This window comes from Desulfosporosinus burensis, from assembly GCF_054657535.1.
Genome location: NZ_BAAHYN010000023.1, coordinates 1 through 57,424, shown reverse-complemented (window position 1 = coordinate 57,424; position 57,424 = coordinate 1). Strand labels below are relative to the sequence as shown.

The window sequence follows — 57,424 nt, the reverse complement described above, 5'->3', positions numbered from 1 at the left end:
CCAGATCGCGCACATTTTTTACTTTTTGAAAGGCCCTATTAAGAAAGATCTGAGGAGATTCCTCGCGTTCCTCGGCCGTCGGATAAGCTTCCAGCGTCAAGCACCCTTGATAACCTGCTGGAAAGTATTTGGCTACCATAACCCAATTAATAATGCCATGCCCAGGTAGCCAATGCCGGTCTGCTAGTCCGTCATTATCTGACAAATGAGTCGCTACAAGCCGCTCTCCAAAATTTTCAAGTAGGTTGAAGTCCTGTTTGTCCGATAGAAAGTGATGAGAACTATCATAACAAAAACCCAAATAGCTCGATTGAATTTTGGAGAGCAAATAGGGAACATTATCACTTCTACGGGTGTTTTCGATGGCGATCGTTACCCCAAGCTCCTCGGCAACCTTCACGAGTTCTAACAAACTTTTCGTACCATAACCATTTGGCGCTGGAGGATTGACGCCTTCTGTCAAATGCATGACCATCATCGGTATATGATAGCTTGCACAATCATTAAGCCACCGGATATGTCGTTGGATAAATTCGGATCTCACGGACTCGTGCTCTGACCATAACTCACTAGCGTCATTATAAGGGACATGTAAATTCTCTAAGACTAAACCCATATTTCTGACCAACTGAGGCATACTCTCCTTCTTAATCCGCCATGGAGTGTCTTCGTCTTCCCACCAGATAGAGGTCGCTGCAAACCCAGCTTCTTTGATTAATCTGAGCCGTTCTTGAAAAGGAAGTACAAAACCAAACCACGAAAATATCCCCAAAGGATATTGATCTCTCATTAAATTACCTCCAGACGTGATCCCAATTTGAACAATTTTCATAATACGTAAATCCTTAGAAGGAATTCACGAAGAGTTGTAGAATACTATAAAAAATAATATTGCAAAGCAAGACCATGAAGGTGTTTGCAAAGACCATGGAGGTTTGACTCATTAGAGTCAGCTTCGTGGTCTTTTTATGTTATTTATTAAGAAGGGCGATGAACTTCTTTCTGGCATCAAGCCGTTAACTATACTATATCACCGTTTTCGCCTTGTTGGTCAACAAGATGAGTAGTGGATCAAGATCTCTCAGGTATAATTAGGCGGGTTTAATTTCAGATAGAAAAATAATGGGAAGAGGAAAGGTGGAAATGAAAATGTGTAGACGGATTATGAAGGGAAGCGCTTGGGTACTTAGTTTGCTGCTCGTAGGACTGGCTTTGACGGGTTGTTCGGCTGTTCAAACTGGAAAGGAAGGCAACAAGTCGGAGACAGGTCAGGTTGCAGTAAGTGCGTCAGGAACAGAAAATCCTGAAGTAAAAGTAGTGACAGACCTAGTGGGACGAGAAGTGAAAGTGAAATTTCCCGCTCAAAGGATTGTGGCCATCGGGCCGGGTGCATTGAGGCTGGTTGCTTACGCCAAGGGAACCGACCGAGTCGTTGGCATAGAGGATATGGAAAAGAAAGTGCCGACGGGAAGGCCTTATATGTTTGCTTATCCGGAACTTAAGACTCTTCCGACGATTGGGCAGGGCGGAATAGATACCATGCCCGATGAAGAAGCGTTGTTGAGTGTTAAACCCGATGTCATTTTTGTCTCCTACTTGGTTGACAAGGCGAAGGCAGATAAGCTGCAGGACAAGATCGGGATTCCTGTCGTTGTTTTGAGTTATGGGCAGTTGGCAACGTTTAATGATGACGTCTATCGTTCTTTGGATCTGCTCGGCAAGGTTATCGGAACACAACAGAGGGCAGAAGAAGTCATCAACTATGTTAAGAAGAGTCAGGTGGATTTGGCAGAGCGCACAAAAGGCATTGCAGACTCAGCGAAGCCTAAAGTTTATGTGGGAGCATTAGGGATGAAAGGAACCCAGGGCATTGAAAGCACTCAGGCTAAGTATCCGCCGTTTGTGAACATCGGGGCACGAAATGTCGTCGATGAGACCGGAAAAAGTGGTAGTTTGATGATCGAACGCGAGAAGCTTGTGAGCTGGGATCCAGACATTATCTTTATCGATGAAGGAGGCTACACTAAAGTAGTTGCCGACGCTCAGAAGAACCCAGCATTTTATCAGTCTCTGCGTGCCGTCAAGAATGGGCAAGTTTACGGTCAGATCCCCTATAATTTTTATACCACGAACATTGATACGGCCTTGGCAGACGCATATTATGCCGGGAAAGTGATTTTTCCAGAAAAATTCCAGGATATCGATCCGGTCAAAAAGAGTGATGAAATCTACAATTTCCTCTTAGGTAAACCTGTCTATGAACAAATGGCTAAGGATTATGGGGGCTTTAAGAAGCTTGATTTAATGCTACCGTAGGGAGTAAAGAGGTGTATATCGCGGGCGAAAGCGATCTGCGGTCATTATTAGAGAGTGAGGTGGCAGGGTGTGCCTAAAAAAACGTATTTTGACGAGAAGGCGGCGAAGTGGGATACCCTTATCCAAGATGAGGTAATAATTCGCTTGAAAAAAATGGTGGAAGAACTTGCTTTGTCTCGGGACAGTAAGGTGCTTGATCTAGGTACTGGCACTGGGGTACTCATTCCGATGTTGATTAAGGCCGTCGGTTCATCCGGAATGGTGGTGGCAATAGATTTTGCTCCTCAGATGCTGGTAGAAGCTCAAAAGAAGTATCAGTGGCCTAATTTAAAGTTCTTAGAGGGAGCTGCTGAGGATATTCCCTTGGCAGATCAGGCAGTCGATGAAGTTGTGTGTAACTCAGCCTTTCCGCACTTTGACGATTTCAGGCGGGCGGCCCAAGAAATGGCTAGAGTATTGAAAAGTGGGGGAAGAGTTACTGTAATGCATCCGCATAGCAGAGAGTATATTAATGATCTGCATGTATCCCTTGGCGGTGCGGTCAGTAACTGTCTGTTACCGGAAGAGGAGGTTATGCACGCTATTTTTTCTGAGGCAGGTTTCGAGAATATCACTATTGAAGATGTGTATCAGCGTTATTGCTTGTCCGGGAGGAAAGGTTGAGCATGACATGAGTGAGGGTGGTAATACGCCTGATTTTGTCGAAAGCTGCCGTATTATCAAAATGATAATACGGCAGCTTTTTACTCGACATCGCAAGATATTATAATTACATGGTCCAGAGTTTCAGGATATCTTAGACCAGTCAAAAACAATAATCTTGGGAAGAAAGAAGAGTTTAACCAGTGCTTTTGGACGTATATGCTTGAGAATATCACTTTGGCATGCTATGATGGACATGCATCATTGGATAAATTTGGTGACTATATGACTTCATATCTCGCAGTCACCTTCCAGATCGATAACCTTTGTTCGAGAGGAGTGCTATAACCTATGGATAGAGAAGAACTCTTAAAAATCGTAGCTAGGGATGAAGACGGCAAACATCAATTCAAAGCAGATATCACCAATGCTAACGCTTTAGCGGCAGAAATGGTGCTCCATGGCGATGAGGTGCCTATCAACGGTCTGACTTCCGCAGACCTCGATCTGGAATATTTTCAAAGATTTTTCAGTAGAGAATATGGTGAATCTATAGAGGATCAGAAAATTCCACTGCCTCAACTTTTGGAAAACATGAGTTTGGCAAGTGAAGTTGAACTAAACCTTGCCGCAGCTTTGCTTTTTTCAAAGGCACCTTATTATAAACTCCCGGTATTCATCGTCAAAGCTGTTTCCTACCCGAGCAAAGACATTGATGTCTCTCATTACATTGAAAGCGCGGATTTAAAGGGAAAACTGTTTTATTTAAGGAGTCAGTTGTATTATTTTCCGAGATTAAACCTCCCAATAAATCCAAGCAGTTTTCGTCTGCACTTTCTCCATGACAAATCCATTGACAGAAATCTCTTCAAGGTAGCGCCTTATTAAATCGTTTTTCTCATCACTGGAGTTATTTTCCGTTTCGAAGAGCGTTGCATAGTCCAACATTTTGTTGGATATGTCTAGGCCTGTAACGTCTGTTGATTGCTTGGCAAATTCAACGGCAAAGCGTCCTGGGCCGCAGGCAATGTCTAGGACGCTACTATTCTTGTTGAGAAGGCAATTATGGGACAGAAATTCAACGATTTTCTTAATGCGCTCATCAGGACCGCCTTGAGAAACTAACTTGTTAAACTCAGCCGCCCTGTTGTCCCAAAACGACTTTCCGGATACTTCGGCAGTCTTTCCCTCGCTCCAAAGACGGGTAAAATAGGGGATATCCATTCCTTTACCATCCTCTCGAATAGTCTTTGAAGCAGTCAAGGCATACTTTTTTCCCTTCATTGATTCGAAGCTTATGCTCCGGAGCACCTTCCCCGCAAATTTCACATACTACTGTCGTAAATATTCGTGCCTTTTCGGGCAGCTCAAACGTCGGCTTCGAGAAATTAAAGAGTTGATCAACAGGGGAGTTCAGTAGGTAGTTCTGACGCTGCTGGCGGTCCATTTCTCCTTTGAAAGGCTTTATGATCATTCTCAAGCTTTCGCCATTAGACTTGTTATAAAAGCTGAAGGCCATTTTTCCTGTGCCTTTATACAAAAGATTCCCTTTCCCAAAGGTACAGCCCGTGATTAACTGAACTGCATCGACTCCACAGGCATCGTTTTCAGTCACACATACGATTTCTTCATCGGCAGAAAATCGAAGGCCCATTTTTTGAATCGCGGCCTCACAGGCTTTATAGCCAATCGCAAGCCCTGGGCATTCATGCCCGTGAAATTCTACCGATTTTTCCCACGGTGTTTTTTCTCTACACATCAAATAATCCCCTTTCATTTAGACGAAATCGAAAAAAGACCGCAGAAAACTGACTATCAAAGTCAGACCTCCATGGTCTTTGCAAACACCTTCGTGGTTCTGCAGGTTATGATTAGTCTTAGTATTCTATAACTATCTCATGAATTCCTGCTCAGTTTATGTCTAAAATGAATAAATTAACTCCGAATCCTTAGGATTTTAGTGAACTAACTGAAAAACTAACTAATTTTAAAAAATGTTAGAGAAAGCAGGGATTCCTGAGTTTTTGTAGAAGTACCAGTATAATAAAATAAAGAAAAAATTAGACCATGGAGGTCTGGCTTCAATGCAGAAGTCAGCTTCATGGTCTAATTTTACTAAAACTAGGGAGTGAAAGGTTAGATGAACATCCAGTCCAAAAGGTCGTGGCGATTGGACCGGGTGCGTTGCGGTTGGTGACCTATGCCGAAGGAGTGTCCATGTTGGTCGGGATTGAAGAGATTGAGAAAAAAGCTTCGCCGGAAAAATCCTATATGTGTACGGGATTTCGGTGGCTTTAAAAAGCTGGAGCTAGGAAAATGATTTGAGGTGATTAGAGTTGGTTCACGAGGAAATCGTTCCCGATGGCGGGGTAACCCATTATTTGAGATATACATGGAAGAAGAAATTAATCTTGTTGGGTCTGATGGTTATGACTGGAGTGCTCGCCCTATATGCCATTAGTGCTGGTTCAGCCGAGCTTTCGCCTAGGCAAGTGTTACTGACTTTACTTGGTCAAACTGAGGGACATTCTCAGATTATCATTTGGTCAATCCGCTTGCCCCGGGTGTTGGCAGCGATGGTGGCTGGGATAGGTTTGGCTGTTGCGGGTGCGGTCATGCAAAATATCCTCAGAAATCCCTTAGCTTCTCCGAGTACCCTCGGTATTGCTCAAGGCGCAGCCTTTGGGGCTGCGCTAGCCATCATCGGCTGGGGAGCAGGTAGTACTCCAAGTACCGGTGGAGGAGCGCTGCTGATTAACAACCCATATATTGTCACAATTTCAGCCTTCGTAGCGGCCATGCTTACGACCATGATCATTCTCTTTCTGGCCCAATATAAGGGAGTGTCACCCGAGTCTATGGTGTTAGCCGGGGTCGCTTTGGGATCTCTCTTTTCGGCAGCCACGATGCTTTTGCAGTATTTCACCAATGATGTTAATGTAGCAGCCGTCGTCTTTTGGACGTTCGGCGACATCGGGCGGGCATCTTGGGCTGAGTTGGGGATTATGTCTTTTGTAGTCCTAGGAGCCTTGCTCTTTTTCCTGTTTAACCGCTGGAATTACAATGCCCTGGACAGTGGGGCAGAAACAGCCAAGGGCCTAGGTGTCAACGTGGAAAAGACGAGACAGTGGGGGATGTTCTTTGCCTCTTTGATTACAGCCACCGTCGTTTCCTTTTTAGGAATCATCGCCTTCATTGGTCTCGTGGCTCCACACCTCGTGAAGCGCTTGATTGGTGGGGACAATCGCTTCCTTATTCCAGCTTCTGGGGTGATGGGTGCCTTGTTACTTCTGGCAGCAGATACCCTGTCTAGGCGGATCATCGCGCCCGTGGTTTTGCCAGTTGGGGCAGTCACTTCCTTTCTCGGGGCTCCTCTCTTTCTCTATCTTCTGGTGAGGGGGTCTAAATTACGATGATCTTATCAGTGAATGGGATCGAATTCAGATATGGTAGCCGAACAATATTAGAAAAAATAGGCTTTACTGTACAGAGGGGGGAGTTCCTATCAATCCTTGGGAACAATGGCGCTGGAAAATCGACGCTGCTCAAGACCCTGAACAAGATTTTGTTACCGAAAAAGGGAAGTATCTTGTTAGAGGGGCAGGAAGTGTCTAAGCTTAGTCGCTTGGCTATAGCCCTTAAAATGGCGTATGTCTCACAGCATTACGAGAGCAATCGCCAGACCGTCTTTGACGCTGTGCTCTTGGGCCGCAAACCCTACATCAAGTGGGAGGCGACAGCGTCGGATTTGGCGTTGGTGCAAGGGATCTTGGTAAAAACAGGTCTGGAGGAATTTGCTCTGCGCTACTTAGATGAACTGAGTGGAGGAGAACTGCAGAAAGTCGTCATTGCTAGGGCCTTGGCCCAGGAACCCGAGGTTCTGTTATTGGATGAACCAACCAGTAACTTGGATCTGAGAAATCAACTTGAAGTTTTGCGGACTATCCAGAACGCGGCTAAAGAGAAGAATATTGCAGTGATTGCCGTTATGCACGATCTTAACCTAGCCTTGCGTTTCTCGGACAAATTCGTATTACTACAGGATACGAAGGTTTTCGTGGCCGGCGGCCCGGAGGTGATGACGGCAGAAAATATCACTCAGGCGTATGGAGTTCCGGTAAGCGTTGAAAGATTACAAAACCAGACTGTCGTGATCCCAAGGTGAAAATAATTTATTATATAACGAGGAACTATTTGGCAGGAATTCGCGAAGGATTGTAGAATATTAACATTTAATTGAAAAAATGATATTGCAAGGCAAAACCGTGAAGGTGTTTGCAAAAACCATGGAGGTTTGACTCATTAGGGTCGACTTTGTGGTTTTTTTGTTTATTCAAAAGGAAGGTGCTTCAACCCATCCCATACGGGCGCTACATTACTGGCTTGATCATTGTTGTCTTACTTACACCCCTAGGCTTAACATTCAATTACTATTCAAGTTTTCAACCCGATTATGACGCTTGAGGCAGGTGAAGTGGAAGTTATAAAGGAAATACCCAGGGAAATGCTTGAACAGATAAAAAAGAATAACAATCTTCAGGTAGCTGCATCATCTCCCGGTGGTATTTATATGGTGTTTGCTGTACGGATGAACAGAAAAGCACCAAATGATATTGTTAAAGACAAAAAATACGGCAGGCTTTGGCTTATGCTACCTGCAGAAAATCATGTCGGAATTTTCTAAAAACGAACAAACCCACAGTTTTTCATTAACGTTGAAGAAAATTAAATTGAGGGAGGAATAAAATGAAACGCTTATATAGGTACGGCATTGTTTCATTAATGTTGACTTTTTTCTTGTCGTCACTATTTTTAACGGGGTGTAGTAACAAAGACGTCAAAACTGCGGCAGACGTTCAGAAAGCAGAAAAGCAAAAACTAGTTATTGGTGTGGGTAGGGATTTTTATTACGGGCCGAGTGATCCTACTTGTGTACATGGCAGCACAAATGTATGGGAGAGTCTGACATACTTAGATAACAAACTTAATCCACAGCCGCAATTGGCCGAATCATGGGAAGTCTCTCCTGATGGGAAAGTATGGACATTCCGTTTAAGAAAAAATGTCAAGTTTCATGACGGCTCGCCCTTTAATGCAGAGATTGCTGTGTTAAATATGAAACGCCTGTTAAAGCACCCCAAAGTTGATGCTAGACAAATATATGGTGACTTAAAGGATGTCAGGGTGATTGATGATTATACTATCCAATTTGAACATAACACCCCGGCACCTGAGTTTCCCGGTATGATTGCATATTTTAACAGCGCTATGTTGAGTCCGGCATCATTTGATGAACAGGGTAATATAAAAGAACCAATCGGGACCGGACCGTTTGTGTTCAAACAATACGTTAAGGATGATTCAGTAATTTTAGCGGCAAATAAGGATTATTGGAGTGAAAAACCGTTACTGGAAGAAGTAGTATTTAAATTTATCCCTGATGCTAACACCAGGCTGGCCGCCCTGCAAAACGGAGAAGTGGATGTATTGTCTGACGTAGGGGCAGTCATGCCGGAACAGGCAGCTATCATAAAAAATAATAAAAAACTTACACTCAAAACCCAGGAGGTAGCTACAACCCATTACCTTTTTGTGAACAAAAACAGGGACCTGTTTAAGAATAATGATTTATTCAGAGCAGTAAGTATAGTCATTAACCGGCAGGAACTGGTAGATAAAGTTCTGGAAGGCTATGGGAAATCGGGACAAAGTGTTATAACACCGCTGGCAACCAAATGGTTGAACGAAGAAGTAGCACCTCGGTACAATTTGCAGGAAGCAAAAAGTCTTGCGCAAACCGTTCTTAAGGATACTAAACCGCCCGTTACATTACTGGTGAATTCCGGATTATCAAATCGCTGGCCTTACAAATCAATTGCTGAGATACTTCAGTACCAATTGGCCCAAATCGATTTGCAGGTGAAAATTGAGATGGTGGATGCAGGTGCATGGAACAAACAGTTAAAAGCTGGAAATTATGACCTATCATTAACACCGTTTACATTAATGACAGGAGAACCTAATTTCTTCTTTAGTACGCATATGCTGTCAACAGGGGATTTAAACAAGAATAGAAGCTATGGCTATAAAAATAATGAAGCAGATAAACTGATCAGTCAGGCTGCTGTAGAAAAAGACGCAGGCAAACGTCGTCAGTTATACCTGGAACTGCAGAAAATTGCTGCCGAACAGGGACCGTTAACTCCCATATATCATGATACAACCTTATATGCCTGTAACATCAAAGTTAAAAATTTCGAATTGGATGCCAGTTTTAAGCCTAACCTGGCAAAAGTAGAGATTACGAACTAAAAATGGAGGCCGAAAATGGCAAATTACCTGTTGCGGCGAATACTGCAGCTTGTTCCAGTCTTACTCGGGATTTCCGTAATTACTTTTGGATTACTGCAATTAGTGCCGGGAGATCCTGCGGAAATGCTAATCAGGCAGAACGGTATGGAGCCTACGGAACAGGCTGTTCAGGCCCTGAGGGTGGAAATGGGATTGGATAAGCCGCTACATATTCAGTTTGCCAAATGGTTATGGGGTGTTATCCGTCTGGATTTGGGGCAATCCTATCAAACAGGATTGCCGGTATATGAGGAACTAACTTCAAGGTTTCCTGCTACATTGGAATTAGCTCTAGGCGCAATAACGGTCATGTTAGTGATAGCAATTCCATTAGGCATTTTGTCAGCAGTATTTCAAAATACAATATTTGACCACTTTAGCAGGTTATTGGCCCTCACTGGAGCGTCATTACCGGGGTATTGGCTCGGGCTTCTGCTGATATATTTTTTTTCTGTTAAGTTGGGCATATTGCCTGTGATGGGCAGGGGCGGGCTATATCACTTGATAATGCCCGCAGTTACCCTTGGGTTTGGGATGTCAGCGACATATATACGCTTATTGCGTGCCAGCCTTTTGGAAGTAATGGGTCAGGAGTTTATTACAGCAGCAAGGGCCAGGGGAATTGCAGAAAAGCTGATTATCGGCGCGCATGCTTTAAGACATGCTCTGTTACCGGTTATAACCGCTTTTGGGATTTCGCTGGGTTATTTGCTTGGCGGAACAGCAATAATTGAAACTATCTTTGCCTGGCCCGGTTTAGGCAAGTTCTGTGTGGCGGCTATTTTTAACCGGGACTATCCAGTGTTGCAGGCTTATGTTTTGATGATGGCTGTAGCTTTTATGACGGTAAATCTTTTGGTGGACATTTCATATGCCTTCCTTGATCCAAGAATAAGATTGGCAGGGAGGGAAAAAGACTGAAGAAAAGACTCTGTAAAGACAGACTGGCCCTGATTGGTTTGGTGATAATTGGTTTAATTGTTGCGGCCGGAGTATTTGCTTCTTATCTGGCACCTAATGACCCGGTTGCTATTGACCTGGCCAAAAGGCTGTCGTCATCTGATAACAAGTTTCCTTTGGGTACAGATCATTTAGGGAGATGTATTCTATCACGCCTGTTGTTTGGTATAAGACTGTCTTTAGGCACTGCATTTTTGGTACTGCTTGCAGTAATGTCCATTAGTATAAGCATAGGTACTTTATCGGGTTATATCGGTGGGAGGGTAGATAATCTGATTATGAGATGTGTGGATATAATCCTGGCTTTTCCGGGATTAATTCTGGCCATGGCGGTAGCGGGTATGCTTGGACCCAGCCTGAAAAACCTGATGCTGGCAATGGTTATGACACACTGGGCAGGCTATGCCCGTGTTGTCCGTGGTTTAGTATTGTCGGTGAAGGAAAAAGAGTTTGTACATGCGGCCCGGACCTCTGGCACATCAGGATTTAAGCTTGTTACAAGACACATTTTACCAAATATTGTTTCACCGGTTATTGTGCTGGCAACGATTGACATGGGTCAAATAATACTCGGAATCAGTGGGTTGTCTTTTTTGGGCCTTGGGGCCCAGCCACCTGCTCCCGAATGGGGAGCTATGTTAAACGATGGGCGTGGTTATATGCAGGTAGCTCCACAGTTAATGCTTGCTCCGGGATTTGCTATAGCTGTTGTAGTACTTGCCTTCAATCTGCTCGGTGACGGGCTGCGGGATGCCTTCGACCCAAGAGGGACTTTGCGTTCATAGGGGGAATACTGAAAATGTCTCAGCCTGTGTTAATAGTAGAAAACCTATACACATCATTTAAGACACCGTCAGGTATTATCCAGGCGGTCCGGGGAATAAGTTTCACATTGAATGCAGGGCGGGTTCTGGGGATTGTCGGTGAAAGCGGCTGTGGTAAAAGTGTGGCAGCCAATTCAATAATGGGTTTATCTAGGGGCAGTAAAGCCGAGGTTAAGGGAAGGGTATTGTTGAACGGACAGTCACTTCTTGATAAGAGTAATGCTCAGTTAAGGCGATTACGGGGCAAGGAAATGGCTTTGATATGCCAAAATCCCATGAACAGCCTCAATCCAGTCCGCAAAATAGGAAGCCAGTTTATTGAAACTATACTATGCCACCGGGATGTTTCCAAAGATGAGGCGCGCAGATTGGCTGTAGAATTTCTGGGCAGGGTTGCCCTACCTGACCCCAGTGGAATACTCAAGAAATACCCGTTTCAGTTAAGCGGCGGTATGCTGCAAAGGGTTATGATTGCAATGGCCCTAGTTTTAAACCCATCTCTGATTATAGCTGATGAGCCTACTACAGCTTTGGATGTAATCGTACAGTCGCAGATTTTGCTAGAATTAAACCGGTTGAAGAGAGAATTCCGGACAGGAATTCTAATGATCAGCCATGATTTGGGGGTTGTGGCCAGTATTGCGGATGAGGTGGGTGTTATGTATGCCGGAGAGATTATTGAACAGGGGCCGGTGGAAACAATATTTTTTAACCCGGCACACCCTTATACTATAGCCTTATTAAATTCCCGGCCCAAGAAAGACGGGAATCGGTGGACATTAAAGTTGCTGGGAGGACAGCCTCCATCCGCTTATGAACCAAACACGGGCTGTTCTTTTGCTCCCCGCTGCAATCGGGTGTCGGAAACGTGCTGTCAAACTGCACCTAATTTAATTACGAACGATTATAAACATTTTGTAGCATGTCATTATCCTGACCGACAGGACTTTAAAAATAGGGAGGAAGTTGCCGGTGCTGCTTGCAGTTGAAAACCTGGTGAAAAATTATCCGGTAAAAAAAGGTTTTTTATCTGCTTCAAAAGGGCTGGTGCATGCTTTGAATGGGGTCTCATTTGAGTTAGTGCCAACACAAACTTTAGGGATAGTTGGAGAGAGTGGCTGTGGCAAAAGCACTCTGGCCAGGTTGCTGGCAGGGCTTGAGAAACCTACGTCGGGAAGAATCTTATTTAATGATACTCCCTTAGATGATTCAAAACATTGGGCGAGTGTCCGCCGGTATATTCAGATAGTTTATCAGGATACTTATTCTTCATTAAACCCCAGAATGACTGTGGAACGAATAATAAGTGAGCCTATCAAGAATTTTTTTTCTATTGATGCTAAAGAATTAGGGGACAGAGTTCTTTATTTTATGGATATCGTTGGCCTTGACAGGGCCATAAAGGACCGTTTTCCACATGAAATCAGCGGGGGACAGAGGCAGCGGGTAGCAATAGCTCGGGCTCTGGCATGTGACCCGAAATTGGTTATTTGTGACGAATCTACCGCCAGTCTTGATGTTTCAATCCAAGCCCAGATTTTGACTTTATTTAAAGAATTAAAAATGAAACTGGGGCTATCATACATTTTTATTTCTCATGACATAGGAGCAGTCAGCTATTTAAGCAACCGGGTAGCTGTGATGTACTTGGGCAAAATTGTGGAGTTAATAGATAATTCCAGTTTTAATAAAGGTTGTCGGCACCCTTACACCAAAATGTTAATGACTGCGGTGCCAGTTCCTGACCCCCGTATAAGGGCTGAAAACTTTGCCGGAATCAGAGGTGAAGCCCCTGACCCGGCTGCCCCGCCGCTGGGCTGCTCTTTTCATGAGCGTTGTCCATATGCTGTAGACAAATGTAAGCATACGGAGCCACAGTTGACTGAATATGTTCACGGTCATATGATAGCATGCCATCGAGTGGGGTAGTTTAACCTAATTATGGTGATTTATCTGTGGTGATAAATAAATTTGGAAATGATCCAAGGAGGTATTAAGGAATCAATGGTTGGCGTGGAAAATCTGGAATTCTGGAAAAATGCTTGGGAGAGCGCAGTAGTTTCAGCTCCATCCCTTTGTAAGAGAATTCGTAGTGATAAAGAAATTATGGAGTACTGGAACAAGTTATCCGGCAGTTACGAAAAAGAGACAGCAGGTGAAAATGGGAAACGTTTAAATGAGGTTATTCATTTACTGGAAACTCAGGGGATGATTACACCCGCATCAGATATATTGGATGTTGGTTGTGGTCCTGGTACATATACCGTACCGCTGGCTTATAAAGTAAGGTCGGTTACAGCATTGGACGGGGCTGCGGAAATGTGTAATGTTGTTGCTGAAAGGGCTAAAAATCTTGAGCTGGACAATATTGTTTTACTTAACAGTCTATGGGCAGAAACAAATTTTGAAGGTGAAGGGTTAAAAAATGCTTTTGATTTGGTTTTTGCTTCACTGATGCCTGGTATAGCAAGTTATGAAACTTTAATCAAGTTTATCAGCGCCTCCAGAAAATACTGTTGTTTAATATATTTTGCTGGTGGTGTGGATGATCTGGTCAGGTCAGACTTATGGCGGATTATTTTCCAAGAGGATTTTAAGCGTGGTGGCAATGATATTGTCTATCCTTTTAATATCTTGTATAATTTAGGTTTTTATCCAAAAATTGATTACCTGGACGTTTCTTTTGAAAAAGCAGAAACTGTAGAGGAAGCCATTGAAAACCTTTGTAATTATTATTGGTTGTTTAGTGACATAACAAAGGAATTAAGAAACAAGATAAGTGCATATGTGCTGGAAAAAGCTGATAACGGTATTTTCAGGCAAGAGTCTAAATCACGCCTGGGAATTTTAACTTGGAGTGTACTGAAGAACTTGTAAAAAACATTGGAGGTGGGGCAGGAAGTGTCTAAGCTTAGTCGCTTGGCAATAGCCCTTAAAATGGCGTATGTCTCACAGCACTACGAGAGCAACCGCCAGACCGTCTTTGACGCTGTGCTCTTAGGCCGCAAACCCTACATTAAGTTGGAGGCGACAGCGTCGAATTTGGCGTTGGTGCAAGGGATATTGGCAAAAACAGGTCTGGAGGAATTTGCCCTGCGCTACTTAGATGAACTGAGTGGAGGGGAACTGCAGAAAGTCGTCATTGCTAGGGCCTTGGCCCAGGAACCCGAGGTTCTGTTATTGGATGAGCCTACCAGTAACTTGGACCTAAGAAATCAGAAAATATCACTCAGGCGTATGGGGTTCAAGTAAGCGTGGAAAGGGTGCGGGATCAGACAGTCGTGATCCCTAGATAAAATAATTTATTCTATAACGAGGAACTATTTAGCAGGAATACATGGACTATTGTAGAATATTAACATTTATTGAAAAAATGATATTGCAGAGCAAGACCATGAAGGTGTTTGCAAAGACCATGGAGGTTTGACTTTTTATAGTCAGCTTTTTTGGTCTTTTTATTTTACTTAAAAATAAGGGGGTGAGTAATAAATAAAAATAGCCAACTGGGAGAAGTGATACACTTTATTAGCAGCAGGATATAAAGAAGTCAAAGCCATTCCACTGGAAGGTGTCCGTAATATGAATGGTGACAAGGTGACACGGCATGGTATATATAATTAAAGGTATTTAAGGTGCATAAAGGTGAAGGGAGAACGAATATGAAAGTAGAGTTTCTTGATACCACAGACCATATGGTACATGGTCATGAGGGCTGGTTGGAGCCAAACACAACCCATGTCCATGAAGGCGATCCCGTGGAAATATATTTTAAGTGGGGTCACAATATGCAAGTTCATGGGCTTGCAAGAAAAGAAGGTTTATCCGCATATGTGATTTTGCCGGACGGACAAAAGCATCAATTAGCGATACAGGATTATAAACCAAGCAGCTATTTAATGCAATTTACACCGAAAGAAAAAGGATTATATCATTTTATTTGTGAAAACAAGGGCTATTATGTAATTGATAGGGAAGGAAAGCATTTGATGGGAACATTGAAGGATTATCCCGATGCTCCTAAGGCCACATCCTATACACAGTTTTCGCATCTGACAATGCTTGTTGGGCATGATTTATCAAAGGAACAGTTATCTACATCACCGAAACTTCCGTTGGCTATTGTTCCTGAAGAGTGGAAAAAATGGAAGACAGGAGAAGATATAAATTTTACTTTATACCTTTATAAAGATGTGTTGCCGGATAATGACATTGATATGGCGCGTGCAGATGATGCAGAAAGCTCTGTGGAACAAAAGAAGATGAAGACGGATGGAGAAGGAAAGCTTAATATAAAAGTTGATAAAACAGGACAGTACCTGCTGATAGCACGTCACCGTTCACCCGAAGGCGAGACAGGGGTTTATTACGATACACAGTTTACGTATACGTATTATTACAGCGTTAAAAAATAAATACTTAGGTTTACTAATTATAAAGTCTTAATTAGAGAGGGGAAAGGTAAAGACATGAAACGCTTCGCAAAACTCTTGGTTACTTTGTTAATACTTTCGCTAACTATGTCATCCATGGTCGGATGTAGCAAGGAGAGCAACCCGGGAGCTCAAAGTGGATCTTCAAATGTACCCCAGGAATTGACTATTGCTTACGGCAAGGATACGGATGCAAAATCGATTAAAGGTACGGGAGATATGTTGCTTAAGATTTTCTCCACAGACCGATTGGTGGAATTGATTGACGGAAAGGTGCAACCGAGTTTAGCCACTTCATGGGACATCAAGGATAATGGAAACACAATAATCTTCCATCTCCGTAAGGACGTTAAGTTTTCGGATGGTACGCCATTTACAGCAGAGGCTGTTAAATTCACGTATGATCGCCTGATTAAATTTAACCATAATCAATGGACACAAATAGGAAAGATTGAAAAGATAGAGGTTATCGATCCATACACTGTAGTCTTTCATATTGTCGCTGGTCAAGGGGGCTATCTTGTCTTGACTTCTTTTGGTGAGTATCAAAGCAGTATCCTGAGCCCCAATTCAGTCGAGCCTAAGGGCGATCCTGGGGCACCCTTTTCTACCCTTATTGGTACGGGGCCTTGGAAAGTGATCGATTACAAGAAAGACCAGTACACAGTCTTTGCTCCAAATGACTATTATTACGGAAAAAAAGCGACGTTGCAAAAAGTGACGGTTAAAGATATTCCTAAGGCTGAAGGACGTGTGTTGGCGTTGAAGTCCGGGGATGTGGATGTTATCGTCGATTATTATCATGGCGGATCGGCCTATACTCCCCGAAATTTGCTTAAATCTCTGAAGGATGACGGCTTTCAGGTCTTGAAAAAAGAAATGCCCATGACCACGGCGCTGGCGTTTAATTATAAAAAAGCTCCGTGGAATAATGTAACCCTGCGCCAGGGGATAAATTATGCTATCAATAAAGACGATTTGGTAGCCTTGTTTGATGGATGGATTACTCCGGCTAAGGAAGGTATATTTTCTGCAACGGCACCGTTTGTGAAGGAAGCGGGAGTGAAAGAGTATCCCTACAATGTCGAAGAAGCAAAGAAACTTATTAAGCAAGCAGGTTTTCCAGAAGGCTACAAGCCCAAGATGATCGTGCAGAGTCAGAACCCTGATGAGGTTAAACTGGCGGAATTGATCAAATTCCAATTGGCCCAGGTCGGAATCGATGTGCAGTTGGATGTCTTGGAAGCGGGGGTTTATACGGATAGGCAAAAAAAGGGGGATTGGGATTTACGCACCTATTATATCGGCGGACCGGGACGACGTGCCTATACCAGGTTGGACGGAAGATTTAACCCAACCGCAGTGGAGTTTGGCGGATCCGGATATTTTAGCTCACCTCAGATAACAACAGTGCTCAATAAAGCAGTATCCTCGTTTGATGAACAAGAACGGTTAAACTCTTTTAAAACGCTATATAGCCTGTTCAAAGAGGAAGCAGGGGGAGTACCACTTTATTACGATGCGGTTTTCGTAGTGGCCAAATCGAACATCAAGAATATTGAATATGTGAGTTCCGAACCTCGTTTCGACAGTGTGGTCGTAGAGAAAAAGAAGTAGTAACGGATAGCAGATAGCAGGTTCATGGAGGTGTGAAAATCTGGCTTATTATGTATTCAGGAGAGTCTTGCTTTTGGTTCCAGTGTTGCTAGTGGTTTCATTTATCTCCTTTGCTCTAGTCTATCTCAGCCCAGGTGAGCCTGCTCGTCTGATTCTACAAAGAGAGTTGCAAGGCGAACCTAGTCAGGTACAAATTGATCAATTCAATCATGAGAATGGCTTGGACAAGCCCATGCTGGTTCAATATACGAGTTGGTTAAAAAAAGCAGCAGTAGGGGATTTCGGTAATTCGTTGAGCACTAAAGAAAATGTTTCAGTCATCTTTAACCAAAAATTTTATGCATCAGCGAAGCTATTTATCGTTGCACAGTTTATTGCCTTGGCTATAGCATTGCCCCTAGGCACCTTAGTTGCACTTAAGCCCAATTCTAGAATAGATAATATCTCCAGAGCAGTGGCTTTAGCGGGTATATCGTTGCCCAGTTTCTGGTTGGGGATGCTTTTGGTCTACGTTTTTGCAGTTAAGCTTCATTGGTTGCCAGCGTCTGGGTATGAAAAACCAACGAATATCATACTGCCAGCCCTAACTATGGGGATTACGGGTGCTATGGAATTGATGCGGCTCACTAGAACTAGTGTGATGGAGGTGTTGTGGCGCAACTTTGTGCGTACGGCTAAGGCCAAAGGACTAAGGGATAGAGTGATACTTATCCGACATGTACTGCGCAATGCGTTAATACCTGTGATTACGGCGTTAGGCTTACGTGTCAGCCATATGGTGGGTGGGGCAGTTATTGTAGAAATGTTATTTGCTTGGCCGGGCTTGGGCCGCTTTTTGGTCCAAGCTGCCAATGCCCGTGATATACCGGTAATTCAGGGATTTGTTTTCATGAGTGCGCTTATTTTTGTGGGTATCAATCTGGTGCTGGATCTGTTATATGTCTTCCTTGATCCTAGGATAACCTACACAACAAAAGGAGGCTAAGCAGGTGCTAAAAACGATCTGGTTAGGCATTGCGTTTATCGTACTGCTCATGTTTCTGGCTTCTGTTGCACCACTATTAACGCCCGCGGACCCGTTTCAAGTCGATATGAAAGAGAGATTGCAGGGGATCAGTTGGCAACACCCTATGGGAACTGATCAGCTAGGCAGGGACTTGTTGAGTCGAGTCATTTATGCGGCTAGGACGTCCATAACGGCAACATTTAGCGTAGTCTTGGCTTGCCTAGCCATAGGAACAGTCGTTGGCGCAGTAGCAGGCTATTATGGCGGTATTATTGATGAATTGCTGATGCGTTTGGCGGATGTCGTGATGGCGTTCCCTTCCTTTATACTTCCTATTGCCATTACCGGGATATTGGGGCCCTCCTTGGCTAATATCATCCTAGCGCTGATCCTTACTTCTTGGGTAGGCTATGCCAGAATGGTGCGTAGTAGTGTTTTGGTCCTGAAAAACTTGCCCTATGTGGAGGCTGCCCAGGCCATGGGTTTTAGCACCTGGGAGATCATGAAAGACCATATTTTGCCGAATGCGGTTCATCCAGTGATTGTTTATACTACGTTCAAGGCGGGCCATACTATTTTAGCGATTTGTGGCTTGAGTTTTATAGGCCTTGGGGCGCAACCGCCAACGCCCGAGTGGGGTAGTATGCTGAATGAGGCAAGTTCTTTTATGGGTTCGGCTCCGCATCTTTTCATCTTTCCGGGGTTGATGATTATGATAACAGTTTTAGGTTTCAACTTATTTGGAGACGGCTTGAGGGATTTTATGGATCCCCGTCTCAGGAAGGAAATTGAATTGTAAATGGAACAGCCGTTATTGAAAGTAAAGGACTTGGCCGTTGAATTCCAGACCAGACATGGTCCAGTGAGAGCAGCGGACCTGATTAGTTTTGAGGTCAAGCCTAAAGAAACCTTTTGTCTTGTAGGGGAGTCCGGGTGTGGAAAAAGCGTTGTGGCCCTGGCTCTATTAGGATTGCTGCCAGCTAATGCCTTGGTGAGTGGTGAGGTGTGGTATAGAGGAAACAACCTTTTGCCCTACTCGTCCCCAGAACAGACACAGGTCAGAGGCCGAGAAATAGCTATGATCTTTGAACAACCGATGGGATGTTTAAATCCAGTCATGAGCATCGGTGAGCAAATAATGGAAGCTTATGGAGTCAATAGAGAGTGTTCCAAGCAGGAAGTTCGTGTCGGTGCTAAGCGGCTCATCGAAGAGGTGGGCATCTCGTCACGACGTTTTAGAGATTACCCCCATGAACTGAGTGGCGGCATGCAGCAGCGGGTCATGATTGCCATGGCTTTGGCTTGTCAGCCCAGATTGCTCATTGCAGACGAACCGACGACGTCTTTGGATGTGACGGTTCAATCTCAGATCATCCAATTACTGGGTGAGTTAAAAGAGCGCTATGACATGTCGTTGCTGCTGATTACCCATGATTTGGGGGTTGTGGCGGAGATGGGTGACCAAGTAGCCGTGATGTATGCTGGAGATTTGTTGGAAATTACGAATGTTCATGATTTCTTCTTTACCCCAAGACATCCCTATTCTAGGGCGTTAATTAGGGTAGTAGAAGGTAACTCTTTAAATCCTATTCATGGAAATGTTCCCAGTCTTACAGATCGATTACAGGGGTGTTCTTTTTATGCCAGATGCCCTGATGCGATCACCCTGTGCAGGGAAATACGGCCCCAAGCCAGCTACTTTAACAATAAAATGGAGAGATGCCATCTTGTCCAATTTAATACAAGCCGAAAGGCTAACTAAATATTATTATCCTAAAAGTGATTTGATGTTTTGGGCACGCCAGCCTGTGAAGGCGGTCGATGGTCTTTCTTTTTCTATTGCTGAAGGGGAGAGTTTTGGACTAGTCGGGGAAAGTGGGTGCGGCAAATCGACGGTGGGTAGGCTGCTGCTGCGCCTTTCAGAACTGACAGAGGGAAACGTGTATTATAAGGGAACGGATCTTTATTCCCTCTCGAATAAAAAAATGAAAAATTTACGTGTTAAGTTGCAGCCCATCTTTCAAGATGCCGATAATTCGCTAGATCCCAGATACACAGTATCTCGCCTGCTGGCAGAGCCGTTTAAACGATGTCAGGGAAGTGAACGAGACAGCAAACAAAGGATCAGTCAGTTAATGGAACTGGTTAATCTGGGCCCAGAATTACTGGAAAGGCATTCGCATGAGCTCTCAGGAGGACAACGGCAAAGAGTAGGTTTGGCAAGGGCGTTAGCGTTAGAACCGGAGTTTATCGTGGCAGATGAACCAGCGGCCTCTCTGGACCTGTCCGTTCAAGCTCAGGTGCTCGATTTGCTGAAAACGAAGCAGGAACAGAAAGGGATTGGACTACTGTACATATCGCATAATCTCAGAATTGTTCGGGTAATGACCCAGCGGATGGCCGTTATGTATTTGGGGGAGTTTTTGGAAGTGGGAGAGACGGAGAGCATTTTTAAGAATCCCTTACACCCTTACACCAAGCTGTTGATCTCTTCACTGCCAATCCTCGACCCATCAAAACGGAAAAGCAAGTTCAATTTGGCAGTCAGTGAACCACCTAATCCGTTTGCTCTGCCTCAGGGATGTCGATTTCATCCTCGTTGTCCAGATTGTAAGCCCATTTGTGAAGTGGAGAATCCTAAACTTCTCCCGATAGGAGAGGGGAGAAAATTAGCCTGCCATCTTATTCGGTAAACTGTTGTTAATTATGGAATCAAATCGAAATAATTATTTAGGAGTGTTTAAAATGAGCGAAGTTTTAGAAAACATTGAAGAGCGCTGGAATACCCATGCCATAAGTTATGATGAACGACACCATGGTCATCTAAGTAAAGAAGATTCTAAACTTTGGGAGAGTGCTTTAAAGACACATCTGGGTCAGGACCCGAGTATCGAAATCTTAGACGTGGGGACAGGGACAGGATTTTTGATTTTAAAAGCTGCCGAACTAGGATATAAGTGTACGGGAGTGGACATCTCGGAAGGTATGATGACCATCGCTAAGCAGCACGCCGTTGAAAAAGGGTTGGATATAAACTTTATTAAAGGCGCTGTCGAACAATTGCCATTCCCAGATAACAGTAAGGATGTCATTATGAACCGCAGTGTGATGTGGACGCTGCTTCAGCCGGATGTGGCCTTAAAGGAATGGCTGAGGGTACTTAAACAAGGTGGTGTGCTATTGTGCTTTTGTTCGATAGGGGAAGGGACAGTTGATAACCACTATAGCCAAGAAATTGAAGATATGCTGCCACTAAAAGGTGGTACCAAAGAAATGTTTATAACAGCTCTTGAAAAGGCTGGTTTTAGTGAAGTGCAAGGAATAATGCTTGAGGGAATAAAAGACAAGCATGGCGATAAAGACTGGCATGTGATTAAAGGGAAAAAATTGTAAGGCAGAGCAAAAGCCATGAATCTGACTCAGTAGAATCAGCTTCATGGCTTTCTTTTTTATGGAGTCAGTTGTATTATTTTTGAGATTAGACTTTCCAATAAATCCAGCCAAGTTTTCTTTATTTCTCTTGAAGGAGGCATGACTGGTGAGATATCAAGAGAAGAATCAGGAGATGGAAGAGCACAGGCAAGCGTTGCTTGATGCGCGAGGAGAAATCTCTCATAGGTGATTGAGGAAAATTGAACTTAATAGAAAATTCAGGCCTGTTGATAGCCGTAATATCCATACTGCTGAGCTGGTCAATGGAGGATGCGATAGAAACGGCTGATGTATAGATGGATGGTTTAGAAAATCGGTTGATGAATTGTCAGGCGGACAAAAACAACTCTTAAATTTAGCCTCGGTGATGGTCATGCAACCCAAGCTACTAATCTTGGACGAACCGACGGCTCAGCTAGATCCAATTGCGGCTCAAGATTTTCTGGCAACGATAGCAAAAATAAATAGGGAATTAGCGGTTACGGTAATTTTAACAGAACATAGACTCGAAGAAGTATTCCTTATGGCCGATAGAATTGTGGTCCTGGAAAATGGAGAAATAGTCTCCTTTGCTACACCAGAGCAAACAGCCAAACTATTAGCGAATAGGAATGATAAACAGACTATGTTTAAAGGATTGCCGTCTGCGATTCGAATTTATAGCGAGATAAGGTTGGGCAATGATTGTCCTTTAAGCGTGAGGGACGGGAGAAAATGGCTCGATGAATATATGATCCCAGTCGAGAAGGTATTCGATGATCAAGTTAATGATCGAGCTCAAAAGCAAAAGCCTGTCATTGAAGCCGAAGAAATATGGTTTAAGTATTCAAAGGAAGGGAATGACATTTTGCGGGGATTTTCGCTTAAGGCCTACTCGGGAGAAATACTCTGTGTGTTAGGTGGCAACGGAACCGGTAAAACGACAATGCTAGGCGTGATTTCAGGATTACTAAAACAGTATAGAGGAAAGGTTGTTATTAACGGTAAAAAAAATAGAGGCTTTCAAAGCTAACGAGCTTTACCGAAACAATATAGCTCTCTTACCTCAAAATCCAACGGCTTTATTTGTTTGCGACACCGTCTTAGGGGATCTGGAAGAGGCGGCAACTATTCTTAGACTGGATAAAGAGACTCTAAGAGCTGAAATTGACAGGGTTGCAAAAGACCTGAGAATCACTAAATTGTTTGAACGACATCCGTATGATTTAAGTGGTGGAGAGCAGCAAAAGGTGGCACTCGCCAAGCTTTTATTATTGAACCCAAAATAGTGTTATTAGATGAGCCGACAAAGGGGCTTGATGCAGAGTCTAAGGAAGAATTAGGTGAAATCTTGAAAAAGTTAGGTAGCCAAGATGTTGCGATAGTTATTGTAACTCATGATATCGAATTTGCGGCGGAGTATGCTGATCAATGTGCCATGATGTTTGACGGGGATATTGTATCAGAAGGAAAGGCGAAGGAGTTTTTTGCAGGAAATAATTTTTATACGACCGCTGCCAACCGGATGGCCAGAGGAATATTCCCCAAGGCAGTGACTTGTGAGGACGTGATTGCACTATGCAAGATAAGCGTATAAGCAAATACACAAAAGTAGTAAAAATAATGTTAATCATTTTATTACCGTTATTGTTGGTGCTATCTACGTTAAGTGGGGATAAGAACTACGGTTTATTAAGTGTGATATTTATGATCGTAGCGATGGTTCCCTTTTTCTTAAGGTTTGAAAGACGTAGGCCGGAAGCCAGAGAATTGGTTGTTATTGCTGTCATGGCTGCGCTTGCGGCCTTAGGACGGGTTGCTTTTGCCCCAATTCCCAATTTTAAGCCGACATCAGCAATTATAATAATAACAGCTATGGCGTTCGGACCTGAGGCGGGATTTTTGACAGGTGCTACAGCTGCGGTAGCCTCGAATATATTTTTCGGACAAGGTCCATGGACCCCGTGGCAAATGTTCTGCTGGGGGATGATCGGTTTTATCGCAGGGGTATTGAGAAATGCAGGTTTTCTCAAAGGGAGATTAAGCTTATCCACCTATGGACTATTATCAGGGTTTGCCTTTGGATGGGTCATGAATCTCTGGTTTATTATCGGATTTATCAATCCTATTACCTGGCAAGCTATAATAGCCGCCTACATATCAAGTTTTTGGTTTGATTTTACCCACGCATTGTCAACCCTAATCTTCCTTCTTGTGTTGGCAAAACCTTGGCTAAAAAAGCTAGACCGGATAAAAATCAAATTTGGCTTGATGGAATAGAGGATCAATGTTTTGACTTATAGAACTATCCATCAAGCCTCTAATCAAAGGAGCTTGCAGTGTAAAAAGATGAAAATGCTGTATTAAGAGTCCCCAACGGCGCTGAAGTAATTAGTGTTTCTGAGGATTACCTGGATGATTTCATAGTGCAGCATACAGAGGAAGTGTATCGACATCGGGATTACCTTGTTTCTGCCCCGATCCGAATTTTCATCTTTTCTGACCGCATCGAAATTATCAGTCCAGGTCATCTTCCCAATAATCTCACGGTGGAGAATATCAAAAAAGGTATCTCAAATATTCGTAATCCCATTTTGGCTTCTTTTGCCACAAGAATACTGCCTTATCGGGGTCTTGGCAGTGGGATCCGCAGAGCACTTAGTGCCTATCCTTCAATTGAATTGTTAGACGATCGCGAAGGGAATGTCTTTAAAGTCATTATTGCACGCGATAAAACAGTATCCCGTTAGATATAGAAAAAATCCCCCGCCAAGCTTACAACAGGCAGTGAAGGAAGGCTAGATAGTGATTAGCTAGAGCGCTTTGACTGCACCCTCCTAAAAAGGACATAGTTACTAACAGCGCGATTATTAGGGTGGCTAATCGGTTTCTATTCATTCTGACTCTCCTTTATATATCATAGTTTCTGTGACCATAAAAAAATAAATGATGGCGAAACCCCCGGACTTGTTATTAAGTTCTACTGACTCCTTAAATGAGCTTGAGGTTGCTGTTCCTAAACTAGGTGTAAGCCATACACCTAGTTTAGCCTCCTTTCACACAAACTTCTTTTCCATCTAATTTTTTTGGTAAATGAACAATTTTTTTGAATGACAAACATTAAGCAGGAATTTACGGATGGTTTGTAGAATCGGTAGAATTAACTGTCTAAATAAGCGGAAAATAATACGTTAAGCAGAACCATGAAGGTGTCTGAAAGACCATGGAGGTTTGACTCATTAGAGTCAACTTCATGGTTTTTTTTATTGGGCAGAACTTGCCAAAAAAGAAAAAGCAATGGAGAAATAAATTAGAGAAATGGAGTGAAAGCGATGCAAATGCAAAATAGGATTAAAAACTACTGGGAGGGAGAAGCTTCCCGCTACAGTGACGGAATCTGGAAAGAGATGAATAGCTTTAAGAAACAAGCCTGGGTGGATTTGATTGAGCAGTATAGACCCGCAGGTAGTTCGTTAAAGGTGCTCGATATTGGCACTGGCCCAGGATTTTTTGCCATGCTTACCGCTGAAATAGGACATAAAGTGACTGGCACGGATTGTACACAGAACATGCTGAATGAAGCGCAAAGCAACCTCCGACACATAGGTCTGGCGGCCGAGTTGTTTCTTATGGATTCTCATGCTCTTTCTTTTGCAGATAATTCTTTTGATCTGATTCTATGCCGAAATCTGACTTGGACTCTTTACGACCCACTGGCAGCCTATAGAGAATGGTATCGGGTTCTTAAGAGGGGTGGGAGATTGTTGGTTTTCGATGCTAATTGGACCTTGCGTTTGAACGACCCTGAAAGACAGGCGAAATATTTGGAAGACATGGCAGAGGCAGAACGGAGGGGGATTCATCGTCAAGGACATGTAGATCCAGAGGAAGGAGACCGGATCGCGAAAGAGCTATTTCTAAGTACCCGCCTTCGTCCACATTGGGATGCCGGAGCCCTGATCGATGCTGGGTTCAAGGAAATATTTATCAATACGGAAATTACTGACCGTATTTGGGATGAAGAAGACAAGGTTGTTTATAGATCGACCCCGATGTTCCTGGTAGGTGGAGAAAAATAACCGAGGGAAATGGGACAGAAAAAAACGTGAAGGACAGATTATTGGATACAAAAACTACAGCAGAAAGAATATTTACTAACAAGAAATACATAGCTTTATTAGCCATATTCTGTACATTCTTATGGGGGAGCGCCTACCTGGCAATTAAATTGGGGTATGATTGGGTTTTTAGCAATAATAGTCATTAATTTAGGAAAAGGAAGCCTAGATGCATCATTTACCTTAATAGGCGACGGATTTATCATTTTGTCCACGGCAATGGGGTCTATCGGCAGTATCTATAATAAGAAATTAGTAAAAACCAATGATGTTTTTGTGACAACGGGATGGCAGCATTAGCTTTAGCATGTGCAGGCATATGGATTGTTAACCGGAAATGAACAGAATTATTTTGATTATGTTGACATCAAGGAGCTCGTTGAGGGGAGCAAGAAACAAGTTGCGTAAGTACATCATGAAAAGGTTACTGCAGTTGGTTCCTGTTTTATTGGGAATTACATTCTTAACATTTACATTGACCTATCTTTCCCCGGGTGATCCGGCTGTTATCATGCTTAATGCCACAGGGGTGACGCCAACTCCACAACTGGTAGAACAGGTGAGAGAGGGAATGGGGCTGAATAAACCGTTCTTAACTCGCTATTGTGAGTGGTTAACGGGTGTAATACAAGGCGACTTTGGCTTCTCATATCAATATGGCAGACCTGTATCTGATGTAATAATATCAAGATTGCCAGCTACTCTGAAGCTTGCTGGGACATCACTGTTGCTGATGATGATCATCGCACTGCCCCTAGGCATTATATCAGCGCTGTACAGGAATAAGGCCTTAGATTACATCATTAGAATACTGTCCTTTGTAGGAATATCAATGCCGAGCTTTTGGCTTGGTCTGTTATTAATGTATATATTTTCCGTTAAGCTTAAAATTTTACCGATAATGGGAAACTCAGACTTGACAAGCATCCTATTACCAACGGTCACTCTGGCGATGGCAATGGCCTCAAAATATACAAGACAGCTGAGGGCCGCTATCCTGGAAGAAATAGGTCAGGATTATGTCATTGGGGCTAAAGCCAGAGGCCTTAAAGATAGATCTATATTATTAAAGCATATCCTACAGAAATCATTAATACCAATTGTCACTTTATTAGGCTTATCTGTAGGTTCATTATTGGGAGGTGTTGCCATAGTTGAAACTATTTTTGTTTGGCCGGGCGTGGGTCAATTGGCTGTCGAGGCCATATTTAGCAGGGATTATCCCCTGATCCAGGGCTATGTCGTATGGATGGCGGTCATCTATGTAATGGTTAATATGGTGGTGGATATTTCCTATCATCTGTTAGATCCCCGTATCCATTGGGAAAAGGGGGGTTGATGTGGAAGAGTTTAGTGCAGCTCTAAGAAAAAATAAATCATTTGCTTTTTTCTCGGCCTTAGCGCTGTTACTGGTGGGCATCAGTGTGTTTGCGCCATATCTAGCGCCTAATGACCCACTTAAAAGCAATCTGGCCCATGCGCTGCAAGGTCGAAGTGCTGAGTTTCCACTCGGGACGGATCAGCTGGGCAGATGCCTGCTGTCAAGACTCTTATATGGAGCAAGGACTTCTCTGAAAATGACCTTTTGTCTGGTGGCCATGGTACTCGCGGTAGGTACGGCAATCGGCACAGTAGCTGGGTATTTGGGCAGAAGAGTCGATACCATCATAATGAGAATTTCTGATGTTTTTCTTGCATTCCCTGGCCTGGTTTTTGCGATTGCCATTGCCGGAGTGCTTGGAGCCAGCTTGATGAATGTTGTTATAGCACTGGCTGCAGTGAGCTGGACTAAATATACGCGGGTAAGTCGGAGCTTAGTAATGGCTGCCAAAGAAAAAGATTATATCCTGGCGGCTAAAATGGGAGGAGCTAAACAGTATCAAGTAATTCTTAAATACATCTTGCCCAATATAATTCCAACGCTTATTGTAATGGCGGCGATGGACATAGGCGTTATGATGCTTGGAATATCAGCTCTTTCATTTTTGGGTCTTGGGGCTCAACCACCAACTCCCGAGTGGGGTTATATGCTCAGTGAAGGCAGGAACAATATGCAGACGGAGCCTTGGCTGATGATCTATCCGGGTATGGCAATATTTATAACGGTAATGATCTTTAATTTATTAGGCGATGGACTTAGAGATATATTAGACCCAAATAAAGAGTATTAATAAACTATTTGGAGGAAATGTAAATGAAAAAGAAAATAGCCCTTTTACTGGTCATGGTGTTAATATGTACAAGCCTTGTAGCGTGTGGAAAAAGAAACTCCGCTGATAAGACGGCTAATGGAGGAACAAAAAGCGTTGTCTTTGGAATAGGGCAGTTTCCGAAGAATATAGACCCGGCACTTGAATTTAATGGCTGGTATGTTTTCAAGTTTGGTATCGGTGAAACCTTGGTAAGATTCACTGATGATATGCAAATTGAACCACTGCTGGCTGATTCATGGAATAGGGCAGATGATTTATCGTGGAAATTTCACATCCGGCAAGGGGTTAAATTTCATAATGGTGTAGCCGTCACGGCTGAAGCTGTAAAATCATCGATCGAACGATCTTTAAAGCTGAATCCAAGAACGGCGGAGATATTACTGATCGATTCTATAACAGCAGATGGACAAAATCTTACGATAACTACTAAAACTCCTTATGAAGCATTACTAGGCAATCTGGCCGATCCTCTTGCTATCATAGTGGACACCACTGCGAAGACAGATACCTTTGCCCAGGCTCCGATAGGTACAGGCCCTTTCAAAATTCAATCCTATTCTGAAAATAAACAGGTGGTTGTAGAAAAAAACAAGGAGTATTGGGGCGAGAAAGCTCTTACAGATGTGGCAACCTTTAACTATATTAAGGATCATAATACGCGTTCAATGGCCCTGCAGAGTGGTGAAATTGATGTTGCCGAGAATATTTCAAGTAGTAATATATCACTATATGAGGGTAATTCGAGCTATAAGGTGGACAAAATATCTAGCCTGCGTATCATAATGGCCTATGAAAATTTGAGTAATGAGTTCTTAAAGGATCCAGCCGTGCGTAAGGCTATTGCTTTAGGCGTTGACAGGGAATCTTATGCCAAAACCCTTTTGAAGGGGACTGCTGTCGCTGCAGTCGGGCCCTTCCCGGCATCCTTGCCTTTTGGGGCAAAAAAGCTGACAGGATATACGTATGATAAGGTAGCGGCAGCTAAAGCCTTGGCTGATGCGGGCTATGCAGATACAGACAACGATGGCATACTAGAGAAAAATGGAAAAAAACTAGAATTAAGGATGGCGCTTTATACAACCCGTTCAGAGCTTCCAATACTTGGGGAAGCAATTCAGTCACAGCTTAAAGAAATTGGGATAAGCCTTAAGCTAGAATCTTATGAATCCGTTTCCACAGTGTTGAAAAACAAAAATTTCGATCTTTGCTTATACAGTGTCAATACGGCAACGACAGGGGATCCCCAGTCCTTCCTAACGTTGTACTTTAAAACAGGTGGAAGCGCAAATTATGGCGGATATAATAACCAAGAGGTAGATGCTCTAATTAATAAACTGAGTACGGAACGTGACACCCAAGCAAGATATGACCTTGCGACCAAAGCACAGCAAATAATATTGAATGACAATGCAGATCTCTTCCTTGTTACGCCGACGCTGAATTTAATTAGTAAGAAAACGGTTAGCGGAATAAAAATGTATCCTGTTGAGTACTATCTGCTCAATAACAAGGTAAACATTGAATGATGCTATGGAAATTCTAACGATAAACAACGTATCAATAGGCTATGGTGGGCAGAGATCGGTTGTGAAAAGCGTGAATTTGTCAGTTAATCCTAAGGAAATAATAGGAATCGTAGGGGAAAGCGGCAGCGGAAAGTCCACACTTATTCGTGCTGTATTAGGCCTGCTTCCTATTGGGGGTAGGGTTTCTGTCGGTGAGATAATTTTCAAAGGCAGAAATCTCCTTGAGTATTCGAAGAAAGAATGGAGAGAACTACGCGGAAATAGAATAGCCATGATATTTCAGAATTCAGGCGCATCATTAAATCCTATCAAAAAAATTGGCAACCAGTATATTGAAAGTATACAGTGTCATTTTGATTGTTCAAAAGCTGACGCCTATGATAAAGCAATCAATATGCTGGGGAAAATGCGGCTGCCTGATGCAGCATGTATCATGAATTCCTATACTTTTCAATTGAGCGGTGGTATGAAGCAAAGAGTGGCTATTGCCATGGCAATGACTATGGAGCCAGAGCTTCTTTTAGCTGACGAGCCCACCAGTGCTCTTGATGTTACTATCCAAGCACAGGTTGTAAGACAAATGATGGACCTGAGGAATCAGTTTAATACAAGCATTATCATAGTTACGCATAATATGGGTGTGGCATCCTATATGTCGGATAAAATAGGAGTCATGCGGCAAGGTGAATTCGTGGAATGGGGCACTAGAGCTCAGGTGATTAATAATCCGCAGAATGAATATACTGCAAATCTCTTATCAGCCATACCTGAATTAGGAGGCCGTCGCCTTGTTTGAAGACAAACTACCAATACTGGAAATAAGAAATCTTACTAAGCAGTTTGCTTTAGAAGGCGGCAAAAAATTAACGGCAGTTGATAATGTGAGTTTAGAGTTATATTCTGGCCAAAGTTTAGGCATCGTTGGCGAAAGTGGCTGTGGCAAAAGTACGCTAGCAAAGATCGTTGCGCATTTGGAAAGTGTGACATCGGGTAATATCCTTTATAAGAATAGAGACATTACCCATTTAAAGGGCGAAGAGCTTAGGCAAAATAGAAGAACGATGCAGATGATATTTCAAGATCCATCAGCATCGTTCAATCCTCGTATGAAGATAGGGGACATGGTAAGTGAACCGCTCTTAAACTTTAAGCTTATGAATAAGCGTGAAGCTATGGAAGAAACCAAAAAACTGCTGCTCATGGTTGGTCTTTCAGAGGATTCTATCAGCAGATATCCGCATCAGTTAAGCGGAGGACAAAAGCAAAGAGCGGCAATAGCCAGAGCCTTATCTTTAAAGCCTGAGATCATAGTATGCGATGAAGCTACATCCGACTTGGATGTTTCCATACAGGCACAGGTGGTTCAGCTCTTGGTGGATTTACAAAAGGAGATGGGTTTGTCCTATATTTTTATCGGGCATGATTTGGCGTTGATTAGAAATATCAGCCATAGAATCGCAGTCATGTATCTTGGCCGAATTGTTGAACTCATCGACAGTGAGGTGCTAACCACAGAGGCAGTTCATCCTTATACCAAAGCATTACTGGCGTCCGTATTCTCAGTAAAAGGAGAACGTAATACAGAAATTGAAATAATTAAAGGGGATCCGCCGAGTCCTTCGGAAATACCTCCCGGATGTAGTTTTAACTCCAGATGTACAAAATGTGAGGCAAAATGCTTGAGAGAAAAGCCTACAATAAAAAAAATCGGAATCAATCATTTCACGGCTTGTCATTTGTAGTCTGACTATAGAGTTTCGGCAGTCCTAGTGATGGCCGTTCCTATGATCGCCAAAGACACTTGGAAGCTCACTGCCCTGAAGTTGGGCGATGAGAAAGCCAAAAGCTTGGGGATAAATGTTGAAAGGCTGAGGTTAAAAACCTTTGTACTTATTTCACTATTGACTGCGTCGGCAGTATGTTTCGTAGGTACAATCGGGTTTATTGGTTTGGTTGGTCCCCATATCGCAAGAATGCTAGTAGGTGAGGATCAGAGATTCTTTTTGCCTCTGTCGGCTCTTGGCGGAGCCTTACTGCTTTCGGTTGCTTCGATTGGCAGTAAGATGATTATTCCGGGTGCGATTTTCCCAATAGGGATTGTTACATCGCTGATCGGTGTACCTTTCTTCTTTTCCCTTATTTTGACGCAGAAAAGAGAGTATTGGTAATGCTGGAAATAAGTAATTTATCGTTTGGATATGGATTGAAACCAATGTTGAGAAACATTAATCTAACGTTTCGACCGGGAAAGATGACGGCTGTTATTGGTCCTAACGCTACAGGCAAGTCTACGCTGCTAGAAGACTTAGCTTCCAGGAATATTGGCGAGTTGAGCGGCGGTCAACGGCAAATGGTGTTTATTGCGCTGGCGTTGGTAAGAGAACCTAATATTTTGCTCTTAGATGAACCGACAACCAGTTTGGATTTTGCATCGAGAACTGGAAATGCTGGAGCTAATTAAAAAACTAACCATCACCCAAAATATGACGACTGTCGTGACTCTGCATCAGCTGGACATGGCAGCCCGTTTTGCCGATGAAATCGTTGTATTGTCTGACGGCGAGGTGTATGCAACTGGACAGCCTAGTGCAGTACTGACTACGGATATGCTCCGGATGGTGTATCAAGTGAAGGCCGCTATTCATCAGGGCAGTGATGGCGTTCTCCATGTTATGGCCATGAGTTCGATAAAGTAAAGTAGAGGAGAGATGAGCTATGTTAGAAAATCGGATTGAAAAGTATTGGGATAAGCGGGCTGACAGTTATAATGAAGTTGTACAAAAGGAAATGGCTTGCCAGAAAAAAGAAGCCTGGGAGTCCCTGCTGCTTAAATATGCTGGACAAGGAGAGAATCTGCAGGTATTAGATGTAGGAACCGGACCAGGCTTCTTTGCTATTCTGTTAGCAGGGCTGAACTATTCGGTGACAGCGGTAGATAAGTGTCAAGATATGTTGGACCAAGCCCGTAAAAATGCTGAGGCAGCTCGCAAGAACATTCGTTTTATCAAAGCAGATGCCCATGCTGTTGATCTACCGAACGAGAGCTTTGATGTGATTGTATCGAGAAATGTCACTTGGCTTATGCCTAATCCGCTAGAAGTATACCAAGAATGGTACAGGCTTTTAAAACCGAACGGCAAGGTCTTGGTGTTTGATGCCAACTGGAATTTGCGCCTCAGTGACCCGGAGCTTCAACTTCAATGTGATAAGTATCGTCAGCTTGCCATCGAAAAAGGCTATCAAGATAATAAACTTACTCCAGAGCAGAGGGAAGAAAGTGAGGCTATTGCCAGGAAACTTCCTTTGTCGTATGAAAGACGGCCATCATGGGATCAACAGGCTTTTCCCAGCTGTGGTTTTCAGCAGATAGAAGTTGAGGAAACTATTAGTCATTTAGTCCATGATGAAATTGAGCGAATTTTATATTACCCAACCCCTATGTTTGCCATTTGTGCTTCCAAAGGCAATTCTTAACGGTTTAGACTAAAGCCCTGCTTTTAGTAGGGCTTTTATTCCAAATTGACAATAGATCCTCAAATACAAAATAGTGTACCATTTTGAGGAGGGAAAACTGTGATATTGACACGTGATTATATAACCAGCAATCTTAGTGAAGGAGTAATCACTGCAGATCTTTCCTCTTGGGAAGAGTTTTTTAGCATAGTAACAGGGAGACTATTGAACACTCGTAATTATATATGGCGGGGTCAGAGGTCTACTGAATGGTTATTGGAATCAACTTTGGATAGAATGCTGAAAAAGTACGATAGAAAGGATAGTTTAATACATCTTAAAAGATTTAAGTATGCCACCAAGGACAGGAGGGAATCAAATCCGGAAAAAATGGAATCGGATGATGATTGGTGGGCTTCAGGTCTGCATTACAGCCTTGTCACTCCACTTTTAGAATGGACCATTTCACCTTTTATCGCTGCATACTATGCTTTCTGCGAGGACAATAACCAACAAGATAAAAGGGCTATCTATTCCTTTGCTCAAAGAGTAGCCACTGTCAAAAACAACGAGTTAAAAATGAAGAACCCTAGCGCTAGTGGAGACGATTTATTTGTTAAGTGCATTAAGCCTTTATTTGATAATAACTCCAGGTTAGCAAACCGGTGCAGTCTGTTTACAAAGTCTCCAACAGGAGTGGACATTGAGCAGTGGGTAAGGAAAAATTTTAGTGGAGTCAGCAAAGCCAAAGTAGTTTTATTAAAGCTGACGCTACCTAACACTGAAAGAAGTACCATTTTAAAGGCTCTAAATAGAATGAACGTGATAATTACTTAACACGAAGAGCAAAAGCATGAAAATGACTCACTAGAAACTATTAATCTAAGTAAGTCTAAAAATAAGCTAGATAAAGCAGGGATTCCTAAGTTTTTGTAGAAGTAACAGATTAGGGAAAGTGCTGAAATTTGGAATAGGTCAATAGAGGTCTGGAAATTGACCAAGCCCATTTTTATTTGCTAGCCCGAAATGAAAAACTTAATACGTACGTAACGAGTATACTTTCTCAGGGAAGTATTGAAAAGGAAAGTCAGTCAATCTGACGCGGTCCCGCCACTGTGATAGTGAGCGGCCTTATATAATGTCACTGGGCAACCGGGAAGACGTAAGGCTGCGATGAACTTAAGCCAGGAGACCTGCTCGTTATAGATCAACACAGGAACCTACGGAAGATAGGGGAGGTGCCGATTATGCCGGGAAGTCAGCGAATATTGTCCGGCTAGCAAAGTCAGCTATATCCCTTTACAGGTATCTGTAGAGGGTTTTTTTGTACTATCAGAAAGTATAAATTTCGGGTAAGCATAAGTGCAACTAAGGCGGCCGCCTGCGCTAAGGCTTGGCGCCAGCCAAGTTTTCTTTATTTTCTCATGAAAGAGGCCTGACTGGTGAGACGCTGGGAGAAAATTAACAAAAAGGAAGAGCGCAGGCAAGTGTTGTACAATTGAATATTACCATATGTTAGTCCACAAGAGCATCGATTAGTTGATGTGTAAGTCACTTGAGGGGTGTATTTCTAAAGCGTAGATATGTATAAATACAGAGTGTATGGGAGCGAATTGTCATGATTACAGCCACTGTTCATAGTTTAGAAGGTGTTATCTGCAGACTCGGGTTAGACCCACTCACAGTTAACCGTTTTATGGAGGAGTGGTTACAAACTGCACACGAGGTTTCTTTTGAGGAGGCTAATGAGGTAGCTTGTATATTGAACAAAATGAAAGGATGCACTAAGTACTACTTAGCCCCAGATCCTACACAAGAGGGCTATCAGGTCGTGCTCATCGTGAGGAAAAATCGAGTAATTACTATACTTACTCAGTTAACCAATTCCTTTTACGGTGTACCTGAGGCAAAGACGGTGAATGGTACACGCATGATTAGAACACTAGGGGGTGAGATGTATGAAGACAATGGCAATTGGGTTAGACAACTTAGAAAAAGACGCGAAAAGTGTTTTAATAGAAAAAAACTCAGATTCTAGAAAACGCTATTGTTTAGATGTTGTATAAAAAGTCTCTCATTTAAGTAGGGGATGCGCCGAAACTTAAAGTATCGTTACATCCCCTTCTTCATTGGAAGGTCTATTCTTTCTCAGATTAGACCTTCCAATAGATCCAAGCAGTTTTCGTCCGAACTCTCTCTCTCACAAATCCTTTTTGAGAGATCTGTTCGAGATAGTTTCTAATTAACGTCTGTTTCTGATCACCTGAGTTGTTCTTAGTTTCAAAGAGTGTACCATAGTAAAGACAAGCTTCTTCAATGGTTCGGACATGCTCTCGATCCGTATCGACATAGGTAATATTGGGATAATAGCCAGTTAGCCAAAGAATATTAAAAATGCTGTAAATTGTATTAATATAAAATTTTGGATCTTTAAGCTGGAGGATTTCCGTACGAATAATGTCCTGAACAGAGTCGGAACGATCCACAAAATTGGATAAAAAGCAGTATCCCTTGCTGGCATCGATCATCTTCTCGAGGGTGATTTGATCATGAATTCCAGGGCTGTTGATTGCGGCAACCAAGTCAAACCTTTTTTTCCAACCGTATTCTTCAAGGTTGACTTCATCCCAATTTAAGTTTTTAAACGAGACATTGGTCAGGTTCGCGGCTGCGGCATTTTTTTGCGCATAGTCTAACATTTTATCGGATATGTCTAGGCCTGTAACGTCAGTTGATTTTTTGGCAAATTCAACGGCAAACCGTCCTGGACCGCAGCCTATGTCCATGACGCTGCTATTTTCGGTGAGAAGATTATTATGTGACATAAATTCAACGATTTTGCGAGTTCGTTCGTCAGGAGTGCCTTGAGAAACTAATTTATTGAACTCATCCGCCCGGTTGTCCCAAAAGGAGGTCCCAAATGCCTTGGCAACCTTTCCCTCGCTCCATAGACGGGTGTAATGTTGTATATCCATCTCTTTACCACCCTCTTGAATAGTCCTTGAAGCAGTCTAGGCATACTTTTTTGCCGTCATTAATTCGAATCTTATGCTCTGGAGTACCTTCTCCACAATTCTCACAAATTACGGTTGTAAAGATTCTTGCCTTTTCGGGCAACTCAAACGACGGCTTGGAGAAATTAAAGAGTTCTTCTGCAGGTGAGTTCAGAAGGTATTCTTGGCGCTGCTGGCGATCCATTTCCTCGTTTATTGGTTTTATTATCATTCTCAGGCTTTCACCATTTGACCTGTTATAAAAGCTGAAGGCCATTTTGCCTGTGCCTTTATACAAGAGGTTCCCTTTCCCAAAAGTACAGCCCGTAATTACCTGTACGGCATCGACTCCGCAGGCATCGTTTTCGGTGACACATACAATTTCTTCATCCGAAGAAAACCGAATGCCCATTTTTTTGATCGCGGCCTCACAGGCTTTATAGCCAATCGCCAGTCCTGGGCATTCGTGCCCATGGAATTCCACTGCTTTTTCCCACCTTGTTTTCTCTCTACACATACAATTAATCCCCCTTTTTTAGAAAAAATCAAAAAAAGACCAAAGAAAACTGACTATCAAAAGTCAGACCTCCATGGTCTTGGCAACACCTTCATGGTCCTGCGGGCTATGATTATGTATTTTATTCTACAATATTTCATGAATTCCTGCTAGATATATGCCCGAAATGAATAAATTAACTCCAATCTTTATGGTTCCAGTAAACTTATACAGTCCAAAAAGTTAGATAAAGCAGGGATTCCTCAATTTTTGTAGAAGTAGCAATAATAACGAAATAATTTAAAAATTTGACCATGGAGGTCTGGCTTCAATACGAAAGTCAACTTCATGGTCTTTTTTTACTAAATTTGGGAATGAAAGAAAGATATTTCATTTTCACATGAAGGAGGCATGACATGTGAGTCGCCAAGACAAGCTACAGGAGATGGAAAAGCGAAGGCAAGTACTACAGGATGCGCGAGAAGAAATCTTAGGGAAATTTATATCAGAAAGGGAACAGCGCTCTCAGTGGCTGGTTAAGCTTATGGATATTGATGACGAGCTCGAAGAATTATCCCGTCAGCAAAGCAAATTGATCAGATGAGCATATGTTTTCGGCTAACAAACGGAGTCTAAAAAAAGTAAGAAAAAGAAGGAATTCTTAAATTCATGTAGAAGAACCATAGATTAATAAATAATGGAAAAATTTGACCATGGAGGTCTGGCTTCAATACAGAAGCCAGCTTCGTGGTCTCTTTTTTTACTAAAATGAGGGAGTGGATGAAAAGATGGAGGAACAAGTGAAGAGGGATTGGGAACGTTGTGTAGCGTTTCACGGGCATATTTGCCCTGGTTTGGCGATCGGTTTCCAGGCCGCGCAGATCGCTTTAAAGGTGCTTCCTTCCTTAGCGGGGGAGCCGTACAATCCGAAAAGCGGGATAGTAAGCATCGTACAAAACGATACTTGTGGAGTGGATGCTGTGCAGATGTTACTTTCAAGCACATTTGGCAAAGGAAATCTTATGTTCTTGGATCATGGGAAGCAAGTTTTTAGTTTCATACGCCGTCAGGATGGGCGTGGTGTTCGTGTTGCCCTGAAGCATGGGACTATGGAGAATGAACGGCATCAAGCTTTACGGGCCAAAGTGATGGATAACACTGCAAGCTCAGCTGAGTCTGAGGAATTTTATAAGCTGCACGGAGAGATTTCGATGCACCTAGTGGAGACTCCGTCAGAAGAGCATTTTGTCTGGCGGGAAATCGCATATGACCTACCCCATGGTCCTAAACTCAATCCAACGGTGCAATGTGCTTTCTGCGGTGAGGGAGTAATGGAACAGCGGGCGAGTGTTCGTGATGGGCATATTGCCTGTCCGGAATGTGTGGAACCATACGAGTCGCGAGTCCTCGTATTAAATAAATAAAAAGACACACAGAATACTTTGGCATGTTTAGATACTACCTTCGATAGGTCTGTTAAAACATGCTATGCGAGCAATAGTAGTGGGACAACGTCGTTTGACGAGAATCTATACCGTTCGTTAACTATGCTGGGCATGATCCTTGAGGGAAAATATTGTGCTGCTTTCAAGGAATAAAGTTAGCATCCTTTCCTCATACTACGATTAATGTAGAAAGGATTGGTGAAATTTTATGAGTTGTTCAAGTATAAAACATCGCTATGAACAAATGAAGGGCCAGGGGGATATTCACTTCATAGATGCTTTGACTCTTTATAGTGACCTCAAGGGGTCACTGGATGCCCATAATCTAGAAATAAAAGAGTTGCAAAAAAGTAATGATAAAACTAGCATTCAGCATTTACAAAACCATATTACAGAGGGGAACCAATTGTTATCAGAGTTCGAGAACATGACTCTTCACTAAACAATAGTAAACTGAAAAAGCAGTACATAACTATTTACTCAAACCAACACCCTAGGCTACAAAAAGTTGCCCAGGGTGTTGGTTTGTATTAAATTGCCCCTCAAAGCAATGGTGCGTGAAATTGACGGTTAAGGGGAGAGAAAAAATGGCGAGCAGCCTAGTTCTGAGGATGTGCTAGATGTCGGAGATATGCATAAAGGGTTCTCCTCTACGTTATATTATTGTAAATCTTTTCTAAAATAATACGGTGGTTGAGAAGAGTCATGTCTTTAATTCTGGCTTTAATAAACATTTGTTTTCCGAAGATATCTACGAGTTTAAGGCCATCTTCATAGGGCTCGATGGTATCAACGGACTTCATGAGCATCACTTCGTTTTCTCCATCTTTGAGAAAGGCATTTGATTCACACATTGCAGTTAGCTCCTTCTTTTAAGAATTATCAAAGCTTTACCAGAACAAGTTCATAAGAAATGCCTGGGAAAGGTTCATTTTAAGTTAGGGTCAGACCCAATGATATCGTGACGGTCAGATCAGAATATCATTGGGTCTGAAGTTGATAGTATTCCGTAAGGATCCAAACTTTCCTTAGGGATTATGAGTTGACATTTTCGCACGTAAGATGCAGGAAGATTTTGAAGGTATTTTGGAACGTGGAATTCATTCCATTACAAACTATGGAAAAACATCTGGCATGGGCTCATATGCCTATAATCACCTCCTTTGTAAAATGAAAAAGACCATGGAAAGAATGACCAGACTTAATGTCAAGTCAAGACCTCCATGGTCTCTTTTTTTCATAATGAATATTTGGCTATGTTAATAGTATTCTACACAAAAGTGTTAAACCCTTCTGCGTTTTTTATTTTTTTTATGACGTTTTTAATAGGTTTATACCCATGATGGATATTCCTGACGGTCGCACCACTGTAAGCGGGGAGTTTCACTTTTAGTAGACACTGGGTGTTGTGCCTGGTGCCCGTTGGTCGGCACTTGACTGTGTATTGCCTTTGTGATACATTTAATTTGCAAATTTAATAGATGAGCAAGCGATTTTTCTTAGCCGAAAAATCATAACAGGGAAGCCGGTGTAAATCCGGCGCGGTCCCGCCACTGTAACGGGGAGTTTGTGCCACATCCACTGAGGAGACTTGGGAAGGAGGCACTAAACGAGGAACCTGAGCCAGGAGACCTGATTGCTCATATGCTTTACTCACGATGGATGGGTGGCAGGAATTATTTAATTCAGCCCTTCATATTTTGGAGGGCTTTATATATTTTTATGTGTACATAAATGGTTTCCCGAGGGAAACTGACCTGTAGGGTAAATGTCTTGTTCAAGCGGGATCAGCTTTCAAAAATGCGAATGCGACTTGAAAGCGGAGGAGAACGCGCCGTCCGAGACAACCGATACATTGCTGTCTTCAGGATTAGTGATGTGAGGTTGTCTCTTTATTTTTTATTAGGAGTGGAATATCGCTGGATTCTATAAAAACTAAATACTTAGAAAATTTAGGTACCGAAGTTTGAGAACCTCGGTTTAAAAGGGAAGCAGGTGTAATTCCTGCATGGTCCCGCCGCTGTGATGGGGAAATGTTTCATTTATACCACTGGTTGAGTCTGGGAAGGTATGAAACATTGATGATCCAGAGTCAGAAGACCTGCCTGAATACTACACGCCAATAACTCTACGAGCGATAGAGGAGGTATTATTAGTGCTGAACAAATGTTTATCAGTATTTTTAGCCTCTTGACCAATCGGTTGAGAGGCTTTTTGCGTCGAGTGGCTTATTCCGGAAGGAGGTGAAATAGATGTTAATTCTTAGTTTGTTGGTGGCCCTTCTCATTTTAAGCATCAAAACAGGGTTAGTTTTAGGGTCTTCCTGGTTGACCATACCTAAAATTTCTGGTTATGCAACAATTTTTGGCAGTTCTGTTGTTTTGTTAAGTTATATTTTTAACGGGAAATATCAGCTTATTGGACATTTTATTGACAAATATACATTTGCTTTTGCATGCATAACAGGTTTACTTTTCCTTTACTTAGGGTTAGAACATACTTCTGAAACAGAAACCCCTGGGAAAAAACAAAAAATTAGTTATTGGCTGGGTTTTTTACCATGTCCCTTTTGTGTTGGAGCACTGGTTATATCTGTGATTTATACGGCAGGTGGTTTAAAGGTACCTTTGTATGCTGTATCTATCGCTACAGGTATTGCATTTTCTTTAGGTATAGTCTTGGTAAGCTGGATTTTACGTAGATTTTTGACCCGATTTAATTTTGGCGTAGCTAGTTTTTTTCATCAAGGGTTATTGTTTTTAGGTGTTTTTACGTTGTTATCTGCTTTTTTAATTCCTAACATTGTGGCAACCATGCAAGACACATTTATACCGATGGTATTATGTTCCAAAAAAGAATTACTCTTATCTGTAGTTGGATTTTTTGTTCTTTTTACGTTGGGGTTTGGCAAAGAAATGTTAACCCGTTTCAATAGTTTAAGTTGGAGGAGATGATTAGGAAATGGCTATGGTTGGTTCCCAGTATTTGAATCAAATTATGCATATTATTTCCCAAAGTTTAATGATACCTTGTTATGCTTTTTTACTTTATTTTGTAGTGACAGCTGTAATCGAGACAGGTGCCCTGATCGGGGAAAAGTTTGGGGAGAAAAAAATACATCAGTTTAAAACAAAAGAGTTTTTGAGTAAATTACCAGAAACCCATAACATTGAGCTTTATGTGGAAAATAGCGAATTGCCTATTAAACTAAAAAAAGTTGTCACAGAATTCCTAACCTTAGCTTCCGCAGAAGGAGCTCGTCAACGGATAGTTGCTCAAAATCTCTTATGTGAGCAAGAAGATTTAATTGCTAAAAGAACCGAAAAAACAGACTTGATTTCTAAAATGGGTCCTTTGTTGGGTTTAATGGGTACTTTGATTCCTTTAGGACCAGGTTTGGTAGGCTTGGGTAAAGGAGATTTTAACATGCTGGCCCAGTACCTGATTGTTTCTTTTGATGCCACCATTATTGGTGTTTTTGCCGGCAGTTTAGCCTTTACCATATCCAAGGTGCGTCGGCGCTGGTATGGACGTTACTTGAATAATTTGGATACAATTCTAGAAACAATTATTGAGGTGAGAGAGTATGTTTCGCAAACGGGGAAGAAAGTTGCAATCGGAGGAAGAATTTGATCCATTAAGCAGTTTGGCTAATCTAGCGGATGTTATGTTTGTTTTTAGCGTAGGTTTACTAGTTGCGTTAGTTAATGTTTATAATGTCAGTCCTACTAGTGGTAGTGCCGGTAAACCAAAACAAGCTATTATTGATGTAAAACAAGGAAAAGAAATGGAAAGCTTACCGCAAGTTGACTCAAAAACAGGGAGCGGCTTTGAAGAAATGGGGACTGTGTTTAAAGACCCTAAAACAGGTAAGTTAATTATGGTGCAACCGGTAGATGAAGGTAAATAAGAACACGGGGGAGAGGGAAAAGGAGCATGCTAAGAAAGAACACGCTAAGTAGGTATCGAAAACCTTTTGCGATTTTGATGTTGTTTATGATGTGTTTAAGTCTTTTATCACCTATTGTTAATGCTGAGGATCATAGTGTAGGTAAGATTGAGCTAGACAACAGCAGCGTAAAAATAACAGTTGGATCTAGTAAAACTGTACAGGCTACCGTTTATAACCAGCTTGGTGAAATAATGACCGGGCAGACAGTGACTTGGAGCAGCGACAAAACCGAGATTACTACAGTGGACCAAAATGGATTAGTGGAAGCTATTGGTGAGGGCACGGCTACAGTTACAGCATCTTGTGACGGGGTAGAAGCCGTATGTGAAGTTACGGTAGAAGAGGCAAAGGTAACTAAGATTGAGTTAGATAACAGCAGTGTAAAAATAGTCGTTGGAGCTAATAAAACTGTTCTTGCAACCGTTTATAATCAATTAGATGAAATAATGACCGGGCAGACAGTAACTTGGAGTAGCAACAAGCCAGAAGTAGCGACAGTGGATGAGAATGGACTGGTTACGGCAGTTAGTGTCGGGATAACAACGATTACTGTCGTTTGTTCCGAGATCAGTATTCAGTGTCAAGTTGAGGTGTTTAATGGTTATCCTACAAATGTGGTGATCATTACAGGTTCAAAACCTCTTGTGTCACCGCTTGTGGAGGCTTACCATAACCTGACGGAGAAAAGAAACCCGCCCTACCAGTTTGGATTGAGAATTTTTTCTGCAGATGATTTAGCTTCCAATACGGCTAAAGTGCAGCAAGCGGTGCAAAATGCAGATGTCGTATTAGTGCAAATGATTTCAGATACGAGAACAGAGGACTTTCATACTATTTTAAGTGACAGTTGGGAGGCAGAATGGAAAAATGGGAAGGCACCTGCAATCTTTACCCAAGGTTGCACGGAGGGTTTCGCAATAAATATTGTTAAAGACTTACCGATCCAAGCAAATATTAATAAGGACGATTTGACGGCACTGACAAACTATATTAGTGCAAGAGGTACAGATAACTGTGAGCGTTTATTGTTATTCTTAGCTTCTAAATACGGAGAAGGAGATGTGACGACAGCCGAGGATTTAACTCCCATTGGGAGTAGAGGGACGTTCGCTTACCATCCTGATGCCCAGGGTAATGGGACATTTTTAAATCCAGAGGATTATTATAACTGGTATACAAGCCGATCTGGATATGATCCCTCAGCACCTTGGGTTGGCATTATGGATTACGATTCTGCTTATATCGATGGGGATTATGACTTAACGACAGAACTATTAAAATCGTTGGAAAAGAAAGGTAATAATGTTGTTTTAATATTTACCCCTTCGAGTAAAAAAAATGACTCTGTGCGTAGTTACTTTTACAGAGATTTAAATGGAGACGGGAAGAAAGAACCGGCAATAGATACCTTCATCTGTCCGATGGGTTTTGCCTTTGACTCAAAAAATCAACAAAATACCATAGATTTATTTAAAGAAATGAATGTACCTGTTTTAGCGCCAATTTATGCGAGTGATTTAGAAAAATGGGAAAGTGATCCAGCAGGCACTTCCAGCAGCATATATTGGAATGTAGCCATGCCTGAGCTGGACGGCCGAATTGAACCAGTATTAATGGGGGGGTATAAGACTTTAAATGTCGATGAAGCAACAGGCGCAATTATCAATAAAAAAGTTGCCATACCTGACCGAATAGAACGGGTGGCAGGAAGGGCGACAAATTGGGCTAAACTACACAAGATGGAGAATCAGGATAAGAAAGTAGCGATTATTTATTATAACCATGATGGTGGTAAAGATGGCATTGGGGCTTCTTATTTAAATGTACCAAGGAGTTTAACAGAAATATTAAAGGCTTTTAAAAATAATGATTATACTGTGAACCAAGATGGTTCGTTAAGCAGTGAAGGAGAAATCACCGAAGAAAAGGTTTTTAATGAGATGTTTAACAAAGGACGTAATATTGGCGGTTGGGCGCCTGGTGAACTGGAAAAATTCGCTGCCCAAGAGGGAATCATCAAAATTAGCTTGGACAAATATCTTAGCTGGTACTACCAGCTTCCTGTCGGGCTGCGTGAAGCAGTGGAAAAGGATTGGGGAGCTGCTCCCGGAAAAGTCATGGTACAGGATGAGCAAATAATTATCCCGGGTGTTATCAATGGTAATGTTTTCTTTGGACCGCAGCCCATGCGAGGGTGGGGAGAGGATGTAACTAAAATTACCCATTCACCAACTTTACCTCCAAGCCACCAATACTTGGCCTTTTATTGGTGGTTGCAACATGAGTTTAAAGCAGATGCGGCAATACACTTGGGAACCCATGGTACGGCAGAATGGTTACCGGGAAAATCTGTCGGCTTATCAGGAGAAGATTGGCCAGATATTGTGCAAGGGGATATGCCAAATATTTATCCTTATATCGTAAATAACCCTGGCGAAGGAACTCAAGCCAAAAGAAGAGGGTATGCGGTACTGATAGACCATTTGACGTCAGCTCTAGTGAATACAGAACTTTATGGTAATCTTAGAGAACTTCATGATCTAGCCAATGAATATGATACTGCAGTTGTGAATAACTTACCTGCTGAAGATATCGAAAAGATTAAAGTCAAGGTAAAAATATTAGTGGTAAATGAAGGAGTAGGGGAAAAGGTTGGGGTTAGTGCCGATGATCTCGATAAAAATTTTGATTCATCGTTAGAAAAATGTAAACAATATTTGGATGACTTAGAAGCAGATGTGACTCCTTTAGGTTTGCATACCTTTGGGGTGCCGCCTCAAGGAGACGCTTTTGAAGGCATGGTCAAAGCCATTGTAAATTATGATCCAGCAACCCGCAGCGCTTTGGAAGCAGAGATCCGAGCTAATTTGCAGAATACCACACAAGAAATGGACATGCTTCTTTTAGCGCTTAATGCCGGTTATATTCCTCCTAATGCTGGTAATGATCCAGTGCGAGATCCAAGTGTAATGCCAACGGGAAAAAATTTGGTGTCTTTTGATCCACGTAAAGTTCCAGATAAAACAGCATGGGTAATTGGTAAAAAATGTGCAGATGACTTATTGGCTGCTTATTATGCGAAGCATGGTTCTTACCCGGAATCCGTGGGTGTTGTTTTGTGGGCGGTCGAGACAATGCGAACAAAAGGTCAAAGTGTTGCTATGATCATGAGATTACTAGGGACTGAACCTGTGTGGGATGCTACGGGTAAGGTGACTGGTTATAAGATTACTTCTAGCCAAGATTTAGGACGTCCGAGAATTGATGTGGTTGTTACGGCTTCTAGTCTTTTCAGGGATACTTTCTCCAATGTAATGACGCTGCTCGATAAAGCAATTCGAGAACTAGCAATAAATACTGACAATGGTCAAGACAACTATATCAAAAAGCATTATGAGACATTGAAGAGTGAATACTTGAGTCAGGGCAAAAGTACAGATGATGCAGAATTTCTAGCGGCATCAAGAGTATACAGTGAAGCGCCAGGCTCCTATGGGAATGGTCTTGCCGCGAAGATAGGAGCAACTGAAAGTTGGAACACAAGTGAAGATTTGGTAGATACTTACCTAACCCGGTCAGCGTATATTTATGGTACTGATAAAGATGGAACTCCTGTTTATGGACAAGCAGCAAAAGATACTTTCGAGAGTGTCTTGAAAAATGTCCAAGCGACAGTTCAAGTTAGAGATTCCACATATGGAGCTCTCGATAATGATGATGTCGCTCAGTATTTAGGGGGACTGACGTTAGCTGCCAAATGGGCTTCAGGTAAAGATGTGGACGCTTATATCGCTAATACTCGTTTAGGAGTAGATAATTTAAAAATTCAGACACTTAGAGAGTTTGTGTCTCAAGAACTGGACAGCCGTCTTCTGAATCCAAAGTTCGTAGAAGCAATGCTGAAAGAAGGCTATGCTGGTTCGGCAACTCTGGCTAAGTGGATAGGCAATGTATTTTTGATTGCCGCAACAACAGGTGCTATCAGTGATAACGCTTGGCATGACCTTGCAGCTACGTACATTTTTAACGATGCAGTACGAGCCAAACTTGACCCCTATGCCTTACAGGCAATGATAGGATACCAATTGGAAGCAGCGCGCAAGGGAATGTGGCAAGCATCCAAGGAAGACTTGACGCAGTTGAGTAATGTTTATATGCAGACTATGGTTGATTATGGGGTAGTGTGCTGTCACCATACTTGTAAAAATATTTTAATGAATGAGTGGTTGGCACAGTTTTCTACCTTGGATGACAGGGTACGTGAATTGTTTCAAAAAACACTAGCGGATGCAACACAACAAAATGTAAATATCGCAATGCAAACTAAATCTGTTCCGACAACTACAAGTAATAGTAGTTCGTCTGATAAAGTTGAGGAAAAAATTCAGCTTTTGGATAAAGTGGTAGATGACCAACCTGAACCAATAAATATAGAACAGCCACAGCAGACAGCTACGCAGGGGCAAACAGTCTCAATGGAAAATACACAAGATGAGGCGACAGCCCAAACACCAACAGCGGTTGCAGCAGCTGGCAACTTACCTGCTGCTTCCGAAGAGCAGGTTAAACCAACAGCTAAGGATGCACAGGAACAAAATACCGCTGGTGAACAAAAAGGAAATACCCAAGAGTATAAAGCTTATGAGATTAGCGAAGAAGGAAAACAGAATAAAGCCAGCGGTGTCAGTATGTTGGCTATACTTGGCGTTGGTGGGGCAATGGCGGCTGTTGCTTTTGGTATGATGAAAGGTAAAATGCTGTCACGTTAAGCAGGGATTTCAAAGTTAATGTAGAATACACTAATTAACAAATGCTAAAAAATGAAATTGAATCATTGTAAATAAGACCATGGAGGTCATTGGGCGGCAACACGGCGCCTATGATTTCTATGGTTTTTTATTTGTGGTTATTAGATTCAAATTCATGGTTATTTACGCCAATGGAACTGATCGGTCGTTGGCATAGAGGATATGGAAAAGAAATCGCCGACGGGAAGGCCCTATATGTTGGCCTATCCGGAACTTAAGACTCTTCCGAAGATTGCATTAGGGTCAACTTTGTGGTTTTCTGTTTATCTGAGAGGAAGTGAGAGTAATATTTCATTAAAAAAACAAGATTAAATCTCAGTAATAAAGAAAAGAAGGAGTTAATCGAGCCCAAGAATCCAAAGATCACGGTTAAGCATCAATGTGACTTTTTAGGATTGTCACGGTCAACGGCCTATTACAAAAGTCATTGTGTAGCTGGACCAAGTCAGGAAGAAAATATATTAAGAATGCCATCGACAATATCCACTTTGACGAGTCTTCTTACGGTTGCCTAAGAATCTGAAATGAACTAAGAAAGCAGGGTTTTAATAACAGACCTTAAGTAAGGAACAAAAGGGGTATTTAGCCGATTATCTTGGGAAAATTTCTAAAAATGGCCAGGTTAAAGAAATAATTGATGCGAAGATTGCATGGATGTACTGGAAAATTTGAAATTATGGAGGAACAACATGTTTAAGAGAATACTAAATACAGTAATGGCAATAGTGCTTGTGACAACTGTAGGGATTGCAGGATGCAGTAATTCAAAGCCTTCAGAGAGTAAAAGTGAAAATACAAATAAGCCGGTTGTTATAAGCCTTGAAGGAGGGGACTGGGGTTATCCTACACCTTTCAGCCATTATTCCAGAGGCCCGGGAGTTTACAAGATGACCTTGATATTTGACAGTTTGCTGGAAAGAGGAGAAAAAGGCTATATTCCTTGGCTTGCAGACAAATGGGATATCTCAAAGGATGGACTTATATATACCTTTACCCTCAAGGAAAATGTAAAATGGCAGGACGGCAAGCCAATGACAGCAGAGGATATAAAGTTTTCCTTCGAGTATTTTGCAAAGCATCCTCCTGTATCCAATGATTTGACGGTTGACAACAAAAGCTTTATTCAGTCGGTCGAAGTAGTGGATGCTAAAACAGTACGATTTAAAGTGGAAAAACCACTGGCAATTCTTCTTGGTAAAATCGGGAACACAAGGATTATTCCCAAGCATATATGGGAAAAGGTAGAAGACCCGCAAAAATTTAATACGCCCGAGGCAGTTATAGGTACCGGACCTTACGTGCTCAAGGATTACAATAAGGAGCAAGGGGCATATAAATATGAAGCCTTTAAGGATTTTTGGGGACCAAAGCAAAAGGTGGATACCTTGCAGTTTGTACCTGTCAGTGATAGTGTACTTGCCTTTGACAAGGGTGAAATAGATCTGACCGGGAGTATTACTACGGATATTCTTTCAAAGTACCAAAACGACAAAGAGTATAAGGTAATGCAAAACCCTGCATTTTGGGGTTATCGTCTCATCTTCAATATGGATAAAAGGACTGAGTTAAAAGATAAGGAAATTCGTCAAGCTTTTGCCTATGCGATAGATAAAAACGAGCTTGTGGAAAAGGTGGCAAGGAAAGCGGCAGTACCGGGAAATGCAGGATATCTTCCTGTAGGGAATATATGGAGCAATTCCAATGCTGGAAACTATGAATTTGATATTGAAAAAGCAAAGCAACTGCTCAAGGGAAACAAACTTTCCTTTAAGCTTTTAACCGGAAACTCCAATGACGAATTAAGAATAGCAGAGCTTCTCAAAATAAGCCTTGCCAAAGCCGGGATTGATATAAGCATTACCAGCGTAGACACAAAAACCAGAGATGCTGCTATAAAAAAGGGAACCTATGAAATTGCTTTGAATGGCCATGGTGGTTGGGGTGGTGATGCAGACCTTTTAAGAACATCATTTGTAATACCTGGGTATAGTAATGACCAGCTAAACGAATTGTGCAAGCAGCAATTATACGAGATGGATCCAGCAAAAAGAAAAGACCTTGTTTTCAAGATCCAGGAGCTTATTGCTGAAGAAATCCCGCAAATACCCTTATACAATACAACCGGATATATTGTGTTCAAGCTTGCAAAGTATGATGGGTGGAAATATATGTTCGACCATCATGAAGTAACACACAACAAGCTTTCCTATCTGGATGTGAAGTAGTAAATGAGAATAAGCATACTAAGAAAAGCCTCTGAGTATTTTATGACCTTTTTTGTAATAATTTCTCTGAACTTTTTTATCCCCAGACTGATGCCTGGGGATCCCTTTACTTTTTTGTCATCAAGTGAAGGACAGATTACCATAACTTATTCAGAGGAACAAATAGCTAAATACAAGGCTTACTATGGACTTGACAAACCAATGGTTGTTCAATATACAAGCTATATCACAAACCTTCTGAAGGGTAATATCGGTTACAGCATTTATTATAATAACAGTGTTATCAATCTTATAGGAAAAAGGATGCTGTGGACTGTTGCTATTGTTATAGTGGCTATTTTAATAAGCTGCCTGATAGGTACAGTGCTTGGAAGCCTATCTGCATGGTACCGAAACGGGGTGTTTGATAAGGTATTGTATTCCTTCATAACTGCAATATCTGAAATTCCGGCATTTTTAATTGGTATAATGTTTCTTTTTATCCTTGCAGCAAAGCTGGGATTGTTTCCGCTATCCGGAGGCATGAAAACCTTTGCAAACTATAGCTGCTTTGCTGATCAAATAACAGATATATTACACCATGCTTTTTTACCGGTGCTGACCTTATCCATAGTCAGATTAGGAGAGTTCTACCTCCTTTCACGAAACAGCATGGTATCGGTGCTCACAAAGGATTATATGAAAACTGCACGGGCGAAGGGACTCAGCAAAAGGCGCATCATATTTCGCCATGCGCTCAAAAATGCCCTGCTGCCAATTGTAACTAGGATATTCTTGTCCCTTGGCGCTGTATTCGGCGGTACAATACTGGTGGAAAATGTGTTTAACTATCCAGGAGTTGGTTATTTGATGAGAGAAGCCGTCATGGTAAGAGACTATGTACTTATTCAAGGGATTTTTTTATTTGTAGCGGTTACGGTCCTGACCATGAATCTTCTTGCAGATATCATTTATAGTAGATTGGACCCGAGGGTGAGTTAAATGAAGTATGTCAAGCACGTAATGATAGGTATAAAGAGATTAACCGTAATGGGAAAAATGGGTCTAGCAGTTGTTTTAATGGTCTTGTTTTTAGGTATATTTTCAGGCTGGCTATCCTTTCATCCCTATAACATCCCCTCAGGAGGTTCTCTTGAAGCTCCGGGAGCAGTACATTGGCTGGGTACTGATGATTTGGGAATTGACCTATGGGCACAGGTTTGCTTCGGAGCAAGAATCAGTATTATCGTGGGATTTGGTACAGCCTTGCTTGCTGGTATAGGTGGAAGCATCATCGGCATTTTCTCGGGATACTCTGGCGGGCTGACGGACAAAATGATCATGCGTATTACCGACATGGTGATTGTCCTGCCTGATTTGCCCATGATGATTGTCCTGGGAGCCTTTTTCGGACCCAGTGTCAGAAACATCATTATTGTATTGGCTCTGTTTTCATGGACTGTACCGGCGAGGATTGTCCGGTCAAAGGTATTGTCTGTAAAGCAGGAAAAGTATGTTACAGCAGCAATAAGCTATGGAGCCGGCTTTTGGCATTTGACGCTGAGACACTTCCTTCCCAATATACTTCCCCTTGTCATGGTGAGTGTAATCCGACTTACAAGTAGAGCCATCGTTGCAGAAGCGGGATTGGCATTTTTAGGGTTGGGAGACCCTACTTCAAAAAGCTGGGGCTTGATTTTGAACCATGCCATCAACTTCAAGGGGATATACTTCACCGACTACTGGAAATGGTGGGTGGTCAGTCCAGTTACTGCAATTATGCTTCTGGTTACTGCCATCGCATTTATCAGCAGGGATATTGAAAAAATAATCAATTCGAAAACATGAAGAGGTGCATAATGGAGCATTCGATCATAAGGGTAGAAAACCTTTCGGTTTGCTATCACTCAGATAAAATAAGAACTCTGGCTGTCAACAATGTCAGCTTTAACCTGGACAGGGGGAGCAGCTTTGGCATCATTGGTGAATCAGGCAGCGGGAAAACCTCTATTGCCATGGCCATGATGGGGTTGTTAACGAAGCCTACCACGGTTGATGGCCAAGTCTACTACGGAAATAAGGATTTGAACAGCCTTTCGGAAAAGGAGAGGAACCTTTACCGCTGGGGAAAGATTGCCATTGTCTTTCAAAACAGTTTGGATGTTCTAAATCCTGTCTTGACGGTACATGAACAGATATTGGAGTGTCTGCTCCGGCATACCCTACTGACCGGGCAGGACGCAGATAAAAAAGTCGCCCAATTGCTTGAACTGGTTGGTCTTGATGCAGGATGGAATACATATTATCCGCATCAATTATCAGGAGGTATGCGACAGAGGGTGTTGCTTGCCATGGCTTTGTCCTGCGATCCTGAGGTTTTAATCGTAGATGAACCGACAACTGCCCTGGATGCTGTTGCAAAAGATGAAATTACAAGGCTTTTGTCAAGACTTCACAGAGAGAAGAAATTTGCCTTAATCGTAATATCCCATGAAATGCAAATCATTGCCAGGCTTGCAAACAGAGTTATGGTGATGTATGGGGGGCACATCGTGGAAGAAGGCCTAACAAAGGATGTCTTGGAAAATCCCATGCACACTTATACAAGGGGGCTGATTCACGCATCCCCGTCCATAAATCCGTACCGTGACCTGTGGGGTATACCAGGGGAAGCAGATAGGAACAGCCTTGAAGGATGTCCATTTTATGACCGGTGCAACCAAAAGGTATCAGAATGCAAGACAAAACTACCGCAGCTTGAATATATATCGATAGAAAGAAGAGTGGCTTGCAACCGTGGAGGTATTGCAACACTTTTAATAGGAAGAGGTATTCATAAAAGCTTTGTGTTTAAAGGGAAAACTGTTAAGGCTTGCGATAACTGTGACATAGAAATCCGCTCAGGAGAAGTGGTAGTGTTAATTGGAGAATCAGGCTCAGGTAAAACCACCCTTGCTGGTATTCTGACGGGAGTATTGACGGCAGATGAAGGAGAGGTTGTGTTTGAAGGTGAAAAGGTTAAAGGGAATAGTGCTACCTGCCGTAAAAGTGGCATACAAATCGTATTTCAGGACCCATTCACAGCCACCAATGAACATTTGACCATTGCACAAGTGATCAGGGAGCCTCTTGATATATTAAAGCTAGGAACAAAGGATGAAAGACTTGACAAAGTGAGGCAGGCGCTAAAGGATGTTCAACTTCCCGGTGATGAAGAGTTTATCTCAAGAAAATGTCATAGCTTAAGTGGAGGACAAAGGCAGCGGGTAGCTCTTGCGAGAAGCCTTGTCATGGAACCTAAGCTTCTGATTGCTGATGAAATCAGCTCCATGCTTGACCCATCCACACAGGCCAATGTATTGAGGCTTCTCAAGGGACTGCAGAATTCAAAGGGTTTTGCCATGTTGTATATCACACATGACCTTGCTCTGGCCCGGAAAATTGGCGACAGGGTATATGTCATGTACAAGGGAAGGATTATTGAACATGGGTCTGTGGTGGATGTTTTTGATTCACCCAAAGAAAGCTATACCAGTAAACTGGTGAATAATTAACTCTGATGGGGAAGGATTGGAGACCAGATTAAAACTGTCTTAATAACAGGTTTAATGCAACAATTATCTTGACAATCAGTTCTTGATAATTGTAAATTCCTGCATGTACATATCAGAAAATAAAAAATAAGGTAGGATCATGAAGTTATTCAAGACATTGAACGAAATGGAAATGAAGGATTAGGAAAACCTGAATCTCTCAAACATGAATTATGTGGCTTATGGAGCAGAAGGATAACACTTGAGCATAGACTTATCTATGAAATTGATGATGAGCAGATTTATATCCTACAGTGTAGAGGACACTACGCCTCCGCCTAAAGACAGAAGCCTTCCAGTTTATTGGAAGGCTTACTATTTTGGTACTCGGCGGAACATGCTTGTGAGCCGTCTGTTTGTCGTTCTTGTCGTTCCGCCTAGGTTCCAGGTACCTTTGCAGAACGACAAGTTCCGCAAAGTATTCCTTCGATCCGCAGTTTCTTGGATTCCTCTATTACCAGCACGATTGCCCGGGCCGAGGACCGAGCGCGCAATAATGAAGGATTGCTGGAATTTGATGTACAAGTATTAACGGTTCTCTATATGATTAAGAGTATCGAGGCGATTAAAGCCACAGCGAATAACGTCGCAACCCTGCTGATACCCAGTATTCATAGCGAACGCTTACCTCTGGAAAACGCGGTCAAGGAATCCCTAGCTCGCTTAGAACAGACCAGGTATATTGAGCAACATCCAGATCAGAGCTACTCTTTCCTATCCGATGAAGAGCAAGAAATCAATAGTGAGATACATAATGAACCAGTCAAGCTAGGGCGGATCAAAGAACTCTTAGGGAAGATGTTTTTCGATACTATCTATAACAAGGCGAAGGTTAGTTATGAAAGTTGCCTATGTGCAAACGTTCCGGGAAATCAGGGATATGAGAATTTTTAAAAGTAATTTTTTTTACTTTGCAGGAAATCTATGAATGCTTGTAGAATATTAAGTAAAATATATGTAGAGCAAGACCATGAAGGTGTTTGCAAAAACCATGGAGGTTTGACTCATTAGAGTCAACTTTGTGGTTTTTTTGTTTATCTAAGAGGAAGGGGGAGAGTAATACTTCATTAAAAAATATCGAACTTTTTAGAAATCATCAGCTCGAAAAAGATAAAGAATAAGATATGGATGTATAATATTTTAGGAGGGGATACTTATGCATATGGCAGATGCCTTGATTTCACCTATAGTAGGTGGTACCATGTGGGTAGCAACAGCGGGTGTTGCGGCCTATTCGATTAAGAAGATTCAAACCGAGATGGATGAAAAGAAAGTACCTTTAATGGGAGTTATGGGAGCGTTTATCTTTGCGTCCCAGATGATCAACTTCTCAATACCGGGAACAGGCTCCAGCGGACATCTTGGAGGAGGTTTAATTCTTGCTATATTGCTTGGTCCGTATGCGGGCTTCCTGACTATGGCATCAGTTCTCACGATACAAGCTTTGTTTTTTGCAGATGGAGGTTTGCTGGCCTTAGGTAGTAATGTCTTTAATCTTGGTTTTTTTCCATGTTTTATTGCCTACCCCTTGCTTTATAAATGGTTCATGCGAAAAGGGTATTCTACTAAGCGAATATTTGGTGCATCAATGCTTACGGCTATCATCGGCCTTCAGATGGGTGCTTTCGGAGTCGTACTAGAAACGTTCTTTTCCGGCAAGACCGAATTACCGTTTGGGACGTTTGTATTATTAATGCAGCCGATTCATCTTGCGATTGGCGTCGTAGAAGGTCTTGTCACAGCAGCTATTGTAACGTATATTTGGAACTCGCGGCCAGAAATTATTGAAAAGGCCGCCTCAGGAGAAGCTATAGGCAATGTCTCCATAAAGAAGGTTGTTGCAGGACTCGTCACAATTGCGCTGATTACAGGGGTAGGGTTATCTTGGTTTGCCTCTTCCAATCCGGATGGTTTGGAATGGGCCATGCTAAAGACTGCTGGTACAGCCGAACTGGAGGCGCCAGATGGCATACATCAGAAGCTGTCTGACATACAGACGAAAACATCCTTTCTACCTGATTATTCCTTTAAGGCACCAGAAAATGAAACGGAACAAAGTGCTGGAAAAGGCGAAGAAACTTGGCCTGCAGTGAGTGGAGGAACGAGTACAGCGGGATTAGTGGGTGGCGGGATGACGCTTGCCTTAGCCGCCCTTGTGGGTGCGGGCATCAGTTTGCTGAAGCGAAGGAAGAATGGAGCAAGTGCTTAAGATTGGATTGTTGATATGGCGAACATCATGAATTCATTGTATAATATGCGGCTTCTCGATGATCTGGCCCGGCAGGAAACCGTGATACACAAGCTACATCCTCTCATAAAATTATTAACCACAGTTATTTACTTAACTGTGGTTGTATCCTTTGGAAGATATGATATTGGCGGTTTGCTGCCCTTGTTATTATACCCGGTGATGGTCTTTACTTTGGCAGAACTTCCAGTTAAACCTATATTTTCAAGGATCTTACTTGTTTCACCGTTCATTATTGGAATAGGTATACTAAACCCTTTCTTCGACCATCAAATCTATCTGCTGGGTGGAAGAGAAATCTCAAGAGGGTGGATCACCTTTCTTTCTATTTTGTTAAAAAGCGGATTAACAGTAACCGCCGCCCTTCTTCTTATTGCTACCACGGGAATGGACCGGCTAGCAGGGGCATTAAGGATGTTGAAAATTCCGCGTATATTTGTACTCCAACTGCTATTAACCTATCGATATATCTCAGTCCTGATGGAGGAGGTAGCTCGGACCTTAAGGGCGTATTCACTAAGAGCTCCGGAACAAAAGGGCGTCCACAGGAGCGCTTGGGGGTCACTGGCTGGACAGCTTATCCTCCGCACGTTTGACAGAGCACAGCGTATTTACGAAGCAATGTGTTTAAGAGGTTTTGCAGGGGAGTACCATACAGGGGGCTTCAAAGAAATTAGAGTCTGGGATTTGGCTTATCTGGCAGGATGGGTGTTATTCTTTGCGGCGGCGAGGATTTACAATATTCCGATGTTAATAGGTTCACTGATAACGGGAGTGATAAGATGAGTCATCATAAACTTGAGGTCAAGGATCTGCATTATAGTTATCCAGATGACCATAAAGCAGTCAAAGGGATGTCCTTTTGTATCTATCATGGAGAGTCGGTGGGAATCATAGGAGCAAACGGAGCAGGAAAATCGACGCTGCTAATGTTGCTCATGGGGGTTCTATTTCCAAACCAAGGAGAAGTTTGTGTGGGAGACGTTAATGTCACAAAAAAGACGCTTCCCATGATTCGCCAAAGCCTGGGTATGGTTTTTCAGGACCCTGACGACCAGTTATTTATGAGTACCGTCTATGATGATGTGGCCTTTGGGCCTCGTAATTACAAGCTTGACGAAAAGGAAGTCGACAAGCGCGTCCTTAACGCTTTGGAGTTGGTTGGAATCCTTCATTTAAAAGACCGCGCGCCCTTCAAATTATCAGGCGGAGAAAAGCGATCTGCCGCTATTGCCTCTGTGCTTTCAATGCAACCAGACATTTTGGTGATGGATGAACCCACAGCTGCTTTGGACCCGAAATCAAGGCGGAGGATCATGGAACTGCTGACGAGCTTTAAACACACAAAAATTATTACAAGTCACGATTTAGATATGATTTTCGAGATGTGTGATAGGACCATCGTGATCAAAAACGGAGAGATTGCAGCAGATGGGGTGACCTCTGAAATTCTAGTCAATGCAGACTTGATGGATAAGTGTGGGCTTGAGGTGCCATTGGCCTTGCAGAACTGTCCTGTCTGCAAGACTAAGAAGATTTAGGCGTGTCGTGGGGACGGTCCTTTCGTGGGGTCGTGGGGACGGTCCTTTTGACACAAGGACTGTCCCCACACGACATTTGTCCGTTGGATTGCACTCATTTACTACAGATTCTGCATTTACATTTAGACATTTAGGAAGGGCATTTCTACCAAATTAGGTAAAAACAAAAAGGACTAAAGAAGCCAAAATAATTTACATGTTTTGTGGCTTTAATGGGGATTTTATATGAGAGTTAAGAAATGAATTAGCGGAGGTGCTTTTGTAAATGCCAATGATTAGTTTTGATGGACCTGCCCTGACCATTGATCAAAAGAGGAGCTTAATTCATGGAATGAGCCAAGCTGCTTCTAAAGCTTTAGGTATTCCGATGGCAGCGTTTACTGTCACCCTAGATGAGCACGAATATAGTAACATGGGTATTGGCGGCGAAGTATTGACGGAAACGGTTTATTGGGATAAGTATAAAGCACTTAAGGATTAACATTATTAAATTATATCAATGAATGGAGCGGCCCAGTTGGGGTCGCTTTTTAATATGCCATAATATGCCAACATGTAAGAGGTTTAACATTTAAAAGCATGTAAAGGCAATGTAAGGGCACGTGTAAGATCAAGAGTGACGGCCCTTCAAAAATGTGTCAAAAGGACCGTCCCCGTTACACTCCACTCTCCCGTTACACTCCGCTCATAATAATGTATACAAAATATATGTTTTGAGAAGGTATTCGCTCTAACGACATAGAACTACCAAGAAACAAATATTTTGAAAAGTTTATAAACCGAGCTATAATGCAGACCAACGTTCGCTCACTCACTAAGGTATTAAGGTACGCTGAAAGGAGCTATCTAGGTGAAACTGTATGAGTACATGGCCAAAGAAATTTTTAGGAATAACGGGATCCCAGTTCCCCAGGGACGAGTGTTTACTAGTTCCGAAGAGGTAGCAGAGTTTGTTGCCCAAATCGGTCCTGTCGCCATTAAATCCCAAGTTCTCTCTGGGGGGAGGGGTAAGGCCGGTGGAATTAAGTTTGCTTCGGACCCTCAAGAGGCTAGTGAAAAGGCGCGGGAACTCTTGGCAACTGACATTAAGGGACTTAAGGTCGATATAATCCTCGTCGAGCAAAAACTAAGCATTGAAAAGGAACTTTATTTGGCGATTACGTATGATGGGGCACGCCGCAAGCCGTTATTGATTGCCTCTGCGGCTGGGGGTGTTGAGATTGAGCAAGTAGCGGAAGAGTTAATTATTAAACGTTTAATCGATATTAACATCGGGC

At 42.4% G+C, this 57,424-nt stretch carries 63 protein-coding genes, 1 pseudogene and 3 riboswitches; of the genes and pseudogenes, 58 read left to right on the top strand and 6 right to left on the bottom strand.

Annotated features, from left to right (window positions below; genetic code table 11):
- Positions 1-790 (bottom strand): sugar phosphate isomerase/epimerase family protein (locus ACYQ3Q_RS26780; protein WP_459931463.1); only part of this gene is annotated, 790 nt, incomplete at its 3' end.
- A gap of 353 nt (positions 791-1,143) precedes the next feature.
- On the opposite strand from ACYQ3Q_RS26780, the gene ACYQ3Q_RS26775 reads away from it, so the two are divergent.
- The 3 genes from ACYQ3Q_RS26775 (at position 1,144) to ACYQ3Q_RS26765 (ending at position 3,846) form a co-directional block, all read left to right on the top strand.
- Positions 1,144-2,316, top strand: a complete 1,173-nt coding sequence (locus ACYQ3Q_RS26775; RefSeq protein ID WP_459931462.1) for an iron ABC transporter substrate-binding protein — start codon at positions 1,144-1,146, stop codon at positions 2,314-2,316.
- 69 nt (positions 2,317-2,385) lie between these two features.
- Entirely contained in the window at positions 2,386-2,979 is a 594-nt protein-coding gene (locus ACYQ3Q_RS26770) for a class I SAM-dependent methyltransferase (RefSeq protein WP_459931461.1), read from the top strand.
- 330 nt (positions 2,980-3,309) lie between these two features.
- Positions 3,310-3,846, top strand: a complete 537-nt coding sequence (locus tag ACYQ3Q_RS26765; protein WP_459931460.1) for a hypothetical protein — start codon at positions 3,310-3,312, stop codon at positions 3,844-3,846.
- Here ACYQ3Q_RS26765 and ACYQ3Q_RS26760 read toward each other — a convergent pair.
- Together ACYQ3Q_RS26760 and ACYQ3Q_RS26755 are read right to left on the bottom strand one after the other, a co-directional pair.
- Positions 3,754-4,242, bottom strand: coding sequence for a methyltransferase domain-containing protein (locus ACYQ3Q_RS26760; protein WP_459931459.1), 489 nt, complete (start codon positions 4,240-4,242; stop codon positions 3,754-3,756). The genes ACYQ3Q_RS26765 and ACYQ3Q_RS26760 overlap by 93 nt on opposite strands.
- Complete coding sequence (locus ACYQ3Q_RS26755; protein ID WP_459931458.1) at positions 4,187-4,717, bottom strand: FmdE family protein; 531 nt, start codon at positions 4,715-4,717, stop codon at positions 4,187-4,189. The genes ACYQ3Q_RS26760 and ACYQ3Q_RS26755 overlap by 56 nt, the downstream gene beginning before the upstream one ends.
- Positions 4,718-5,025: 308 nt before the next feature.
- On the opposite strand from ACYQ3Q_RS26755, the gene ACYQ3Q_RS26750 reads away from it, so the two are divergent.
- The 37 genes and pseudogenes from ACYQ3Q_RS26750 (at position 5,026) to ACYQ3Q_RS26570 (ending at position 34,905) form a co-directional block, all read left to right on the top strand.
- On the top strand, positions 5,026-5,256 hold the full coding sequence (locus tag ACYQ3Q_RS26750; protein WP_459931457.1) for a hypothetical protein: 231 nt from the start codon (positions 5,026-5,028) through the stop codon (positions 5,254-5,256).
- Between the two features lie 38 nt (positions 5,257-5,294).
- On the top strand, positions 5,295-6,374 hold the full coding sequence (locus tag ACYQ3Q_RS26745; RefSeq protein ID WP_459931456.1) for a FecCD family ABC transporter permease: 1,080 nt from the start codon (positions 5,295-5,297) through the stop codon (positions 6,372-6,374).
- Positions 6,371-7,123, top strand: coding sequence for an ABC transporter ATP-binding protein (locus ACYQ3Q_RS26740; RefSeq protein ID WP_459931455.1), 753 nt, complete (start codon positions 6,371-6,373; stop codon positions 7,121-7,123). The genes ACYQ3Q_RS26745 and ACYQ3Q_RS26740 overlap by 4 nt, the downstream gene beginning before the upstream one ends.
- A gap of 288 nt (positions 7,124-7,411) precedes the next feature.
- Positions 7,412-7,642 carry a hypothetical protein gene (locus ACYQ3Q_RS26735; RefSeq protein ID WP_459931454.1) on the top strand — a complete coding sequence of 77 codons (231 nt, stop codon included), beginning with the start codon at positions 7,412-7,414 and terminating at the stop codon, positions 7,640-7,642.
- A gap of 62 nt (positions 7,643-7,704) precedes the next feature.
- Positions 7,705-9,270, top strand: a complete 1,566-nt coding sequence (locus tag ACYQ3Q_RS26730; RefSeq protein WP_459931453.1) for an ABC transporter substrate-binding protein — start codon at positions 7,705-7,707, stop codon at positions 9,268-9,270.
- 15 nt (positions 9,271-9,285) lie between these two features.
- Entirely contained in the window at positions 9,286-10,230 is a 945-nt protein-coding gene (gene nikB, locus ACYQ3Q_RS26725; protein WP_459931452.1) for a nickel ABC transporter permease, read from the top strand.
- Positions 10,206-11,054, top strand: a complete 849-nt coding sequence (nikC, locus tag ACYQ3Q_RS26720) for a nickel ABC transporter permease subunit NikC (RefSeq protein WP_459931470.1) — start codon at positions 10,206-10,208, stop codon at positions 11,052-11,054. Before nikB (ACYQ3Q_RS26725) ends, nikC (ACYQ3Q_RS26720) begins: the two co-directional genes overlap by 25 nt.
- A gap of 14 nt (positions 11,055-11,068) precedes the next feature.
- Complete coding sequence (locus ACYQ3Q_RS26715; RefSeq protein WP_459931451.1) at positions 11,069-12,082, top strand: ABC transporter ATP-binding protein; 1,014 nt, start codon at positions 11,069-11,071, stop codon at positions 12,080-12,082.
- Positions 12,066-13,022: an ABC transporter ATP-binding protein gene (locus ACYQ3Q_RS26710; protein ID WP_459931450.1), complete on the top strand. Its 957-nt coding sequence runs from the start codon at positions 12,066-12,068 to the stop codon at positions 13,020-13,022. Before ACYQ3Q_RS26715 ends, ACYQ3Q_RS26710 begins: the two co-directional genes overlap by 17 nt.
- A 75-nt stretch (positions 13,023-13,097) precedes the next feature.
- Complete coding sequence (locus ACYQ3Q_RS26705) at positions 13,098-13,970, top strand: class I SAM-dependent methyltransferase (protein ID WP_459931449.1); 873 nt, start codon at positions 13,098-13,100, stop codon at positions 13,968-13,970.
- A 24-nt stretch (positions 13,971-13,994) separates the two neighbouring features.
- The gene (locus ACYQ3Q_RS26700; protein WP_459931448.1) at positions 13,995-14,345 is read left to right on the top strand and encodes an ATP-binding cassette domain-containing protein; all 351 of its coding nucleotides are present in this window, start codon (positions 13,995-13,997) and stop codon (positions 14,343-14,345) included.
- Between the two features lie 407 nt (positions 14,346-14,752).
- Positions 14,753-15,505, top strand: a complete 753-nt coding sequence (locus tag ACYQ3Q_RS26695; protein ID WP_459931447.1) for a DUF4198 domain-containing protein — start codon at positions 14,753-14,755, stop codon at positions 15,503-15,505.
- 54 nt (positions 15,506-15,559) lie between these two features.
- On the top strand, positions 15,560-17,140 hold the full coding sequence (locus tag ACYQ3Q_RS26690) for an ABC transporter substrate-binding protein (protein ID WP_459931446.1): 1,581 nt from the start codon (positions 15,560-15,562) through the stop codon (positions 17,138-17,140).
- Between the two features lie 13 nt (positions 17,141-17,153).
- Complete coding sequence (locus ACYQ3Q_RS26685; RefSeq protein ID WP_459931469.1) at positions 17,154-18,125, top strand: ABC transporter permease; 972 nt, start codon at positions 17,154-17,156, stop codon at positions 18,123-18,125.
- 4 nt (positions 18,126-18,129) lie between these two features.
- Complete coding sequence (gene nikC, locus ACYQ3Q_RS26680; protein WP_459931445.1) at positions 18,130-18,945, top strand: nickel transporter permease; 816 nt, start codon at positions 18,130-18,132, stop codon at positions 18,943-18,945.
- Positions 18,946-19,908 carry an ABC transporter ATP-binding protein gene (locus ACYQ3Q_RS26675; protein ID WP_459931444.1) on the top strand — a complete coding sequence of 321 codons (963 nt, stop codon included), beginning with the start codon at positions 18,946-18,948 and terminating at the stop codon, positions 19,906-19,908.
- Entirely contained in the window at positions 19,874-20,839 is a 966-nt protein-coding gene (locus ACYQ3Q_RS26670) for an oligopeptide/dipeptide ABC transporter ATP-binding protein (RefSeq protein ID WP_459931443.1), read from the top strand. The genes ACYQ3Q_RS26675 and ACYQ3Q_RS26670 overlap by 35 nt, the downstream gene beginning before the upstream one ends.
- Positions 20,840-20,891: 52 nt before the next feature.
- Positions 20,892-21,539, top strand: a complete 648-nt coding sequence (locus tag ACYQ3Q_RS26665; protein WP_459931442.1) for a class I SAM-dependent methyltransferase — start codon at positions 20,892-20,894, stop codon at positions 21,537-21,539.
- 364 nt (positions 21,540-21,903) lie between these two features.
- Entirely contained in the window at positions 21,904-22,590 is a 687-nt protein-coding gene (locus tag ACYQ3Q_RS26660; protein ID WP_459931441.1) for an ATP-binding cassette domain-containing protein, read from the top strand.
- Positions 22,550-22,846, top strand: coding sequence for an ATP-binding cassette domain-containing protein (locus tag ACYQ3Q_RS26655; RefSeq protein ID WP_459931440.1), 297 nt, complete (start codon positions 22,550-22,552; stop codon positions 22,844-22,846). Before ACYQ3Q_RS26660 ends, ACYQ3Q_RS26655 begins: the two co-directional genes overlap by 41 nt.
- Positions 22,846-23,154, top strand: coding sequence for a P-loop NTPase family protein (locus tag ACYQ3Q_RS26650; protein ID WP_459931439.1), 309 nt, complete (start codon positions 22,846-22,848; stop codon positions 23,152-23,154). Before ACYQ3Q_RS26655 ends, ACYQ3Q_RS26650 begins: the two co-directional genes overlap by 1 nt.
- A 26-nt stretch (positions 23,155-23,180) precedes the next feature.
- On the top strand, positions 23,181-23,837 hold the full coding sequence (locus ACYQ3Q_RS26645) for an ECF transporter S component (RefSeq protein WP_459931438.1): 657 nt from the start codon (positions 23,181-23,183) through the stop codon (positions 23,835-23,837).
- A gap of 77 nt (positions 23,838-23,914) precedes the next feature.
- Positions 23,915-24,013 (top strand): annotated as a pseudogene (locus ACYQ3Q_RS26640) (hypothetical protein); the annotation flags it as partial.
- The gene (locus tag ACYQ3Q_RS26635) at positions 24,002-24,307 is read left to right on the top strand and encodes an ATP-binding protein (protein WP_459931468.1); all 306 of its coding nucleotides are present in this window, start codon (positions 24,002-24,004) and stop codon (positions 24,305-24,307) included. The pseudogene ACYQ3Q_RS26640 and the gene ACYQ3Q_RS26635, both read left to right, overlap by 12 nt.
- A gap of 582 nt (positions 24,308-24,889) precedes the next feature.
- Positions 24,890-25,636, top strand: a complete 747-nt coding sequence (locus tag ACYQ3Q_RS26630; protein ID WP_459931437.1) for a class I SAM-dependent methyltransferase — start codon at positions 24,890-24,892, stop codon at positions 25,634-25,636.
- Positions 25,637-25,792: 156 nt separating this feature from the next.
- Positions 25,793-25,975, top strand: coding sequence for a hypothetical protein (locus ACYQ3Q_RS26625; protein ID WP_459931436.1), 183 nt, complete (start codon positions 25,793-25,795; stop codon positions 25,973-25,975).
- Between the two features lie 100 nt (positions 25,976-26,075).
- Positions 26,076-27,014 carry a nickel ABC transporter permease gene (gene nikB, locus ACYQ3Q_RS26620; protein ID WP_459931435.1) on the top strand — a complete coding sequence of 313 codons (939 nt, stop codon included), beginning with the start codon at positions 26,076-26,078 and terminating at the stop codon, positions 27,012-27,014.
- A 1-nt stretch (position 27,015) separates the two neighbouring features.
- Positions 27,016-27,846, top strand: a complete 831-nt coding sequence (gene nikC, locus ACYQ3Q_RS26615) for a nickel transporter permease (protein ID WP_459931434.1) — start codon at positions 27,016-27,018, stop codon at positions 27,844-27,846.
- 23 nt (positions 27,847-27,869) lie between these two features.
- Positions 27,870-29,414 (top strand): ABC transporter substrate-binding protein, encoded by a 1,545-nt coding sequence (locus tag ACYQ3Q_RS26610; protein ID WP_459931433.1) that lies wholly within the window; start codon positions 27,870-27,872, stop codon positions 29,412-29,414.
- A 4-nt stretch (positions 29,415-29,418) separates the two neighbouring features.
- Positions 29,419-30,210, top strand: a complete 792-nt coding sequence (locus ACYQ3Q_RS26605) for an ABC transporter ATP-binding protein (protein WP_459931467.1) — start codon at positions 29,419-29,421, stop codon at positions 30,208-30,210.
- Positions 30,203-31,156 carry an ABC transporter ATP-binding protein gene (locus tag ACYQ3Q_RS26600; protein ID WP_459931432.1) on the top strand — a complete coding sequence of 318 codons (954 nt, stop codon included), beginning with the start codon at positions 30,203-30,205 and terminating at the stop codon, positions 31,154-31,156. The genes ACYQ3Q_RS26605 and ACYQ3Q_RS26600 overlap by 8 nt, the downstream gene beginning before the upstream one ends.
- A gap of 27 nt (positions 31,157-31,183) precedes the next feature.
- The gene (locus ACYQ3Q_RS26595) at positions 31,184-31,582 is read left to right on the top strand and encodes a FecCD family ABC transporter permease (RefSeq protein WP_459931431.1); all 399 of its coding nucleotides are present in this window, start codon (positions 31,184-31,186) and stop codon (positions 31,580-31,582) included.
- Entirely contained in the window at positions 31,582-31,875 is a 294-nt protein-coding gene (locus tag ACYQ3Q_RS26590) for an ATP-binding cassette domain-containing protein (protein WP_459931430.1), read from the top strand. Before ACYQ3Q_RS26595 ends, ACYQ3Q_RS26590 begins: the two co-directional genes overlap by 1 nt.
- Positions 31,817-32,110: an ATP-binding cassette domain-containing protein gene (locus ACYQ3Q_RS26585; RefSeq protein ID WP_459931471.1), complete on the top strand. Its 294-nt coding sequence runs from the start codon at positions 31,817-31,819 to the stop codon at positions 32,108-32,110. Before ACYQ3Q_RS26590 ends, ACYQ3Q_RS26585 begins: the two co-directional genes overlap by 59 nt.
- Before the next feature lie 19 nt (positions 32,111-32,129).
- Positions 32,130-32,888, top strand: a complete 759-nt coding sequence (locus ACYQ3Q_RS26580; RefSeq protein WP_459931429.1) for a class I SAM-dependent methyltransferase — start codon at positions 32,130-32,132, stop codon at positions 32,886-32,888.
- A 99-nt stretch (positions 32,889-32,987) separates the two neighbouring features.
- Positions 32,988-33,704, top strand: a complete 717-nt coding sequence (locus ACYQ3Q_RS26575; protein ID WP_459931428.1) for an FRG domain-containing protein — start codon at positions 32,988-32,990, stop codon at positions 33,702-33,704.
- Between the two features lie 197 nt (positions 33,705-33,901).
- Positions 33,902-34,082, top strand: a riboswitch (cobalamin riboswitch).
- A gap of 403 nt (positions 34,083-34,485) precedes the next feature.
- Positions 34,486-34,905 carry a hypothetical protein gene (locus tag ACYQ3Q_RS26570; RefSeq protein WP_459931427.1) on the top strand — a complete coding sequence of 140 codons (420 nt, stop codon included), beginning with the start codon at positions 34,486-34,488 and terminating at the stop codon, positions 34,903-34,905.
- Between the two features lie 115 nt (positions 34,906-35,020).
- Here the strand turns inward: ACYQ3Q_RS26570 and ACYQ3Q_RS26565 are convergent, their stop codons facing one another.
- Complete coding sequence (locus ACYQ3Q_RS26565) at positions 35,021-35,842, bottom strand: class I SAM-dependent methyltransferase (protein ID WP_459931426.1); 822 nt, start codon at positions 35,840-35,842, stop codon at positions 35,021-35,023.
- Between the two features lie 4 nt (positions 35,843-35,846).
- On the bottom strand, positions 35,847-36,377 hold the full coding sequence (locus ACYQ3Q_RS26560) for an FmdE family protein (RefSeq protein WP_459931425.1): 531 nt from the start codon (positions 36,375-36,377) through the stop codon (positions 35,847-35,849).
- Positions 36,378-36,774: 397 nt separating this feature from the next.
- Between ACYQ3Q_RS26560 and ACYQ3Q_RS26555 the strand changes: the two genes are divergently transcribed.
- Positions 36,775-36,960 carry a hypothetical protein gene (locus ACYQ3Q_RS26555; RefSeq protein ID WP_459931424.1) on the top strand — a complete coding sequence of 62 codons (186 nt, stop codon included), beginning with the start codon at positions 36,775-36,777 and terminating at the stop codon, positions 36,958-36,960.
- A gap of 184 nt (positions 36,961-37,144) precedes the next feature.
- On the top strand, positions 37,145-37,780 hold the full coding sequence (locus ACYQ3Q_RS26550) for an FmdE family protein (RefSeq protein ID WP_459931423.1): 636 nt from the start codon (positions 37,145-37,147) through the stop codon (positions 37,778-37,780).
- A gap of 671 nt (positions 37,781-38,451) precedes the next feature.
- Here ACYQ3Q_RS26550 and ACYQ3Q_RS26545 read toward each other — a convergent pair.
- Complete coding sequence (locus tag ACYQ3Q_RS26545; RefSeq protein WP_459931422.1) at positions 38,452-38,655, bottom strand: CooT family nickel-binding protein; 204 nt, start codon at positions 38,653-38,655, stop codon at positions 38,452-38,454.
- Between the two features lie 208 nt (positions 38,656-38,863).
- On the opposite strand from ACYQ3Q_RS26545, the gene ACYQ3Q_RS26540 reads away from it, so the two are divergent.
- The 16 genes from ACYQ3Q_RS26540 to ACYQ3Q_RS26465 all read left to right on the top strand — a co-directional run.
- Positions 38,864-39,064, top strand: a complete 201-nt coding sequence (locus tag ACYQ3Q_RS26540) for a hypothetical protein (protein ID WP_459931421.1) — start codon at positions 38,864-38,866, stop codon at positions 39,062-39,064.
- Positions 39,065-39,271: 207 nt separating this feature from the next.
- Positions 39,272-39,455, top strand: a riboswitch (cobalamin riboswitch).
- Positions 39,456-39,738: 283 nt separating this feature from the next.
- A riboswitch (cobalamin riboswitch) is annotated at positions 39,739-39,924 on the top strand.
- 129 nt (positions 39,925-40,053) lie between these two features.
- Positions 40,054-40,755, top strand: a complete 702-nt coding sequence (locus ACYQ3Q_RS26535) for a DUF2162 family putative transporter (RefSeq protein ID WP_459931420.1) — start codon at positions 40,054-40,056, stop codon at positions 40,753-40,755.
- Positions 40,756-40,762: 7 nt separating this feature from the next.
- Positions 40,763-41,434: a MotA/TolQ/ExbB proton channel family protein gene (locus tag ACYQ3Q_RS26530; protein ID WP_459931419.1), complete on the top strand. Its 672-nt coding sequence runs from the start codon at positions 40,763-40,765 to the stop codon at positions 41,432-41,434.
- The gene (locus ACYQ3Q_RS26525; RefSeq protein WP_459931418.1) at positions 41,412-41,711 is read left to right on the top strand and encodes a DUF2149 domain-containing protein; all 300 of its coding nucleotides are present in this window, start codon (positions 41,412-41,414) and stop codon (positions 41,709-41,711) included. The genes ACYQ3Q_RS26530 and ACYQ3Q_RS26525 overlap by 23 nt, the downstream gene beginning before the upstream one ends.
- A 77-nt stretch (positions 41,712-41,788) precedes the next feature.
- Positions 41,789-46,522: a cobaltochelatase subunit CobN gene (locus ACYQ3Q_RS26520; RefSeq protein ID WP_459931466.1), complete on the top strand. Its 4,734-nt coding sequence runs from the start codon at positions 41,789-41,791 to the stop codon at positions 46,520-46,522.
- A 728-nt stretch (positions 46,523-47,250) separates the two neighbouring features.
- A complete protein-coding gene (locus ACYQ3Q_RS26515; RefSeq protein ID WP_459931465.1) occupies positions 47,251-48,786 on the top strand; it encodes an ABC transporter substrate-binding protein in 1,536 nt (511 codons plus the stop codon).
- A 3-nt stretch (positions 48,787-48,789) separates the two neighbouring features.
- Entirely contained in the window at positions 48,790-49,767 is a 978-nt protein-coding gene (locus tag ACYQ3Q_RS26510; protein WP_459931417.1) for an ABC transporter permease, read from the top strand.
- Positions 49,768-50,613, top strand: coding sequence for an ABC transporter permease (locus ACYQ3Q_RS26505; RefSeq protein WP_459931416.1), 846 nt, complete (start codon positions 49,768-49,770; stop codon positions 50,611-50,613).
- A gap of 11 nt (positions 50,614-50,624) precedes the next feature.
- Positions 50,625-52,319, top strand: a complete 1,695-nt coding sequence (locus ACYQ3Q_RS26500) for an ABC transporter ATP-binding protein (RefSeq protein WP_459931415.1) — start codon at positions 50,625-50,627, stop codon at positions 52,317-52,319.
- Positions 52,320-52,466: 147 nt separating this feature from the next.
- Positions 52,467-52,640, top strand: coding sequence for a Txe/YoeB family addiction module toxin (locus ACYQ3Q_RS26495; RefSeq protein WP_459931464.1), 174 nt, complete (start codon positions 52,467-52,469; stop codon positions 52,638-52,640).
- A gap of 159 nt (positions 52,641-52,799) precedes the next feature.
- Positions 52,800-53,252 (top strand): hypothetical protein, encoded by a 453-nt coding sequence (locus ACYQ3Q_RS26490; RefSeq protein WP_459931414.1) that lies wholly within the window; start codon positions 52,800-52,802, stop codon positions 53,250-53,252.
- Positions 53,253-53,514: 262 nt separating this feature from the next.
- Positions 53,515-54,567 (top strand): energy-coupling factor ABC transporter permease, encoded by a 1,053-nt coding sequence (locus ACYQ3Q_RS26485; RefSeq protein WP_459931413.1) that lies wholly within the window; start codon positions 53,515-53,517, stop codon positions 54,565-54,567.
- 15 nt (positions 54,568-54,582) lie between these two features.
- Positions 54,583-55,392, top strand: coding sequence for a cobalt ECF transporter T component CbiQ (cbiQ, locus tag ACYQ3Q_RS26480; protein ID WP_459931412.1), 810 nt, complete (start codon positions 54,583-54,585; stop codon positions 55,390-55,392).
- The gene (locus ACYQ3Q_RS26475; protein ID WP_459931411.1) at positions 55,389-56,147 is read left to right on the top strand and encodes an energy-coupling factor ABC transporter ATP-binding protein; all 759 of its coding nucleotides are present in this window, start codon (positions 55,389-55,391) and stop codon (positions 56,145-56,147) included. The genes cbiQ and ACYQ3Q_RS26475 overlap by 4 nt, the downstream gene beginning before the upstream one ends.
- A gap of 265 nt (positions 56,148-56,412) precedes the next feature.
- Positions 56,413-56,628 carry a tautomerase family protein gene (locus ACYQ3Q_RS26470; RefSeq protein WP_459931410.1) on the top strand — a complete coding sequence of 72 codons (216 nt, stop codon included), beginning with the start codon at positions 56,413-56,415 and terminating at the stop codon, positions 56,626-56,628.
- A 369-nt stretch (positions 56,629-56,997) separates the two neighbouring features.
- On the top strand, positions 56,998-57,424 hold a 427-nt coding region (locus ACYQ3Q_RS26465), incomplete at its 3' end, for an ATP-grasp domain-containing protein (RefSeq protein WP_459931409.1).

Coding starts and splice junctions, on each gene's coding strand:
- ACYQ3Q_RS26775 (WP_459931462.1), top strand. CDS start 1,144: ATGAAAATGTGTAGACGGATTATGAAGGGAAGCGCTTGGGTACTTAGT.
- ACYQ3Q_RS26765 (WP_459931460.1), top strand. CDS start 3,310: ATGGATAGAGAAGAACTCTTAAAAATCGTAGCTAGGGATGAAGACGGC.
- ACYQ3Q_RS26760 (WP_459931459.1), bottom strand. CDS start 4,242: ATGAAGGGAAAAAAGTATGCCTTGACTGCTTCAAAGACTATTCGAGAG.
- ACYQ3Q_RS26755 (WP_459931458.1), bottom strand. CDS start 4,717: ATGTGTAGAGAAAAAACACCGTGGGAAAAATCGGTAGAATTTCACGGG.
- ACYQ3Q_RS26750 (WP_459931457.1), top strand. CDS start 5,026: ATGGAGGTCTGGCTTCAATGCAGAAGTCAGCTTCATGGTCTAATTTTA.
- ACYQ3Q_RS26740 (WP_459931455.1), top strand. CDS start 6,371: ATGATCTTATCAGTGAATGGGATCGAATTCAGATATGGTAGCCGAACA.
- ACYQ3Q_RS26735 (WP_459931454.1), top strand. CDS start 7,412: ATGACGCTTGAGGCAGGTGAAGTGGAAGTTATAAAGGAAATACCCAGG.
- ACYQ3Q_RS26730 (WP_459931453.1), top strand. CDS start 7,705: ATGAAACGCTTATATAGGTACGGCATTGTTTCATTAATGTTGACTTTT.
- nikB (WP_459931452.1), top strand. CDS start 9,286: ATGGCAAATTACCTGTTGCGGCGAATACTGCAGCTTGTTCCAGTCTTA.
- ACYQ3Q_RS26715 (WP_459931451.1), top strand. CDS start 11,069: ATGTCTCAGCCTGTGTTAATAGTAGAAAACCTATACACATCATTTAAG.
- ACYQ3Q_RS26705 (WP_459931449.1), top strand. CDS start 13,098: ATGGTTGGCGTGGAAAATCTGGAATTCTGGAAAAATGCTTGGGAGAGC.
- ACYQ3Q_RS26695 (WP_459931447.1), top strand. CDS start 14,753: ATGAAAGTAGAGTTTCTTGATACCACAGACCATATGGTACATGGTCAT.
- ACYQ3Q_RS26690 (WP_459931446.1), top strand. CDS start 15,560: ATGAAACGCTTCGCAAAACTCTTGGTTACTTTGTTAATACTTTCGCTA.
- ACYQ3Q_RS26675 (WP_459931444.1), top strand. CDS start 18,946: ATGGAACAGCCGTTATTGAAAGTAAAGGACTTGGCCGTTGAATTCCAG.
- ACYQ3Q_RS26665 (WP_459931442.1), top strand. CDS start 20,892: ATGAGCGAAGTTTTAGAAAACATTGAAGAGCGCTGGAATACCCATGCC.
- ACYQ3Q_RS26645 (WP_459931438.1), top strand. CDS start 23,181: ATGTTAATCATTTTATTACCGTTATTGTTGGTGCTATCTACGTTAAGT.
- ACYQ3Q_RS26630 (WP_459931437.1), top strand. CDS start 24,890: ATGCAAATGCAAAATAGGATTAAAAACTACTGGGAGGGAGAAGCTTCC.
- ACYQ3Q_RS26625 (WP_459931436.1), top strand. CDS start 25,793: ATGATTGGGTTTTTAGCAATAATAGTCATTAATTTAGGAAAAGGAAGC.
- ACYQ3Q_RS26610 (WP_459931433.1), top strand. CDS start 27,870: ATGAAAAAGAAAATAGCCCTTTTACTGGTCATGGTGTTAATATGTACA.
- ACYQ3Q_RS26605 (WP_459931467.1), top strand. CDS start 29,419: ATGGAAATTCTAACGATAAACAACGTATCAATAGGCTATGGTGGGCAG.
- ACYQ3Q_RS26590 (WP_459931430.1), top strand. CDS start 31,582: ATGCTGGAAATAAGTAATTTATCGTTTGGATATGGATTGAAACCAATG.
- ACYQ3Q_RS26585 (WP_459931471.1), top strand. CDS start 31,817: ATGAACCGACAACCAGTTTGGATTTTGCATCGAGAACTGGAAATGCTG.
- ACYQ3Q_RS26580 (WP_459931429.1), top strand. CDS start 32,130: ATGTTAGAAAATCGGATTGAAAAGTATTGGGATAAGCGGGCTGACAGT.
- ACYQ3Q_RS26570 (WP_459931427.1), top strand. CDS start 34,486: ATGATTACAGCCACTGTTCATAGTTTAGAAGGTGTTATCTGCAGACTC.
- ACYQ3Q_RS26565 (WP_459931426.1), bottom strand. CDS start 35,842: ATGGATATACAACATTACACCCGTCTATGGAGCGAGGGAAAGGTTGCC.
- ACYQ3Q_RS26560 (WP_459931425.1), bottom strand. CDS start 36,377: ATGTGTAGAGAGAAAACAAGGTGGGAAAAAGCAGTGGAATTCCATGGG.
- ACYQ3Q_RS26550 (WP_459931423.1), top strand. CDS start 37,145: ATGGAGGAACAAGTGAAGAGGGATTGGGAACGTTGTGTAGCGTTTCAC.
- ACYQ3Q_RS26545 (WP_459931422.1), bottom strand. CDS start 38,655: ATGTGTGAATCAAATGCCTTTCTCAAAGATGGAGAAAACGAAGTGATG.
- ACYQ3Q_RS26540 (WP_459931421.1), top strand. CDS start 38,864: ATGCAGGAAGATTTTGAAGGTATTTTGGAACGTGGAATTCATTCCATT.
- ACYQ3Q_RS26535 (WP_459931420.1), top strand. CDS start 40,054: ATGTTAATTCTTAGTTTGTTGGTGGCCCTTCTCATTTTAAGCATCAAA.
- ACYQ3Q_RS26530 (WP_459931419.1), top strand. CDS start 40,763: ATGGCTATGGTTGGTTCCCAGTATTTGAATCAAATTATGCATATTATT.
- ACYQ3Q_RS26520 (WP_459931466.1), top strand. CDS start 41,789: ATGTTGTTTATGATGTGTTTAAGTCTTTTATCACCTATTGTTAATGCT.
- ACYQ3Q_RS26515 (WP_459931465.1), top strand. CDS start 47,251: ATGTTTAAGAGAATACTAAATACAGTAATGGCAATAGTGCTTGTGACA.
- ACYQ3Q_RS26510 (WP_459931417.1), top strand. CDS start 48,790: ATGAGAATAAGCATACTAAGAAAAGCCTCTGAGTATTTTATGACCTTT.
- ACYQ3Q_RS26505 (WP_459931416.1), top strand. CDS start 49,768: ATGAAGTATGTCAAGCACGTAATGATAGGTATAAAGAGATTAACCGTA.
- ACYQ3Q_RS26500 (WP_459931415.1), top strand. CDS start 50,625: ATGGAGCATTCGATCATAAGGGTAGAAAACCTTTCGGTTTGCTATCAC.
- ACYQ3Q_RS26485 (WP_459931413.1), top strand. CDS start 53,515: ATGCATATGGCAGATGCCTTGATTTCACCTATAGTAGGTGGTACCATG.
- cbiQ (WP_459931412.1), top strand. CDS start 54,583: ATGGCGAACATCATGAATTCATTGTATAATATGCGGCTTCTCGATGAT.
- ACYQ3Q_RS26475 (WP_459931411.1), top strand. CDS start 55,389: ATGAGTCATCATAAACTTGAGGTCAAGGATCTGCATTATAGTTATCCA.
- ACYQ3Q_RS26470 (WP_459931410.1), top strand. CDS start 56,413: ATGCCAATGATTAGTTTTGATGGACCTGCCCTGACCATTGATCAAAAG.